The 56,480-nt window shown below is 45.1% G+C and carries 51 protein-coding genes and 1 pseudogene (1 of these 52 only partly in view); 21 read left to right on the forward strand and 31 right to left on the reverse strand.

What is annotated here, in order from left to right; translation table 11 throughout:
- Window positions 1-230: the 5' portion of a YdcH family protein gene (locus tag L5M18_RS04870; RefSeq protein ID WP_105251903.1), read on the reverse strand. It extends 16 nt beyond the left edge of the window; 230 of the gene's 246 nt are visible here — the first part of the coding sequence; its start codon is at window positions 228-230; the stop codon falls past the left edge of the window.
- Between the two features lie 260 nt (window positions 231-490).
- On the opposite strand from L5M18_RS04870, the gene L5M18_RS04875 reads away from it, so the two are divergent.
- Window positions 491-2,494: a methyl-accepting chemotaxis protein gene (locus L5M18_RS04875; protein WP_263148980.1), complete on the forward strand. Its 2,004-nt coding sequence runs from the start codon at window positions 491-493 to the stop codon at window positions 2,492-2,494.
- A gap of 389 nt (window positions 2,495-2,883) precedes the next feature.
- Here L5M18_RS04875 and cydX read toward each other — a convergent pair whose 3' ends face one another.
- The 4 genes from cydX to purL all read right to left on the reverse strand — a co-directional run bounded on the left by cydX (window position 2,884) and on the right by purL (window position 10,882).
- Window positions 2,884-3,000 carry a cytochrome bd-I oxidase subunit CydX gene (cydX, locus tag L5M18_RS04880; RefSeq protein ID WP_011788717.1) on the reverse strand — a complete coding sequence of 39 codons (117 nt, stop codon included), beginning with the start codon at window positions 2,998-3,000 and terminating at the stop codon, window positions 2,884-2,886.
- 19 nt (window positions 3,001-3,019) lie between these two features.
- Window positions 3,020-4,159 (reverse strand): cytochrome d ubiquinol oxidase subunit II, encoded by a 1,140-nt coding sequence (gene cydB, locus L5M18_RS04885; protein ID WP_263196094.1) that lies wholly within the window; start codon window positions 4,157-4,159, stop codon window positions 3,020-3,022.
- A gap of 15 nt (window positions 4,160-4,174) precedes the next feature.
- Window positions 4,175-5,731, reverse strand: a complete 1,557-nt coding sequence (locus L5M18_RS04890) for a cytochrome ubiquinol oxidase subunit I (protein ID WP_028761244.1) — start codon at window positions 5,729-5,731, stop codon at window positions 4,175-4,177.
- A gap of 1,269 nt (window positions 5,732-7,000) precedes the next feature.
- The gene (gene purL, locus L5M18_RS04895; protein ID WP_263196122.1) at window positions 7,001-10,882 is read right to left on the reverse strand and encodes a phosphoribosylformylglycinamidine synthase; all 3,882 of its coding nucleotides are present in this window, start codon (window positions 10,880-10,882) and stop codon (window positions 7,001-7,003) included.
- A 279-nt stretch (window positions 10,883-11,161) separates the two neighbouring features.
- On the opposite strand from purL, the gene mltF reads away from it, so the two are divergent.
- Window positions 11,162-12,592, forward strand: a complete 1,431-nt coding sequence (gene mltF / locus L5M18_RS04900; RefSeq protein ID WP_168824519.1) for a membrane-bound lytic murein transglycosylase MltF — start codon at window positions 11,162-11,164, stop codon at window positions 12,590-12,592.
- Between the two features lie 465 nt (window positions 12,593-13,057).
- Here the strand turns inward: mltF and tadA are convergent, their stop codons facing one another.
- From tadA to guaB, 3 genes are all read right to left on the reverse strand, one after another.
- Window positions 13,058-13,585 (reverse strand): tRNA adenosine(34) deaminase TadA, encoded by a 528-nt coding sequence (tadA, locus tag L5M18_RS04905; protein ID WP_411569265.1) that lies wholly within the window; start codon window positions 13,583-13,585, stop codon window positions 13,058-13,060.
- A gap of 154 nt (window positions 13,586-13,739) precedes the next feature.
- Window positions 13,740-15,317: a glutamine-hydrolyzing GMP synthase gene (gene guaA / locus L5M18_RS04910; protein ID WP_263196096.1), complete on the reverse strand. Its 1,578-nt coding sequence runs from the start codon at window positions 15,315-15,317 to the stop codon at window positions 13,740-13,742.
- Between the two features lie 118 nt (window positions 15,318-15,435).
- Entirely contained in the window at window positions 15,436-16,902 is a 1,467-nt protein-coding gene (gene guaB / locus L5M18_RS04915; protein WP_006085677.1) for an IMP dehydrogenase, read from the reverse strand.
- Between the two features lie 120 nt (window positions 16,903-17,022).
- Between guaB and xseA the strand changes: the two genes are divergently transcribed.
- On the forward strand, window positions 17,023-18,369 hold the full coding sequence (xseA, locus tag L5M18_RS04920; protein ID WP_263196097.1) for an exodeoxyribonuclease VII large subunit: 1,347 nt from the start codon (window positions 17,023-17,025) through the stop codon (window positions 18,367-18,369).
- 82 nt (window positions 18,370-18,451) lie between these two features.
- On the opposite strand, the gene der is transcribed toward xseA, so the two are convergent.
- From der to L5M18_RS04960, 8 genes are all read right to left on the reverse strand, one after another.
- Complete coding sequence (der, locus tag L5M18_RS04925) at window positions 18,452-19,918, reverse strand: ribosome biogenesis GTPase Der (protein WP_006082478.1); 1,467 nt, start codon at window positions 19,916-19,918, stop codon at window positions 18,452-18,454.
- Window positions 19,919-19,997: 79 nt separating this feature from the next.
- Window positions 19,998-21,185, reverse strand: a complete 1,188-nt coding sequence (gene bamB / locus L5M18_RS04930; RefSeq protein ID WP_028761250.1) for an outer membrane protein assembly factor BamB — start codon at window positions 21,183-21,185, stop codon at window positions 19,998-20,000.
- 11 nt (window positions 21,186-21,196) lie between these two features.
- Window positions 21,197-21,817, reverse strand: a complete 621-nt coding sequence (locus L5M18_RS04935; RefSeq protein ID WP_263196098.1) for a tetratricopeptide repeat protein — start codon at window positions 21,815-21,817, stop codon at window positions 21,197-21,199.
- A 24-nt stretch (window positions 21,818-21,841) separates the two neighbouring features.
- Window positions 21,842-23,122 (reverse strand): histidine--tRNA ligase, encoded by a 1,281-nt coding sequence (gene hisS / locus L5M18_RS04940; RefSeq protein ID WP_263196100.1) that lies wholly within the window; start codon window positions 23,120-23,122, stop codon window positions 21,842-21,844.
- A gap of 144 nt (window positions 23,123-23,266) precedes the next feature.
- Window positions 23,267-24,382 (reverse strand): flavodoxin-dependent (E)-4-hydroxy-3-methylbut-2-enyl-diphosphate synthase, encoded by a 1,116-nt coding sequence (ispG, locus tag L5M18_RS04945; protein WP_263196101.1) that lies wholly within the window; start codon window positions 24,380-24,382, stop codon window positions 23,267-23,269.
- A gap of 48 nt (window positions 24,383-24,430) precedes the next feature.
- Window positions 24,431-25,501 (reverse strand): RodZ domain-containing protein, encoded by a 1,071-nt coding sequence (locus L5M18_RS04950; RefSeq protein WP_263196103.1) that lies wholly within the window; start codon window positions 25,499-25,501, stop codon window positions 24,431-24,433.
- The gene (gene pilW / locus L5M18_RS04955; RefSeq protein WP_131523673.1) at window positions 25,498-26,286 is read right to left on the reverse strand and encodes a type IV pilus biogenesis/stability protein PilW; all 789 of its coding nucleotides are present in this window, start codon (window positions 26,284-26,286) and stop codon (window positions 25,498-25,500) included. Before pilW ends, L5M18_RS04950 begins: the two co-directional genes overlap by 4 nt.
- 32 nt (window positions 26,287-26,318) lie before the next feature.
- Window positions 26,319-27,440: a bifunctional tRNA (adenosine(37)-C2)-methyltransferase TrmG/ribosomal RNA large subunit methyltransferase RlmN gene (locus L5M18_RS04960; protein WP_028761256.1), complete on the reverse strand. Its 1,122-nt coding sequence runs from the start codon at window positions 27,438-27,440 to the stop codon at window positions 26,319-26,321.
- A gap of 151 nt (window positions 27,441-27,591) precedes the next feature.
- On the opposite strand from L5M18_RS04960, the gene L5M18_RS04965 reads away from it, so the two are divergent.
- Window positions 27,592-28,683 (forward strand): CNNM domain-containing protein, encoded by a 1,092-nt coding sequence (locus L5M18_RS04965; RefSeq protein WP_173243691.1) that lies wholly within the window; start codon window positions 27,592-27,594, stop codon window positions 28,681-28,683.
- A gap of 144 nt (window positions 28,684-28,827) precedes the next feature.
- Window positions 28,828-30,573 carry a bifunctional metallophosphatase/5'-nucleotidase gene (locus L5M18_RS04970; RefSeq protein WP_219250961.1) on the forward strand — a complete coding sequence of 582 codons (1,746 nt, stop codon included), beginning with the start codon at window positions 28,828-28,830 and terminating at the stop codon, window positions 30,571-30,573.
- A gap of 84 nt (window positions 30,574-30,657) precedes the next feature.
- Here L5M18_RS04970 and L5M18_RS04975 read toward each other — a convergent pair whose 3' ends face one another.
- Window positions 30,658-31,551, reverse strand: coding sequence for a LysR substrate-binding domain-containing protein (locus L5M18_RS04975; RefSeq protein ID WP_168824535.1), 894 nt, complete (start codon window positions 31,549-31,551; stop codon window positions 30,658-30,660).
- A gap of 183 nt (window positions 31,552-31,734) precedes the next feature.
- Here L5M18_RS04975 and L5M18_RS04980 point away from each other — a divergent pair, with 183 nt between their 5' ends.
- A complete protein-coding gene (locus L5M18_RS04980) occupies window positions 31,735-32,178 on the forward strand; it encodes a DoxX family protein (RefSeq protein WP_028761260.1) in 444 nt (147 codons plus the stop codon).
- A 13-nt stretch (window positions 32,179-32,191) separates the two neighbouring features.
- Window positions 32,192-32,902 carry a pirin family protein gene (locus L5M18_RS04985; RefSeq protein ID WP_263196104.1) on the forward strand — a complete coding sequence of 237 codons (711 nt, stop codon included), beginning with the start codon at window positions 32,192-32,194 and terminating at the stop codon, window positions 32,900-32,902.
- Between the two features lie 234 nt (window positions 32,903-33,136).
- Here L5M18_RS04985 and L5M18_RS04990 read toward each other — a convergent pair whose 3' ends face one another.
- The 5 genes from L5M18_RS04990 to L5M18_RS05010 all read right to left on the reverse strand — a co-directional run bounded on the left by L5M18_RS04990 (window position 33,137) and on the right by L5M18_RS05010 (window position 35,795).
- Complete coding sequence (locus L5M18_RS04990; RefSeq protein WP_263196105.1) at window positions 33,137-33,661, reverse strand: GNAT family N-acetyltransferase; 525 nt, start codon at window positions 33,659-33,661, stop codon at window positions 33,137-33,139.
- Between the two features lie 166 nt (window positions 33,662-33,827).
- Window positions 33,828-34,349 carry a GNAT family N-acetyltransferase gene (locus tag L5M18_RS04995; protein ID WP_219250966.1) on the reverse strand — a complete coding sequence of 174 codons (522 nt, stop codon included), beginning with the start codon at window positions 34,347-34,349 and terminating at the stop codon, window positions 33,828-33,830.
- A 186-nt stretch (window positions 34,350-34,535) separates the two neighbouring features.
- A complete protein-coding gene (locus L5M18_RS05000; RefSeq protein WP_263177099.1) occupies window positions 34,536-34,838 on the reverse strand; it encodes an NrfJ in 303 nt (100 codons plus the stop codon).
- A gap of 125 nt (window positions 34,839-34,963) precedes the next feature.
- Window positions 34,964-35,173, reverse strand: a complete 210-nt coding sequence (locus tag L5M18_RS05005; protein WP_263177100.1) for a DUF3820 family protein — start codon at window positions 35,171-35,173, stop codon at window positions 34,964-34,966.
- A 151-nt stretch (window positions 35,174-35,324) separates the two neighbouring features.
- Complete coding sequence (locus L5M18_RS05010; protein WP_263196106.1) at window positions 35,325-35,795, reverse strand: GNAT family N-acetyltransferase; 471 nt, start codon at window positions 35,793-35,795, stop codon at window positions 35,325-35,327.
- Window positions 35,796-36,321: 526 nt separating this feature from the next.
- Here L5M18_RS05010 and L5M18_RS05015 point away from each other — a divergent pair.
- The 6 genes from L5M18_RS05015 (at window position 36,322) to L5M18_RS05040 (ending at window position 42,439) form a co-directional block, all read left to right on the forward strand.
- Window positions 36,322-37,128, forward strand: a complete 807-nt coding sequence (locus L5M18_RS05015; protein WP_263196107.1) for a division plane positioning ATPase MipZ — start codon at window positions 36,322-36,324, stop codon at window positions 37,126-37,128.
- Window positions 37,088-37,552: a CopG family transcriptional regulator gene (locus L5M18_RS05020; protein ID WP_263196109.1), complete on the forward strand. Its 465-nt coding sequence runs from the start codon at window positions 37,088-37,090 to the stop codon at window positions 37,550-37,552. Before L5M18_RS05015 ends, L5M18_RS05020 begins: the two co-directional genes overlap by 41 nt.
- Window positions 37,553-37,802: 250 nt before the next feature.
- Window positions 37,803-39,206, forward strand: coding sequence for an ABC transporter substrate-binding protein (locus L5M18_RS05025; protein ID WP_263196123.1), 1,404 nt, complete (start codon window positions 37,803-37,805; stop codon window positions 39,204-39,206).
- Complete coding sequence (locus L5M18_RS05030; RefSeq protein ID WP_263196124.1) at window positions 39,193-40,932, forward strand: GGDEF domain-containing protein; 1,740 nt, start codon at window positions 39,193-39,195, stop codon at window positions 40,930-40,932. The genes L5M18_RS05025 and L5M18_RS05030 overlap by 14 nt, the downstream gene beginning before the upstream one ends.
- A gap of 109 nt (window positions 40,933-41,041) precedes the next feature.
- The gene (locus tag L5M18_RS05035; protein WP_263177622.1) at window positions 41,042-41,866 is read left to right on the forward strand and encodes a zinc-dependent peptidase; all 825 of its coding nucleotides are present in this window, start codon (window positions 41,042-41,044) and stop codon (window positions 41,864-41,866) included.
- 24 nt (window positions 41,867-41,890) lie between these two features.
- On the forward strand, window positions 41,891-42,439 hold the full coding sequence (locus tag L5M18_RS05040) for a nuclear transport factor 2 family protein (protein ID WP_263191128.1): 549 nt from the start codon (window positions 41,891-41,893) through the stop codon (window positions 42,437-42,439).
- A 97-nt stretch (window positions 42,440-42,536) separates the two neighbouring features.
- Here the strand turns inward: L5M18_RS05040 and L5M18_RS05045 are convergent, their stop codons facing one another.
- Both L5M18_RS05045 and ltaE read right to left on the reverse strand, forming a co-directional pair.
- The gene (locus tag L5M18_RS05045; protein WP_263196110.1) at window positions 42,537-44,012 is read right to left on the reverse strand and encodes an HDOD domain-containing protein; all 1,476 of its coding nucleotides are present in this window, start codon (window positions 44,010-44,012) and stop codon (window positions 42,537-42,539) included.
- Between the two features lie 194 nt (window positions 44,013-44,206).
- Window positions 44,207-45,220, reverse strand: coding sequence for a low-specificity L-threonine aldolase (ltaE, locus tag L5M18_RS05050; RefSeq protein ID WP_263196111.1), 1,014 nt, complete (start codon window positions 45,218-45,220; stop codon window positions 44,207-44,209).
- Window positions 45,221-45,563: 343 nt separating this feature from the next.
- On the opposite strand from ltaE, the gene L5M18_RS05055 reads away from it, so the two are divergent.
- From L5M18_RS05055 to tpx, 3 genes are all read left to right on the forward strand, one after another.
- Window positions 45,564-46,154, forward strand: coding sequence for an OmpA family protein (locus L5M18_RS05055; protein WP_263196113.1), 591 nt, complete (start codon window positions 45,564-45,566; stop codon window positions 46,152-46,154).
- Window positions 46,155-46,186: 32 nt separating this feature from the next.
- A complete protein-coding gene (locus L5M18_RS05060) occupies window positions 46,187-47,014 on the forward strand; it encodes a mechanosensitive ion channel family protein (protein ID WP_028761273.1) in 828 nt (275 codons plus the stop codon).
- Window positions 47,015-47,137: 123 nt separating this feature from the next.
- Window positions 47,138-47,731, forward strand: coding sequence for a thiol peroxidase (tpx, locus tag L5M18_RS05065; RefSeq protein WP_105251878.1), 594 nt, complete (start codon window positions 47,138-47,140; stop codon window positions 47,729-47,731).
- A gap of 75 nt (window positions 47,732-47,806) precedes the next feature.
- On the opposite strand, the gene L5M18_RS05070 is transcribed toward tpx, so the two are convergent.
- Together L5M18_RS05070 and L5M18_RS05075 are read right to left on the reverse strand one after the other, a co-directional pair.
- Window positions 47,807-48,448: a trimeric intracellular cation channel family protein gene (locus L5M18_RS05070; protein ID WP_028761275.1), complete on the reverse strand. Its 642-nt coding sequence runs from the start codon at window positions 48,446-48,448 to the stop codon at window positions 47,807-47,809.
- Window positions 48,449-48,809: 361 nt separating this feature from the next.
- Window positions 48,810-49,370, reverse strand: a complete 561-nt coding sequence (locus L5M18_RS05075; protein ID WP_028761276.1) for a DUF4136 domain-containing protein — start codon at window positions 49,368-49,370, stop codon at window positions 48,810-48,812.
- A gap of 180 nt (window positions 49,371-49,550) precedes the next feature.
- Between L5M18_RS05075 and L5M18_RS05080 the strand changes: the two genes are divergently transcribed.
- The 4 genes from L5M18_RS05080 to ruvX all read left to right on the forward strand — a co-directional run bounded on the left by L5M18_RS05080 (window position 49,551) and on the right by ruvX (window position 51,461).
- Window positions 49,551-49,868, forward strand: coding sequence for a hypothetical protein (locus L5M18_RS05080; protein ID WP_263162154.1), 318 nt, complete (start codon window positions 49,551-49,553; stop codon window positions 49,866-49,868).
- 178 nt (window positions 49,869-50,046) lie between these two features.
- Window positions 50,047-50,376 (forward strand): stress response translation initiation inhibitor YciH, encoded by a 330-nt coding sequence (gene yciH / locus L5M18_RS05085; protein ID WP_028761277.1) that lies wholly within the window; start codon window positions 50,047-50,049, stop codon window positions 50,374-50,376.
- Window positions 50,377-50,442: 66 nt separating this feature from the next.
- Window positions 50,443-51,006 carry a YqgE/AlgH family protein gene (locus L5M18_RS05090; protein WP_263162149.1) on the forward strand — a complete coding sequence of 188 codons (564 nt, stop codon included), beginning with the start codon at window positions 50,443-50,445 and terminating at the stop codon, window positions 51,004-51,006.
- 29 nt (window positions 51,007-51,035) lie between these two features.
- On the forward strand, window positions 51,036-51,461 hold the full coding sequence (ruvX, locus tag L5M18_RS05095; RefSeq protein ID WP_028761279.1) for a Holliday junction resolvase RuvX: 426 nt from the start codon (window positions 51,036-51,038) through the stop codon (window positions 51,459-51,461).
- Between the two features lie 85 nt (window positions 51,462-51,546).
- Here the strand turns inward: ruvX and hemH are convergent, their stop codons facing one another.
- The 4 genes from hemH to L5M18_RS05115 form a co-directional block, all read right to left on the reverse strand.
- Complete coding sequence (gene hemH, locus L5M18_RS05100) at window positions 51,547-52,560, reverse strand: ferrochelatase (protein ID WP_263196114.1); 1,014 nt, start codon at window positions 52,558-52,560, stop codon at window positions 51,547-51,549.
- A gap of 32 nt (window positions 52,561-52,592) precedes the next feature.
- Complete coding sequence (locus L5M18_RS05105; RefSeq protein ID WP_263196116.1) at window positions 52,593-53,132, reverse strand: glutathione peroxidase; 540 nt, start codon at window positions 53,130-53,132, stop codon at window positions 52,593-52,595.
- Window positions 53,133-53,319: 187 nt separating this feature from the next.
- Window positions 53,320-54,432: a PilT/PilU family type 4a pilus ATPase gene (locus tag L5M18_RS05110; protein WP_028761282.1), complete on the reverse strand. Its 1,113-nt coding sequence runs from the start codon at window positions 54,430-54,432 to the stop codon at window positions 53,320-53,322.
- 9 nt (window positions 54,433-54,441) lie between these two features.
- Window positions 54,442-55,479, reverse strand: coding sequence for a type IV pilus twitching motility protein PilT (locus tag L5M18_RS05115; protein WP_006082517.1), 1,038 nt, complete (start codon window positions 55,477-55,479; stop codon window positions 54,442-54,444).
- 35 nt (window positions 55,480-55,514) lie between these two features.
- Between L5M18_RS05115 and L5M18_RS05120 the strand changes: the two genes are divergently transcribed.
- Window positions 55,515-56,213, forward strand: a complete 699-nt coding sequence (locus L5M18_RS05120; protein ID WP_263196118.1) for a YggS family pyridoxal phosphate-dependent enzyme — start codon at window positions 55,515-55,517, stop codon at window positions 56,211-56,213.
- Window positions 56,214-56,254: 41 nt separating this feature from the next.
- Here L5M18_RS05120 and L5M18_RS05125 read toward each other — a convergent pair.
- A pseudogene (locus L5M18_RS05125) lies at window positions 56,255-56,480 on the reverse strand (ISAs1 family transposase); the annotation flags it as partial.

Here is a 56,480-nt window from a genome sequence, read left to right on the forward strand (position 1 = left end):
ACTAGATATTGGTACAGTTTATCTTTAAGGTTTAATCGCTCTAATTTTAACGCTAAAAAGTGCTCATCGGCGGTGGGCACTTTTGTTAACTCCAGCGCCCTAATTTTATTATCGAGCTCATGGTAACGACTAGCCATGGTCGCGAAGGCAGTATTATTGACTTTTAAATGCTTAATTTGATCGACAAAATCAGGAAACTCATAAACCAACGCATGATTCTCACCTAGCATATACACTTCTCCTATAATGTGGTTCTAACACTATGAACTCCATTCACCTTAAGCAGCTTAGTCTATACCTTCAGAATACAGCCAGTACTTGGGCATGTTATCTGCTAACATTTCTGCAAAATAAGCTGATGAGTCCAAGTCTAAAACTGCAAAAATATCAACGAAATGAGTTTAAAATTGCAGAAGTTTTAGACCCACATCAAGACTACAGAGTAAAACTTAGGCTACATTGATGTAACCGTTACCTATAGGATCTTACGATGAATTATAAAAATTGGCCTATTGCAAAACAAATTGGCGCCCTCGCGTTTATTCTTACTCTTCTCATCTTTGGCGTATTGAGTACCGTCTCCTATAAAGCCGCTTCAAATGTATTAGAAGATAAAGGTATCAGTGCCATGAAATCTGAAATGCGTGCAGTTTCAGACATGTTAGAGCTGCAGTACGATAGTCTTCTGCAACTTGCGAGACGCAACGCCGATGTTTTTAAGGAAATGTATCCTGGACAATTTAGTCTGCAAAATAAAACTGTCAATGTGATGGGAGTTGGCTCTCCAGCCCTAATGCATGAACAAGAACAAGTGAACTCATCAAAAAGTAAAGTCGATCGTTTTGCTAATCTAACTGGCGGTACCGCTACGGTATTCGTGCGTGATGGCGATGACTTTATGCGAGTTTCGACTTCGCTCAAAAAAGCCGATGGCAGCCGTGCACTAGGTACTTCCCTTGGCAAAACACATCCAGGCTATCAAGTGCTGATCAGCGGTAATGAATACGAAGGTTATGCCAAACTTTTCGGCAAAGACTACATGACAGTCTATCGTCCAGTGAAAGACACACAGGGCAAAGTTATTGGTATCTTATATATTGGCTTCGACATCACCAGTTCCTTAAAACAATTACAAGAAGCAGTTAACAGAATCACCTTAGAAGAAAGTGGCCATTTTCTATTAGTACGCAAAGCAGACAATGTGTTAGTCGCCCATCCTAAGTTCAACGCAGGTGACATCATCACCGAAAGTATGCTTGATGGCTTAAGTGTTGCGTATGCCACCCAAAATGATGCGGAATCCCATTACAACAATAGTAAAAATGAGCCTATGTTTGCCTATAGCCAAACCGTGACGGGCTGGAATTGGGTGCTAGTGGGTCAAGTCAAGGCAAGTGAGCTTAATGAAGAAAGTATGCAATTGCTCACCATCAACGCCATCGTTGCTATCACAGGGATCGCGCTGATCACAGCGCTATTATCAGTTGTCTTAATTCGCGCACTTAAACCTTTGCATGCCCTCCAAGTGCATATGGAAAATTTAGGCAGTGGCGATTTTAGCCATCACTTAACGCCATCAGAACCACAGAGTCAAAACGAAGTGGATCGAATCACGACCAGCGTATCAACTATGTCCTCAGAGCTCAGGCAATTGATTATTGCATTGCAGGATTCAGTCATGAGTCTAGAGCAACAAGCCTCCAAGGCACAGAGCATCGCGAAGCAAAATGGTGAAGAAGCTCAAGCCCTAATGCTACAAACGGATCAAATCGCAACTGCCATCGAAGAAATGTCGACCTCGATCCGTGATGTGGCTAATCATGCCCAAGATGGCGCAGTTCAAAGCCAGCAAGTGGATGCCGCAGCCAAAGAAGGTCAAAACCAACAGACGAAAGTGGTGCAGGATTTACTCAAACTCAGTCAGCAACTCAGTAACAGTCATCAATCGGTTGAAAAAGTCAGCCATGAAAGTGAAGCGATCAGCAAAGTGACCGAAGTCATTAACAGCATTGCCGAGCAAACTAATTTACTCGCATTAAATGCAGCGATTGAAGCGGCGCGCGCAGGCGATCAAGGTCGAGGCTTTGCTGTCGTTGCCGATGAGGTGAGGACTCTCGCCCAGCGGACACAGTCATCCATTGTAGAAATTGGCCAAACAATTGAAAAGCTGCAAACTCAAGTGAAAAGCACCACAGAACAAATGAGCCAAAGTCATCAATTAGGAATGGAATCTGCAGCACAGGGTGAAGCAACGGGTGAACAACTGAAGGAAATCACCCGTAGGATTGGCGAACTCGCGATTAGCTCACGCAATATAGCCTCGGCTACTGAGCAGCAAAGCAGTGTTGCACAAGAGATAACCCACAATTTACATCAGATCAGCGAACTCGCTAACGAAGGCGAGCACCGTGCCACTGAAACAGTGCATTCTGCCAATGAACTGTCTTCCTTAGCCGCCGCCTTAAAACGCCAAATAAGTCAGTTTAAGGCCTAACTCAAATGCGGACTTAGATACAGAGTTAGTGCTTTATCAAACGTTAAATGCCGCCCTAACTGGGCGGCATTTTTTATAACAGCAGTACATCAAAACGATAGGAGCCACATTTAAGAAATGGATTTGGGACTTTGATTTAGGATACTGACGTAAAGGAGTAATGGAGAAAATATCTTAAACCATGCAGAGCAAGCATCTGCAGAGAGCACAATCAAAAAGCGATGATATCAGGCCTATTCGCTGCAGTTACATCACCACTCTGCAGCGAAGTTAACTGCTTGGCCTAATACGATAGCCTAGCTCTGCCTCAAACTAAAATAACCTCAGCCCATCAAAAAATCCCAATAAAAAACCCCGCTAATGCGAGGTTTTTAAATCGAGTTTAGACGTTACTCGGCATCTTCTGCCGATCTGTCCATGTTCTCTGTATTCTCAAGCCACAGGGCATTGATAATCCCGAAAGAACAGGCCAACAAAACCCCTAATATCCACGTAAAATACCACATAGCAGATGCTCCTTAATGCCTAATAGAGTGAGGCTTTGTTATCTTCAATATGCTTACGGCCGATACGACCAAACATCTTGTAGTAAGTCCAGACAGTGTAGCTCAACACTATAGGTACGAAAATCGCTGCAGCAGCAGTCATAACACCTAAGGTCATTTTACTGGCTGTTGCATCCCACATAGTCAAACTGACGTTAGGGTTAAGTGATGATGGCATGACGAATGGGAACATTGCTGCACCGCAAGTCAAAATCACCATAGCCACAGTGAGTGAGCTGAATAGGAACGCAAAACCTGAACGGTTAAAGCGGCTAACCAAAATCACTAGTAGAGGCAATGCCACACCTAAGATAGGGAACAGCATAGTGATGGGGTATTTGTCATAGTTGGCAAGCCAAGCACCCGCTTCAATTGCGACGGTTTTCATGGCTGGGTTAGAAACCGCATTATGGTCCAGTACTGAAGTCAATACATAACCATCAATACCATTGGCTAACCACACACCCGCAGCAGCAAACAACACAGCCACTAACAGTGCGAAGAATTGCGTGGCTTTCGCAGCACGAACACGCAGCTCACTGTCAGTCTTCATTTGTAACCAAGAAGCGCCTTGCATCATAAACATGCTCACGCTCACAAGACCTGCCAGCAAACCGAAAGGATTCAACAGGCCGAACAGACCACCGTGATAAGTCGCACGTAGGAACTCGTCGAATTCAAAAGGTACACCTTGTAACAAGTTACCAAAGGCCACGCCTATGATCAGCGGAGGTACAAAACCACCGGCAAACAAAGCCCAATCCCATGACTTACGCCACTTTGGATTTTCGATTTTAGAACGATAATCGAATCCGACTGGACGCATGTAGAGGGCAAACAGCACTAACATCATGGCGACATAGAAGCCAGAGAAAGACACTGCATACACCATAGGCCAAGCGGCAAATAACGCACCGCCTGCTGTGATTAACCACACTTGGTTGCCGTCCCAATGGGGAGCAATAGTGTTAACCATGATACGGCGCTCAGTATCGTCTTTGCCTATAATTGGCAGTAACGCACCGACACCCATGTCAAAACCATCAGTAACCGCAAATCCGATGAACAGTACGCCGATCAGAGCCCACCAGATAACTCTTAATATTTCATAATCAAACATAATGAAATCCTCTGCTTAGGCTTCTAGGTTCTCGAAATGATAACGACCAGTTTTCAAACTGCTCGGACCAATGCGGGCAAACTTAAACATCAAGAACATCTCAATCACCAGCAGTACAGTGTAGAACAAGGTGATAGAAAGGATACTGAACCATAAGTCGCCAGTCGTTAAGCTTGACGCAGACATAAAGGTCGGTAGTACCTCAGAAATCGTCCAAGGTTGACGACCATACTCAGCCACAAACCAACCACACTCAATCGCGATCCAAGGCAATGGCAAGCTATAAAGTGCAGCTTTAAGTACCCATTTTTTCTCGGCGATTTGATGACGTGTGCTTTGCCAGAATGCCGCAGCAAATACGAACAACATGATAAAGCCTAGACCTACCATCACACGGAAGCTCCAGAAAATCGGTGCTACGTTCGGGATAGAATCTTTAGCTGCTGCTTTAATTTGCTCTTCAGTCGCATCAACCACTTTGTCTGTGTAGCGTTTCAGTAAGAAACCGTAGCCTAAGTCGACTTTCGCTTCTTCAAAAGCAGCACGTAGTTCAGGCGTTTCTTCACCCGCACGCAGTTTCACTAGCATGGCATAGGCTTTCATACCGTTACGGATACGCACTTCATGCTCAGCAATCAAGTCATGAATACCAGTCACTTCTTCATCTAACGAGCGTGTTGCCACTATACCCATCGCATAAGGAATTTTGACTGCAAAATCTGTTTTCATGGTTTCTTGATTCGGAAAACCGACAGCAGTAAAGGCCGCTGGAGCAGGCTCTGTATGCCACTCAGCTTCAATCGCTGCTAACTTAACGCGCTGTGCTTCACCCACTTTATAGCCAGATTCGTCACCTAACACGATAACCGACAGAATCGCCGCCATACCAAAGCTAGCTGCAATCGCGAATGAGCGACGGGCAAAAGGTAAGTCACGTTTCTTGAGGATGTAATAAGCACTGATCGCCAGTACAAACATGGCACCCGCCACATAACCCGAAGCGACGGTGTGAACAAACTTCACCTGCGCGACAGGGTTAAACACAACCTCAGCGAAGCTGGTCATTTCCATGCGCATGGTTTCGTAGTTGAACACTGAACCCACAGGGTTTTGCATCCAACCGTTTGCCACTAGGATCCACAATGCCGACATGTTAGAACCAAAGGCCACTAACCAAGTCACGACTAAATGCTGACGCTTAGTGAAACGATCCCAACCGAAGAAGAACATACCCACGAAGGTAGATTCAAGGAAGAAGGCCATTAAACCTTCAATAGCCAGAGGCGCACCAAAGATGTCCCCTACGTAATGCGAATAGTAAGACCAGTTAGTACCAAACTGGAATTCCATTGCCAAACCTGTGGTAACCCCCAAGGCAAAGTTAATACCAAATAACTTACCCCAGAACTTAGTCATATCTTTATAAATTTGTTTATCTGTCATCACATACAGTGATTCCATGATAGCCAGCAAAAATGCCAACCCCAAAGTCAAGGGAACAAATAGGAAGTGATACATGGCTGTCAGCGCAAACTGCAACCGCGATAGCTCAACAACCTCTTCAACAATCATCGGTGACTCCTTACTTGGTGCGTCCAATTGCTATGACAAAAACCCGCGTCAATCACAGCAAGTGCCTTTGTAGGATAGTGAGTTTTCATTTTATGTTTATATCTGCGACAACAGTATAAACCGTTAAATTTAATCTTTTGCATTAGTTCGAAGCAGCAAGGGCTAAAAAGTACCAATATCCGTTGCATATTGAGACGCGAGTCACACTATCGCAAGTAACTGAGACCGACACCCTACCACTCACTCAATCAAATGATTTCATCGATATAAATATCAGATAGTTAAGATATTTATTCATTTTCATTTGTGGCTATTTTATACCACCTCGCTTTGATGCAAATCAATCAAACTCAGGGGTTTAGGTGGGTTTTGCGGTGAGGCACACACTTCCCCACCAGAGAGGATTGACAATCGATAAAAACAAGAGTAGTGAGCAACCATTAATTGATATAAAGTCATACTTTCACTAACTAGGCAGCAAAAATAAGCTCTAATCATCAAAAACCAACAAATAAATAATGTTGCAACAAATTAACTAAAAAATATTGTCACAAATTTAAGTATTCCATAATTTAAAACCTTTAAAATCAAATATAAATACATATAAATATAAAAAACCACAATAACACACTCTAAAATGCATTAGTTTTAATAATGAATATTTGTATTTTTTCTCGTTTGAGAAGCTAACCTAAGTTGTTTAATATATGTCCTGTGTTAAGGAGACAATTTGGTAGAACTGGTGTCGTAGCCCAGCCAAGACCAACTTCGCGCACATAGGTACTAACTTTTGGTGTGGAGATATCGATATGACTAAATTATTTGAACGTCTGGTTAACAGCTACAAGCGTGTTTTTGTTGAACTTTATACAGCTAATGAGCTGAAATAATCCCCAGAATTACTCGTGAAATTAATTGCATTTATGTGAAGTTTTGTTAGCGCAAAACGGGCCCCATCTCCCTGAGATTGGGGGCTTTTTCTATATTAAGACCCTAGCATCCCCCAACAACTCCAGAACCCCATAAAACACCACGCCCCGTATCAAATGCGCAACATACCTATTAATAGGTATTTACCGATTAAAGTGGCTATTTTGCCACTTTAGTCCATTAGATTATTTGCAATAAGCGTTAATAATTTAAAATACAATCACTTCCATAAAATGCATTTTATATATAAAAAAGGAGCGAAATTATCGCTCCTTTTTTACGCTTTCATTAACCTGCTTTTGCCCCTCAACAAAGGCAAAAGCCGTTGACTTTAAACGCTTAACCTAAGGTCACTCGCGCATTACGGAACATACGCATCCAAGGGCTATCTTCACCCCAAGCATCTGGATGCCAAGAGTTCGCCACTGTTCTGAACACACGTTCGGGGTGCGGCATCATCAAGGTTACGCGGCCATCGGTGGTACAAATCCCAGTCAAGCCATTTGGCGAGCCGTTCGGGTTTTGTGGATACTGAGTCGCGATATCCCCCTTACCATTGACAAAACGCAGCGCAATCGTGCCTGACGCTTCGGCAATCGCCAGCGCTTCAGGGCTAGCAAACTCAGCCAAACCTTCACCGTGGGATACAGCAATGGGCATACGTGAACCGGCCATACCTTGGAAAAATAACGACGGGCTCTGTTGCACTTCAACTAAGCTGAAACGCGCTTCGAAACGCTCTGAGCGGTTACGCACAAAACGTGGCCAGTGCTCGCTGCCTGGGATAATTTCCTTCAGGTTCGACAGCATTTGACAACCATTACACACGCCAAGGGCGAAACTTGAGTCACGTTCAAAGAAACGAGAAAACTCATCGCGAGCACGCTCATTAAACAAAATCGACTTAGCCCAACCCTCACCTGCACCTAATACGTCACCGTAGGAGAAGCCACCACAGGCCACTAGGCCTTGGAACTCATCTAGGCTGATACGGCCAGATAAAATGTCAGACATGTGCACGTCGCGGCTTTCAAATCCGGCGCGGTCAAAGGCAGCAGCCATTTCCACGTGGGAGTTCACGCCCTGCTCACGCAAAATCGCCATCTTAGGCGCAGCGCCCTTAAGGATATAAGGTGCGGCAACATCAGTGCTTGGATCAAAACTTAAGTTAACAGTTAAGCCTAAATCGGTTTCGTCTTGCTTAAGTTTGAACTCTTCAAGCGCACAGGCTGGGTTATCACGTAGAGCTTGCATACGATACGTGGTTTCTGACCACAGAGTACGCAGCGCCACACGGGTATCACTGAAGATTTCACGCGCGCCATCTTTAATAGTGATGCGTTGATCGTCGGCTAGAGTTCCGATCACATGGCAAGGCACACCAGCGATAGCGAACTGAGCGGCAATTTTCGCAGCATTGTCACGGCTCACTTGCAGCACAGCGCCGAGTTCTTCATTAAAGAGTCGCTCTAAATCCGTGCCCTGCAAGTCTTCTACATCTATGTCTAAACCTGTATTACCGGCAAAAGCCATTTCCACTAAGGTAGTGAATAAACCACCGTCGCTACGGTCGTGGTAAGCGATAACCGACTTCTTAGCCACCAGATTTTGCATGGTTTCGAAGAAACCACGCAGCAGTGCAGCATCGTCAAGATCCGGCGCAATATCACCTAACTCACCAAACACTTGAGCTAAACAAGAACCGCCTAAACGATTTTTACCCGCACCTAAATCCACTAACAGTAAAGACGTTTCGCCTTTATCGGTGCGTAGCTCTGGCGTCACTGTGTTGCGAATATCTTGCACCACACCAAAGGCGGTGATGACTAATGACATAGGCGACGTCACGGTTTTATCCGCGCCATCTTGTTGCCATGCGGTCTTCATCGACATAGAGTCTTTACCGACCGGAATGGTCAGGCTCAGCTCTGGACACAGTTCTTCACCTACGGCTTTCACCGCTTCATAAAGACCCGCATCTTCACCAGGGTGACCCGAGGCAGACATCCAGTTGGCAGAAAGCTTGACACGCTTAAATGAACCGATATCGGCACCGGCGATATTCATGATTGACTCAGCCACAGCCATACGGGCAGAAGCGCCAAAATCAAGCAGTGCTAGCGGTGTACGTTCACCCAGTGACATAGCTTCACCGGCGTAGGTATCAAAGCTTGCCGCAGTCACCGCGCAATCGGCCACAGGCACTTGCCATGGACCCACCATTTGGTCACGGTTCACTAAACCCGTGACGGTGCGATCGCCAATAGTGATAAGGAAGGTTTTATCCGCAACTGTAGGCAAGCTCAGTACGCGTTTAACCGCTTCTTTAACATCAATCTTGTTTTGTTCGAGCGCTGGCGATACGGCTTTGGCCGATGCCACATCGCGGCTCATCTTAGGCGCTTTGCCTAATAAGACTTCGAGCGGTAAATCGATAGGATTATTGTCGAAATGGCTGTCGCTAAGCGTTAAATGTTTTTCCGCCGTCGCTTCACCCACCACCGCAAACGGTGCGCGCTCACGCTCACAGATGGCAGTAAATAGTGCGAGGTTTTCAGGAGCAACTGACATCACATAACGTTCTTGTGATTCGTTACACCAGATTTCCAGCGGGCTCATGCCTGGCTCATCCGAAGGCACATTACGCAGATTAAATAAACCGCCGCGCTCGCCGTCATTCACGAGTTCTGGGAAAGCGTTCGACAAACCGCCCGCACCCACATCGTGGATAAATTGGATAGGGTTTTTATCGCCAAGCTGCCAACAGCGGTCAATCACTTCCTGACAACGACGTTCCATTTCTGGGTTTTCACGTTGCACAGAAGCAAAATCTAAGTCTTCACTCGATTGACCCGATGCCATAGATGAAGCAGCGCCGCCACCCAGACCTATGTTCATCGCAGGGCCCCCCAGCACAATCAGCTTAGCGCCAACGGTGATTTCGCCCTTTTGTACGTGTTCTTCACGAATGTTACCTAAACCACCGGCTAGCATAATTGGCTTGTGGTAACCACGGACTTCAACACCGTTGTGGCTGCTGACTTCCTGCTCATAGGTACGGAAATAACCGACCAGTGCCGGACGACCAAACTCGTTGTTAAATGCCGCGCCGCCGAGTGGTCCTTCGGTCATGATGTCCAGCGCGCTCACGATACGTTCTGGCTTGCCATAGTTACCTTCCCATGGTTGAACAAAACCTGGGATTTTTAAATTGGATACGCTAAAGCCTGTTAAACCCGCTTTAGGTTTAGAACCACGACCCGTCGCGCCCTCATCACGAATTTCACCACCCGAACCAGTTGCAGCGCCAGGATAGGGGCTGATGGCGGTTGGATGGTTGTGGGTTTCCACTTTCATCAGGATGTGCATTGGTTCAGTGTGGTAGTTGTATACCCCATCAGGATCGGGGAAGAAACGACCCGCAACCGAACCTTCCATCACAGCAGCGTTATCTTTGTAGGCAGATAACACGTGATCAGGCGTGGTTTCAAAGGTGTTCTTGATCATCTTGAACAGTGACTTAGGCTGAACTTCACCGTCAATGGTCCAATCTGCGTTAAAAATCTTATGACGACAATGCTCAGAGTTCGCCTGAGCAAACATCATCAATTCGATGTCATGGGGATTACGGCCTAAACGGACGAAGTTCTCGACTAAATAGTCGATTTCATCTTCGGCTAAGGCAAGGCCCAATGTAGTGTTAGCCACTTCAAGTGCGCGGCGACCTTCGGCAAGAATATTGACGCTCTTAAACGGCGCAGGCTCAGTGCGTTTGAACAGCACATCGGCTTTGGTAAAATCATCGAGGATAATTTCAACCATGCGATCGTGCAGCAACGCATTTAAAGCTTGTTGCTGAGGCGCTGTCAGTGCATCTGACTCGACATAATACGCAACGCCTCGCTCCAAACGCTTCACTTTACCAAGGCCACAATTGTGCGCGATGTCAGTGGCTTTTGAAGACCAAGGAGAAATAGTACCGGGGCGAGGAGTGACAAACAGGAGTGAACCTTGGGGGATATGAGCTTCTATCGCAGGTCCATAGGTGAGAATTTTTTCAAGTTGCTGGCGTTCATTTGTGTCGAGCAACTCACTCAAATCCGCTAAATGGACATACTCAGCATAGATTTGGCGTACCGGAAGCGCCGCGTTTTCGCAGGCCTCCATCAGCTTTTGCACCCTAAACGTCGAGAGTGCAGGGGCTCCGCGGATGATCTCCATCACGTCTATTCACCTTATTATTTATTATTGCAGGGGTCAGAGGTGGCGCTATTATAAGGAAATGTCTGTCACAAATCACCTGCGACCTTACGCAAAACAGTGTTTCCTGTGATATAAAAAGCCCAGTATTGTGTCGGCTGTACTTTCCCCCAGAATGATTTTTTTTCGAAATCGCAGACAAACGGATATAATCCCACCAATGTCAGCCAGTTCACCACTAATGCCCCACTGTTAACTCGCTATCTATAATATTGATTTTATTTACTATAAGTACATTTAATGACTCGATTTCTGTTCGCTCTTATCTTAGGTTTCCTACTGACTGCCTGTCAGCAGGTGACCGTGGACGAAACAGAATTCGTGCCAAAAAAATTAACTGAGCTAAGAGTCGGTACACTTTACGGCCCACAGATTTATATGACCTCGGGCCAAGGTGATAGCGGTTTCGATTACGATATGGCGGTATTGTTTGCCGAATACTTAAATGTGCCCTTAAAAATGGTGCCCTACACAAACCGTATCGAGTTGTACGAAGCCCTCAAAAAGAATGAAATCGATATTATTGCTGCAGGCATGACAGAAACGCCCACAAGGCGAGAACAGTTCCGCTTAGGTCCACCGCTATACCGGGTGAATCAAGTGTTGGTGTATCGCGAAGGCATGCCAACCCCAAAAGACATCAGCGACTTAAAAGGCAAGATCACCGTTATCGCCGACTCTTCCTTCGTCGAGACCTTGACCCAGTTGCAAAAGCATTATCCAACGCTGGTGTGGGATCAAATTACCGACAAAGACAGTGAAGAGTTGTTGGCTATGATTGCCAACAAAGAAATTGACTACACTATCGCCGACTCTAGTAGCGTACAGATCAACCGTCGCTACCTGCCCGACTTACGCTCAGGTCCTGTGCTAGAAGAAAAACTCGATGTGATCTGGCTATTACCTCCCACTCACAGTGATGAACTTATGAGTAAATTGCTGGCCTTTTGGCACCAAGAGAAGCTTGCCGGCACGCTGGATCACCTCAACGAGAAATACTTTGGTCATGTAAAACGCTTCGATTATATCGATACTCGCGCATTTATCCGTGCCATTGAGACAGTATTGCCGCGTTATCGACAATTATTTGAAACCCATGCAGGCAATTTAGATTGGCGTAAACTGGCAGCAACCAGCTATCAAGAATCACATTGGAATCCTAATGCCCGCTCGGCCACAGGAGTGCGTGGCATGATGATGTTGACTCAGCCAACCGCCAAAGAGATTGGGATCACCAACCGACTCGATGCCGAAGAAAGTATTCGCGGCGGCGCGGCGTATTTGAACGATATGATCAATCGCCTGCCAGAATCGATCCCCGAGAGTCAACGCATGTGGTTTGCGCTGGCCTCTTACAACATAGGATATGCCCATATTGAAGATGCACGTAAGCTTGCGGAATCGATGGAGTTAAATCCCAATGCTTGGCGAGATTTAAAAAAGGTACTACCGCTACTGCAAAAGCGTAAATATTATCAAAAAACACGTTATGGTTACGCCCGAGGCAGTGAAGCCGTTCATTACGTCGACAGCATCCGTCGCTACTATGACACGCTAGTCTGGGTGGATAATCAGTCGAAACAACCCGACCCCGATGATGACTCGAGCGACCTTACTGCGGAAGAACCCGTACTTCCTGCGGGAACGTTAAGCCCTGATCAACCTAAATAGCTTAACTCGTTAGCGCTCAGGTGCATGGGCCAAACGACAATCCAACAACTCACTTCTTATATATCAAGTACAGAGTTTTACGTAACAAGAACATCAACATAAAAACTCAAGATGTACATAGATGTCTTCAACAAGGTGCGATATCAAACAACAGGAGAACCGAATTAAGGTTTGCCAACCTAACTCAAATTTGCGATGAAAAACATCGCTTAGTTCAGCTTATCTGACCAGTGCTATTGCTGCACTCCTGTGCAACTGCTACTGTCTTGGGGTATGACCTAAGATAAATCTCTGTAGGGCATCGATAATAACAATTAATGGGGTCAATATGAGAAGAAAAACCATCAACAATACCGTTGCGCGTCGTCGTACTTTGCTAAAAATTCGTCATCGCCGTATTTTAAATCGTCAAAAACTCTTCTTTACTTTTATTCAGTCTCAGGATTAATTCTGTCACGTTAATCGTCACTTACCAATAGCTTGCTGCGCCTTTTGAGCCTGTTTCAGGGCTTTTTTCTCTTCCCTGCGACGTTTAAAAAAACGACTCAATTGCGCGCTACAAGCATCGGCCAGCACACCCGATGTCACTTCAACTTGGTGATTAAACGCCGGATGTTGCAGCAAATTCAGCACAGTACCCGCTGCACCCGTTTTCTCATCCCGAGCACCAAATACCACACGAGCAATTCTGCTATGCACCATAGCGCCCGCACACATAGCGCAAGGCTCGAGGGTGACATATAAAGTCGCATCTAAAAGACGATAGTTTTCGACCAAACGCCCCGCTTCCCGCAAACATAAAATTTCCGCATGGGCGCTAGGATCGTTCTGGCTAATGGATAAATTGTAACCCATCGCAATCTGCTGACCGTCTTTGACCAATACCGCACCCACAGGCACTTCGCCCTCGGCCTCGGCTTTTTCTGCCATCAGCATCGCGACTTGCATCCAATATTCATCTTGCTGAGATTGTTCGTCTTGTTGCGTTTGCACCACTTACACCTTATCTCTTTTAGCAAAAAATAAAGCCGGATTATATCAGTCAAGCACAGATATTTCACGGCTGAGTCATTCATCCCAAGTTAATCCATCAAACAATAAAAAAGGCGCACTCGGCGCCTTTTAATCGTTAATTCAAATAATTAACTTATTCCCATTCGATAGTCGCTGGCGGCTTGCCAGAGATATCGTAAACCACACGGGAAATGCCATCGACTTCGTTAATGATGCGGTTTGATACGCGACCTAAGAAATCATAGGGCAGATGTGCCCAATGGGCTGTCATAAAATCGATTGTTTCAACTGCGCGCAGTGACACAACCCAGTCATATTTTCGGCCATCGCCCATCACGCCAACAGAGCGTACAGGTAAGAACACGGTAAAGGCTTGACTGACTTTATTGTATAAGTCGGCTTTATGCAGTTCTTCAATGAAGATAGCATCGGCGCGGCGCAGCAAGTCACAGTATTCTTTTTTCACTTCACCTAATACGCGTACACCAAGACCGGGGCCTGGGAACGGGTGACGATAAAGCATGTTGTATGGCAGGCCTAACTCAAGACCAATTTTACGCACTTCGTCTTTGAACAGTTCGCGCAGTGGCTCGACTAAACCCAGTTCCATATCGTCAGGCAAACCGCCAACGTTATGGTGAGATTTAATCACATGTGCTTTGCCTGTGGCACTGCCGGCAGATTCAATCACGTCTGGATAAATCGTGCCTTGCGCTAACCATTTGGCATTGGCGCATTTTTTCGATTCTTCATCGAAAATTTCCACGAATACGCGGCCGATGATCTTACGCTTAGCTTCTGGATCGGCTTCGCCTTTCATCGCATCGAGGAAACGGTTTTCCGCATCAACGTGGATGATATTCAGGCCGAAATGATCGCCAAACATTTCCATCACTTGCTCGGCTTCATTCAAACGTAATAAACCGTTATCAACGAATACGCAGGTCAGTTTTTTGCCGATAGCGCGGTGTAGCAGCATAGCCACAACCGAAGAATCAACACCGCCCGATAATCCTAAAATCACTTCATCATCACCGATTTGCTTCTTCAAGCGCTCAATCGCATCTTCGATGATAGAGGAGGGTTTCCAGTTGGCTGCACAGCCACAAATGTCTAAGGCAAAGTGCGATAACATGCGCATACCTTGGCGAGTGTGGGTCACTTCTGGGTGGAACTGTACGCCGAAGAATTGCTTTTCTTCGTTTGCCATAGCGGCAAATGGGCAAGTGTCCGTTTTAGCGACCGCCACAAACCCTTCAGGAATAGCCGACACTTTATCGCCGTGGCTCATCCATACGTCGAGTAAGGGTTTGCCGTCACTGCTAACCGCATCTTCAATGCCTTTGAATAGCAATGAATCTGTCAGCATTTCAATTTGAGCGTAGCCGAATTCACCTTCGCCCACACCTTGGATCACTTTACCGCCCAACTGCTCAGACATAGTCTGCATGCCGTAACAAATGCCCAGTACCGGCACACCTGCGGTAAAGACGTATTCAGGCGCACGCGGCGAGTTTTCAGCCGTGACACTTTCTGGTCCGCCCGCAAGAATAATGCCGTTCGGGGCAAATTCGCGGATTTGGGCTTCTGTTACGTCCCAAGCCCATAATTCACAGTAAACGCCGATTTCACGGATACGACGGGCAATCAGTTGAGTGTACTGGGATCCAAAATCGAGGATCAGTATCTTGTGCTCATGAATATCGCTCATGGGTAACCTTTATCTCATCTATTGTTTTAACATTGCTCAAAGCAGCGACTGCCAGCTTTAAGTATTGGATCATACGTTTTACAAAGAGGCGGCTTACGCCGCCCCTCTTATCAAACGATTAAGAACCTGAACGGTAGTTCGGCGCTTCTTTAGTGATAGTCACATCGTGTACGTGGGACTCGCCCATGCCCGCTGAAGTCACTTTCACAAATTGGGCTTTTTCATTCAGCTCTAGAATGGTGGCGCAACCTGTTAATCCCATACAAGAACGTAGGCCGCCCATATGTTGATGGATGATTTCCTTCAACTTACCTTTATAAGGCACACGCGCTTCTACACCTTCGGGGACTAACTTATCGGCAGCATTATCGGATTGGAAATAACGGTCAGATGAGCCTTGAGACATAGCGCCTAAAGAACCCATACCACGGTAGGATTTATACGCACGACCTTGATATAACTCAGTTTCACCCGGTGCTTCCTCAGTTCCCGCAAACATTGAGCCCGCCATGATGCAAGATGCACCCGCAGCTAATGCTTTGGCTAAATCGCCAGAGAAACGAATGCCGCCGTCGGCAATCACAGGAATACCTAGGCTCTTCATGGCTGCGGCAGCATCGGATACTGCGGTAATTTGTGGTACGCCCACGCCTGTCACGATACGAGTTGTACAGATAGAACCTGGGCCAATACCCACTTTAACTGCGTTAACACCCGCTTCGACTAAGGCTAATGCACCTTCAGCCGTGGCAACGTTACCACCGATAATTTGCAAATCAGGATGTTTAGCGCGAGTTTCACGAATGCGTTGTAAAACGCCTTCGGAATGACCGTGGGAAGAATCGATAAGTAAAACGTCAACACCGGCTTTAACCAGAGCGTCAACACGCTCTTCATTACCAGCGCCCGCACCTACGGCGGCACCAACACGTAAACGGCCTAACTCATCTTTACAGGCATTCGGTTTACGTTCGGCTTTTTCGAAGTCTTTAACTGTGATGAGGCCTTTCAATTTATAGTTATCATCAACCACAAGAACTTTTTCGATACGGTGTGAGTGCATCAATTTTTGCACTTCATCTAATTTAGTGCCTTCGGCAACAGTGACTAAACGCGCTTTAGGCGTCATCACTTCTTCTACCGTTTTGCTCCAATCTGTCACGAAACGTACGTCACGGCCAGTGATAATACCGACCAGCTCGTTGGCTTCGTTGACCACGGGATAACCGGCAAAACCATTCTTCAGTGTTAACACTTTCAGATCGGCTAAGGTCGTTGATGGCGTTACAGTCACTGGTTGCTGAACCACGCCCGCTTCGTAAATTTTTACTTTACGAACTTCTTCGGCTTGTTTTTCAATACTCATGTTTTTATGAATAAAGCCTAAACCTCCTTCCTGCGCCATCGCGATCGCAAGACGAGCTTCGGTAACTGTGTCCATAGCGGCAGACACTAGTGGGATATTCAATTCAATGGTATTGGTCAGGCGAGTTTTTAGAATGGCGGTATTTGGGAGTACAGTCGAATGCGCAGGAACAAGCAACACATCGTCAAAAGTAAGCGCTTCTTTAATTAAACGTAGCATATGCAACATCTCCCCAGTTGAGTAGGATTTAGAGGTGAAATATTGCGGCGGGATTATACCTTGCATATCGCCACTGGTAAATGGAAAATAGTAAATATCCCCATTTTATTGAGTTATTCGATGCAAGGCACCAAAAACAACATTTATACTGTCTCGCGGCTCAATGGTGAAGTCAGACAAATTCTCGAGGGGCAACTGGGTAAAATTTGGCTCAATGGCGAAATATCCAACTTTTCCTCCCCCAGCTCAGGGCATTGGTATCTCACCTTAAAAGACCACTCTTCGCAGATCCGTTGCGCCATGTTTAAGGGCCGTAACCAGACGGTCAGCTTTAAGCCCATCAATGGTCAGCAAGTGCTGGTCAAAGGCGCGATCAGCGTGTATGAACCCAGAGGCGACTATCAATTATTAATTGAGTCCATGTTACCCGCAGGAGATGGATTACTCGCCCAGCAGTTCGATGCACTCAAGATGAAGCTCGCCGCCGAAGGTTTATTCGCCGCCGACACCAAAAGATTGCTACCCAAAAATATTCAACGGATTGGCGTTATTACGTCACCTACGGGTGCGGCGATCCGTGATGTGTTACATGTATTGGCAAGGCGCGATCCTTCGATTGAAGTCATTATCTATCCGACTCAAGTTCAGGGCGAAACCGCGGCGCAGAGTATTTGTCAGGCAATCAATATCGCCAACCAACGTTTAGAAGTCGATGTATTACTGCTCACCCGCGGCGGCGGTTCGCTTGAGGATTTGTGGTGTTTTAACAGCGAAGCCCTCGCCCACACGATTTATAACAGCGCCCTACCCATTGTCAGCGCCGTCGGCCACGAAGTTGATACGACTATCAGTGATTATGTTGCTGATATCCGCGCCCCAACACCGTCTGCAGGCGCGGAGCTATTATCACAAGACAGTGATAATAAGGCGCAAAAACTCGCCACAGCCTTATCGCGACTGCAACAAAGCGCGAAACATTATCAGCTTAAACAAGAAAGACGACTTAGTTTGCTAGAGCACAGACTGCAACGCCAAGACCCTAAACGGACTTTGCAGCAGTTCGAACAAAGATTCGATGAGATGCAATTACGACTAGAGTCCGCGCTGTCGAATCGCTTGCATCTGCTCAGCCGCCGTCAGCAGTTGCTCGCAAGCCGCCTTGAACAGCAATCTCCCAAGCATAAACTCGCCATTGAGGGTAACCGCTTAAGTTATCTTGCGAGCCGCTTACAGGATGCATTGCAGGACAAACTCAGCCAAAGTGAACAGCGGATAAAATACGCGGCCCATCAGCTTGAAACCGTCAGCCCGCTTGCCACGTTAAGCCGTGGTTACAGCATTACCACTGACATCCACCATCAAGTGGTCGACTCTGCCGATAAACTGGCCATCGGTGATAGTTTGCAGACCCGCTTGCGCCATGGACAAGTGATCTCAACCGTCACTCAGATAAAGCCGCTCAAATAAATCTACATGACGCTGAAATCGTCTTAAAACACAAAAGGAACCCTAAGGTTCCTTTTGTTTCAAATGTGTCAGGTAAAAAACACTATTTGGTTTTTCTGTCTTTGATATGGCTTTGTGCGCGCTTGCGGCGGCGCTCTTGGCTCATAGTCAACTTTTCAGTCTTGTTTTCAAATGGGTTATCACCCTCTTGGAAACGCAGCTGGATTGGCGTACCTACGACTTTCAATGAACGACGGAAGTAGTTCATCATGTAGCGTTTGTACGAGTCAGGCAGTCTACTCACTTGGTTACCGTGAATGACCACGATTGGCGGATTGTAACCACCGGCGTGAGCGTATTTAAGCTTCACACGGCGACCATTCACTAATGGCGGCTGGTGATCGTCCTGCGACATTTGCATGATACGGGTCAGCATAGAAGTGCTGACGCGGCGTGTGGCACTGTCGTAAGCTTCTTCAATCGATTCAAATAAATGGCCAACACCTGTACCGTGCAGCGCCGAAATAAAGTGAATACGGGCAAAGTCGATAAAGCCAAGACGACGGTCAAGCTCGCTCTTCACACGATCTTTAATACCTTGGTCGATACCATCCCACTTGTTGACGGCAATAACCAAAGCGCGACCCGCATTGAGCGCGAAACCTAACAGACCCAAATCTTGCTCGGCGATACCTTCACGGGCATCGATGATAAGTAACACCACGTTAGCATCTTCAACCGCTTTCAAGGTTTTGATCACTGAGAATTTCTCAATGACTTGGTGTACTTTACTGCGACGACGAACACCCGCGGTATCAATAATCACGTACTCGCGACCTTCACGTTCCATTGGAATGTAAATACTGTCACGGGTCGTGCCGGGTTCATCAAATACCACAACGCGCTCTTCACCTAGAATACGGTTAGTCAGGGTTGACTTACCGACGTTAGGTTTACCTATGATCGCCAGCTTGATAGGCAAATCTTGCAGACGCTTTTGCTCAGCTTCCGCTTCTTCTTCGGTATATTCACGCTCTTCAGTAACTTCGTCTTCGCCTTGACGCACAATGCCCATCGCTTCGGCATAAGGAGTCAGCGCGTATTCAATCATGTTGGTCACGCCGCGTCCTTGAGACGCCGCCATTTGGTAAACTTCACCTAGACCTAAAGACCAAAACTCAGCACAGGCCGAATCGGCATCGATACCGTCAACTTTGTTCGCAACCACGAAAGTGGTTTTTTCACGGCTACGTAAGTGCTGTGCAATCGACAGATCCGCAGCGGTTAAACCCGCGCGCGCATCGGTCATAAATAGAACAACATCGGCTTCTTCAATGGCGGCAAGGGATTGCTCAGCCATTTTCGTCTCGATCCCTTCTTCAGTGCCATCGATACCGCCGGTATCGACCACAATGAACTCATAGCCGGATAAGAATGCTCGACCATATTTACGGTCACGTGTTAGGCCAGGAAAGTCAGCAACCAGCGCATCACGCGTGCGCGTAAGGCGATTAAATAGGGTGGATTTACCGACGTTCGGCCGACCAACAAGGGCCACTACAGGGATCATGATTTTGCCTCTAAAAAACTTTTCAATAAAAAGCCCCCGGAACACACTTCCAGGGGCTCAGCAAGGATAACACTTTTAACTATGGAAGTGTTACAACAGCCAACTTTCCGCTGCGACCTTGAACATAGATTTTATCATCCACCACTAACGGCTGGCTGTATAATCCTGAGCTGTCCACTTGGACACGACCGACAATCGTCCCTGTACTGCGATCGATGAAGTGTAAATAACCTTCGAAATCACCCACAACTAAATAGTCTTTATACACAGCAGGAGATGTCAGAGTGCGGTTAGCTAACTCAGAATTACTCCACAGTTCCAAACCGTTACGTTTATCAACTGAGTAGATACGGCTGTGATCGTCAACTAAGTACAAGCTTAGGCCCGCTGATGCTAACTCGTTAAAGCTAGAATACTTACGTGTCCACACAACTCGACCCGTGCGCAGTTCCATCGACACTAAGTTACCGTTGTAGCTCACCGCATATAAGTTGTCGCCAAGGATCAAGGGCGTCATATCCACGTCGGCCATACGCGTAAACTCGTTACCGCCCGTTGGATTGTAAATAGCCTGTTCCCACGCAGCTTGACCATTGTTTTTAATCACAACAGCCACTTTGCCATCGGCGGTACCTATGAAGAAACCACCCGCTTCGTAAGCTGCAGAACCTGTACCGCGCAGGGTCAGATTCGGCAATTGCATTTCATACACCCACAGCTTGGCGCCAGTATCAACGTTAAATGCTTCGAGTGAACCAGAGCTGGTACTGACCACCACGACGTCATCGGCCACAGTGGGAGCAGACAGTAATTCACCGCCCGCAACGACATGCCATAACACTTGACCATCTTCAGCGTTCAATGCAGCAAGCAGCCCACTTTCACCACCTAAAAAGACTTTATTACGCGCAGCAGTCACACCAGCAGCAATACGCGCACCTTTATTTTTAGCTAAAGCGTTATCACGAAACTCTTCGCTGAAATCTTTAGTCCAAACGCGCTCGCCAGTGGCCTCATCGAAGGCAACCACTTCACCATAACGGTCGGCGGCAAAAATTTTTCCATAACTAACGGCGGGGGCGAGGCGAGAATAATAATCTCCAACACCATTGCCGACAGAGGTGCTCCAACTCACTTCAGGAAACACTGTCGCCTGAATGGCAGTTAACTCACTTACCGGTTCTTCTTCGACATCGCTCGACGAACAGGCGGATAACATGGCCAGACTTAATCCAGCGGCTAGCAGGTTTTTGCACCAAGACTTCATCAAGGGATCCCTTATGCCTGATTTAGGCTATCAAGTTTGATTTTAAGCGCAGGGCTTGTCACCACACCACCATTGTCCATGGCAGCTTGATAAGCTGTTTTTGCCTTCTCAACTTCACCTTGACGTACTAAGAAATCACCTTTCAACTCATCGCGCTGAGCAAAGAAAGCTTTATCTGTTACTTGATCTAAGGTCGCTAGAGCTGCATCAATTTGACCTTGCTCTGCTTGTACTCGTGCTAAACGCAAAGTCGCAATCACATCTAAACCAGCACCAGGTTTAGCCGCAATCACCTTGTTCAAAGCATCAATCGCTTTTGGATAATCCTTCGCTTCTACCGCAGTTTTGGCCACGATCAATTCTAACAAGGCTTGATAGCCCTTTTGATCGTGATTTTTAGAAAACTCAGCCACACCCGCCAGCATAGCGGCTTCGTCGCTTGATTTAGTGGTCAACTCGTGGAAGGCTTTTGAGGCTTCTTCCGCTTGGGCCACTTTAACGTCAGAATAATAATTCCACGCATACAGGCCGCCTAAACCTACGACGGCACCGATTAAAATTGAATTTCCGTAATCTTTCCAGAACTGCTTGATAGCATCAACTTGTTGTTCTTCTGTGCTATAAATTTCCACGCGCACGTCCCCTTATATGATCTATTACTTAATGGCCAGTTCAGCTAAAAATGCGCCTAAGGCACTTCGAGCTACCCGTTGTTGTTCGATGTCATTGCGTAAATGTTTAACCGTAACCATACCTTCGGCAAGTTCATCTTCACCTATCAGTAGTGCCACACTCGCACCGCTTTTGTCGGCACGCTTCATTTGTTTCTTCACGTTACCGCCGCCACAGTGACTCATCACTTTAAGGTTTGGCAGTGCGTTACGTAATTCCTGCGCGACCTTGATGGCTTCAACCAGACAGCTATCACCCATGGCCGTGACATACACATCCACTTCTGGCGGAATATCTTTGGTCAGCTCTAAGGTTTCAAGCAGCAAGACAATGCGCTCTAAGCCCATAGCAAAACCGACCGCTGGAGTATCTTTACCACCTAACTGGGCGACTAAACCATCGTAGCGACCACCCGCAAGTACAGTACCTTGTGAGCCTAAACTAGATGTAACCCATTCAAATACAGTACGATTATAGTAATCTAAACCACGTACTAGACGCGGATTAATGGTGTATTTGATACCCACAGCATCAAGTAGTTCACGCAATTGTGAAAAATGTGTCTTCGATTCTTCACCGAGAAAATCCATTAACTCTGGTGCATCAACCAATATGGCTTGGACATTTTGATCTTTTGAATCCAATACTCGCAGCGGATTGCTGTACATGCGACGCTTACTGTCTTCATCGAGCGCATCTTTATGCAGCTCTAAAAACGCTATTAAGGCATCACGATAAACAGCGCGCTCAGCAGGATCACCTAAGGTATTTAGCTCTAACGAGACGTGCTCGCTAATACCGAGTTTTTCCCACAGACGTGCCGATAGCATTAGGACTTCAGCATCAATATCAGCCGAGCCAATGCCATACACTTCAACGCCAAATTGGTTAAACTGACGATAACGGCCTTTTTGTGGGCGTTCGTGGCGGAACATAGGACCCATATACCAAAGACGTTGCTCTTGGTTATATAGCAGACCGTTTTCGTTACCTGCACGCACTGTCGACGCGGTACCTTCTGGGCGCAGCGTTAAGCTATCACCGTTATTATCTGCGAAGGTATACATTTCTTTTTCAACAATATCAGTTACTTCACCGATAGAGCGTTTAAAAAGATCGGTATTTTCCACTATTGGAGTGCGGATTTCGCTGTAACCGTAAGCACTGACGCTCGAACGTAGTACCGCTTCCACTTTTTGCCATAGAGGACTTTGAGTTGGCAGAATGTCATTCATTCCGCGAATCGCTTGGATCTGTTTTGCCACTGTATCGACTCGTCCGATTTCGCTAAATTAATAAAAATGTCACGCATTATAGGCTTTTGAGCGTAAAACGTAAAACGACCCCGTCGGTTTCGGGGCCTAGCTCAACATCATTAGGCGTAATCTATGCCCAAATGCGGGTACATATTACTCAGTTGTATCTTTGATTTGAATACGATTCGCCATTTGACTGGCTTTTGCGCGAATTTTCGCTTCGAGGGAATCGACAATGTTTTCGTTGTCAAAACGTTCTTTTTGACGTTCACCTTCGTCGTAATATCCGCTCTTATTGTGTCCACCGGTTAAGCCTATGTGCGACACTAAGGCTTCACCTGGGCCGTTAACTACACAGCCGATAATAGACACATCCATGGCGGTAGTCACGTCTTCGAGGCGACGCTCTAACTCATTGACTGTACTGATCACATCGAACTCTTGACGAGAACAAGATGGACAGGCAATGAAGTTGATGCCACGGCTACGAATACGCAGCGACTTTAAAATGTCAAAACCGACTTTGATTTCTTCGACCGGATCAGCGGCCAAGGAAATACGTAGGGTATCACCTATGCCTTCGGCCAATAACATGCCTAAGCCTACGGCCGATTTCACTGAACCCGCGCGCGCGCCACCTGCTTCGGTAATGCCTAAATGCAAGGGTTGACGAATTTGTTTCGCTAATAAACGGTAGGATTCGACCGCTAAAAATACATCGGAGGCTTTAACGCTGACCTTAAACTGGTCAAAGTTCAATCTGTCCAGAATATCCACATGGCGCATAGCTGATTCGAGTAAGGCTTCAGGAGTAGGTTCTTTATACTTGTCCATTAGATCTTTTTCTAATGACCCACCATTCACACCAATACGGATGGGAATATTATGGTCACGGGCACATTCCACCACGCTACGAATACGCTCTTCATTGCCTATATTGCCCGGATTGATTCGAAGGCAATCGACACCGTACTCGGCAACTTTTAAAGCAATGCGATAATCAAAATGAATGTCGGCCACTAAAGGAACATTGACCGCTTGCTTAATGAGTTTAAAGGCTTCAGCCGCATCCATAGTGGGTACAGAGATACGCACTATATCGGCACCGACTTTCTCTAAGGCACGAATTTGAGCAATTGTCGCTTCAACATCTGTGGTCTTAGTATTGGTCATTGACTGAACAGCAATCGGCGCCCCATCACCAATCGGTACATTACCCACATAAATGCGGGTGGAAGGACGTCTTTTTATGGGAGTTTCATTATACATGCTTAATACGCTCTATTTCGGTACGTGCTGCAGATCATTACGCGGTCGTTAGGCTTTAGGCAAGGTTAAACGCGCGACTCGTCCCTTGGGGAAATCCGCTAGGCTAACAATTTGACCATCTAAGCTTAAGGTCGCTACATGAGGTGCACCTAAAATGACTTTAAACGGTGGCACACCGCTCACTTGCACTGTTGCGCCAGCACCTTTAACACCATCGACTAACGCTTTACCTTTAGCATCAACAATGTTTATCCAGCAATCACCCGTCAACTGGACATCTATAATCGATTGTCCTGCAACAGCAACCAAAGTACTTGCTGCAGTGGCAGTGGTCGTTGATGTTGTGGTCGGTAAAGGCGTTGAACTAACAGGCTGTTGGACTACAGGAGCTGTCGTTTGCGGAACTGATGGCGTTGTCGTAGTGGCTGCGATTGCTGAACCGCCATCTTCATTACTCGTATCAACGGTCTGAGGATAATTATTGTCCGTTGGTCCTGTGCTGACATCAATAGTGCTTGCATCAGTATCTTTAATTGGACCATCGATAGACATTGAGCCGTTTGCGGCAATCTCAGTCAAACGAGGACTGGCATCCGTCTCGGTCAATAACACATCACCTGGCAGCGTCTGATTAGCTGCTGCGACCTCTTCAGCCGTGGGTTGCGACACATCAATAGTGCTTAGCAAGGTGGTTTTTTGCATCCACCAGACGACTAACGAACCGAGTAACACTATGACGATAAAAATACTCAGCCAAGTTAAACGTGTATCGCGAGCTTGATATGTGGTTTTGCGTGAAAAACTTTGCATTGCAGGCTCAATCACAACTGGCACTTGCTGCACAAGACAAGCTTCAATCAAAGCCGCATCGGCACTGACCATACGCGCGTAGTTTTTCACATAGCCACGTACATAAGTCGATGAGGCAATATTGGTAAAATTGTCAGCTTCAATATCTTCAATAATACGAGGACGTAGATGCAGCTTTACAGCGGCATCTTGAATACTAAGGCCCATTTTTTCGCGGGCGGCTTTTAATAAAGTACCAAGCGTGACATCTAGCGCGACTGATTGCGGTGCTACCGACTCAACTGGCGCATTGGTTTCATGATCTTTCATTGATGCAAATTAACTCTGTATTGCTTGGCCTGAGGTGATGCTGGGAATTTGGCAAGCAATAAAATACCAAATCTCTTCACAGCGGCATCATCATTCACTGCCTGCTCTATTTTGATCCCGAGCGCTAAACTTTCTGGAGTTTGCTCAGCCACTTGGTGATAGCGCGCTAATTGGTTTCGCGCCTGAATAAAATCACCTTGATCGACTTCTAACTCTGCCAACTCCAGTAATGACACCGAGCGTCTCGGGTCATACTTTAACGCCATCTGAAAATACTGTCGTGCCTTTTCTGCTTGTCCTGCTTCGCGACTACAAAGACCTAAGTTCTCATAGCTTGAGGCAGTGCGCGTATATTTGGGCATTTCAATTGCGGCCAAAAACATTTTTTCAGCTTTGTTGTATTGCTTTTGTTGGCACAAAAACACCCCGAAATTATTCATGGAATCGCCAGAGGCGTCCTTAGTACTAATGGCATTCATGTACGACTCTTCGGTACGCACTAAATCGCCCACGGTTTGATAGTAATAAGCCAGAGCGGTATGCACATCTTCGAGCTCTGGAGCATATTCTAATGCTTTATCAAGATTGTATTTGGCTTGTTCCGTGCTACCTCGATTTAAATAGGTTAAACCGAGCTGCATCCGCTCTCTTGCGGCGGCGACTTTGTCTAACTTTCGTTCCGAAACAGGAATATCTGTCCCAGTATAAGTACGCTCAGTGACGCATCCTGCCATCAATAACGACAGGCTTAAAATCAACGAAAACCTTGGCAATCCATGCTTCATGGGCAAGCCTATAAATCTGTGCAAACAAAGAGTTAATTCATTGTGACTGAAATCTGGTTTTCTTGCATGCGTTTTTTCGCTAAACGTTTCGTTCTGTCGCGAATATCACCTGCTAACTGACCGCAAGCGGCATCGATGTCATCTCCACGGGTTTTACGTACGATGACAGTAAAACCGTATTCCATAAGAACCTTAGAAAAACGGTCGATACGTGAATTAGATGAGCGGCCATAAGGCGAGCCAGGATACGGATTAAATGGGATCAGATTTACCTTACAAGGTGTATCTTTCATTAACTTAGCTAACTCATGGGCTTGGTCTGTGCTGTCGTTGATATGATCTAGCATCACATATTCAACCGTCACGCGGCCGCGGTTAGCATTTGATTTAGCAATATAGCGACGAATACCCGCTAAAAACTCATCCAGCGGATACTTTTTATTGATCGGGACCAGAATGTCACGCAACTCATCATTGGGAGCATGAATACTGACAGCAAGTGCCACATCGATGGCATCGCCCAGTTTATCTAACGCTGGCACTACGCCTGAGGTTGATAAAGTCACGCGGCGCTTTGATAAACTAAAACCAAAATCATCGAGCATGATGTCCATCGCAGGGATCACATTGGCTAAATTGAGTAATGGCTCACCCATGCCCATCATCACGACGTTAGTGATCGGACGCTCGCCCGTGTCTTTTGCAAATCCTAAAAAGTGCGACACGCGCCAGATTTGGCCGACGATTTCAGAAACCGTTAAGTTACGGTTAAAACCTTGCTGACCCGTCGAACAGAAAGTACATTCCAGCGCACAGCCAACCTGTGAAGATACACACAAGGTCGCACGATCATCCTCAGGAATATAAACCGTTTCCACTTCTTGGCCTTGGCCAACATTGATTGCAAATTTTATCGTACCATCGGTCGATTTTTGGAAACTCGAAATTTCTGGTGCAACGATCTCGCAGCGGGCCGCCAACTTTTGACGTAACACTTTGTTGATGTTGGTCATCTCTTCGAAGTCACTGACACCGAAATGATATAGCCATTTCATGAGCTGATCGGCACGAAAGGGTTTTTCACCCATTTCCGCAAATAATGCGCGCATCGCCTTACGATCAAGGTCTAATAAATTGATCTTCTTTTCACTCATATAGCTAACCTCAACACCAAAAACCGGATCCTGCAACAGGGCGGCGAATTATACAGACGCAAATAAATTTTAGCCAGTAACTCAATTCACCTATGATAGAATCTCCAAGGGCTAATATTGGCCTAAAATACGGAGTTGTAATTCCACCTATATGTTAACCCTCATCATTATAGTGCTTGTCGCTGTTGCTGTTTCTTTTCTGTGCAGTGTGTTCGAAGCTGTTCTGTTATCGGTTACCCCAAGTTATATCGCATCACTCGAACAAACTGACAGTGCCGCAGCCGCGCGCTTGCGTAGATTGAAAGAGAATGTCGAAGCCCCTTTGGTGTCAATCCTTACCCTAAATACTATCGCTCATACCGTCGGTGCCGCCGTTGCAGGTGCGCAAGCGGCTAAAGTATTTGGTGACGATATGTTAGGTGTTTTCTCGGGCGTATTAACCTTTATTATCCTGTTTTTCTCAGAAATCATTCCTAAATCATTGGGTGCAAACCATTGGCGTCGCCTCGCACCAAGTGTTTCTGTTGCCGTGCTGTGGATGAAGCGTACCACTAAACCGCTGATCTGGATGTCACAGCAAGTCACTCGCCTAATGGGCAAAGGTGATGAAGGCCACTACATACGCCAAGAGATGAGTGCTATGGCCAAAATTGGCCATGAATCCGGTGAGCTTGATGAGCAAGAGTCAAAAATTTTGACGCAAATGCTGAAGGTGCGAGATATGCCCGTTACGGCAATCATGACGCCGCGCACTGTGATGTTCTCGCTGCCAGTGGATCTGACTCAAAATGAGTTTGTGCGCCAATATCGCGACAAACCTTTTACCCGTATTCCTGTGTACGACCAAGATCATGATGATGTGATTGGTTACATTACCCGCACCGATGTTTTGCTGGCTGAGCGTTACACGCCAGAAGCGCCGATTGGTGAGCTTAAACGGAGTTTATTTGTGGTGCCTGAAACCGCAAAAATTCTGCCACTTTTTGAGCGTATGATTAAGCGTAACACCCAAATTGCGATGGTGGTCGACGAGTACGGCAGTAGCCAAGGTATCGTAACTCAAGAAGATATCATCGAATCTATGTTAGGATTAGAGATTGTCGATCTAAACGACCCCGCGACCGATATGCAGCAATTGGCACGTAAACTTTGGACTAAGCGCATGAAGCAAAAAGGCATTCGCCTATCCGATGACGGTGATTTTGAAGCCGCATCCGATGATGACGAAGCCAAATCCGGCTGAAGGCTAACCAAGTTTAGTGCTTGTTAATGTAAAGGGAGCCTAGCTCCCTTTATTCTTTTAGAATGCGGATGACTCAGAACCCTCTGAAACTCGCATTTTCAGGTTGCTTGGGTATATACTCACCCGCCGTAATAGAGGTAAGTTATGACACAGAGCTACACACTCTCACTCGCGCACATTAATGACACCCATTCGAATTTTGAACCCTGCCGCGTCCAATTTAGCCTTAACATAGGCCAACATAAGCTAGATGTGACCAGCCATAGCGGTGGTTATGCCCGCATCGGCCATCACATCACAAAAGCGCGTCACACCGCTGCACAAACTAATACGCCTTTTATTTTCCTGCATGGTGGTGACAGCTTCCAGGGCACGCTGTATTTCAGCCATTTTAAAGGTAAGGCCAACGCCCACTTACTCAATCTGTTGGCACCTGATGCTATGGTCATTGGCAACCACGATATCGATGAAGGTAACGCCAGACTTGCCGAGTTTGCCAAGCAAATTGATTTCCCATTGCTTGCGGGCAATATGGATTTAAGCCAAGAAGATCTCAACAAACCCGGTTGTCTGCGGGGTTTGCCTAATATCTTGGATTATGATCATGAGCAAAAACGCGCGAAATACCTGCTTAAGCCCTTCCACGATAAGACATTAGCCATTGTCGGTATTACCTTAGATCAGATGAAAGAGATCGCTCGTCCCGATCCCGACACCCATTTTGTCGATGCTATCGCCACTACCGCGCGCACGGTTGAGCACCTTAAAAATCAAGGTATTAAGCATATTATCGTGCTCAGTCACTTAGGCTTAGATCAGGATAAACGCCTCGCGGCCGAAGTCGATGGTATTAGCCTTATCGTCGGCGGTCACACGCATACGCTACAGGGGGATTTTCGCGCCTTAGGTTTGAGCAACCTGCCCTACGGTGAAGTCATCAATAACACGCCCATAGTGCATGCGGGTAAGTATGCCGAAGTCGTCGGCTTGGCCGAGGTAGTATTTGACGCTGAAGGTAAAATGCTGAGCTTAACAGGCGGCAACTACTTCATGCTAGATCAACACTTTATCTTAAGTGCTAACACGGCAGTCGATAACCAAGATTACCAAGCTGTGCGCCAGCAGCTTAATCAGCATCCGAATATCTTTTGGGATGATGCCGATGCCGATATCGATGGCGTGATCCGAGATATCTACAAACCCGCTATCGCAGAGATGGAAAACAAAGTGTTAGCACTGGTGCCGAAGAACTTAGTCCATACCCGCTTACCCTCTAAAGCCCTGCCCCACGGCAGTGAAATAGCACCTTGGGTGAGTCGCAGCATGTTCCAAGAAGCCAAACTGGTCGACCCAAGAGTGAACTTTGCTCTGCATAATGCCGGCGGTGTACGCCAGTCAGTGGCCCAAGGTCAGTTGACGCTAGCGGATGTGATGGGGCAGTTGCTGCCCTTCGAATTGCCATTAGTTAAATATGAAATTCAAGGCCAGTTCCTCTATCAAGCGCTCGAATCGGCGATTAACGCGGCAACCAACAACAGCGTCCGTGGCACAGGCGCGGGCAGCTTCCCTTACACCTACGGCCTACGGTATTACTACGATGGGCGACGCCCACTGGGTGAGCGTTTATTCAGACTAGAGATGATGCAGCAAGACAGCCAATCACTATGGTATCCCGTTGAACCTGAGTCACTTTACGTAGGAGTTTCAACATCTTACACCGCTGCAGGTAAAGAAGGTTATTCTCCATTGCTGCAAGCCCGCTGGCAGGAGTCGATGGAGTCACTGACTTTGCCACAGGCCTTTATTCGATTCTTGAATCGCTCACCGAATCTGTCTGATTTATTGTCACAGCATGTGCATTACACCAGCCACAGCCAACGTATAGGTTAGGCGCTATGCTCCTCATGGCGTAAGCATTAATACTGTGAGGAGCAAAGTAAGCGGCTACTTACAAAGCGCTAAACAAACCTGAGCTTAAAATTGCCAATCACATTGCGGTAAACGCGCAGTAAACCAATCCTGCGCCTTGCCTTCAGCATATTTACGCCATGCCATAAACACAGCTTGCGTTGGGCGCGGCATTTCCACATGACAAGCCACTAGGCTTCCCGCCGCCAACGCATCTAAGATCAAGTGCTTTGGAATGTAACCCACACCTAATCCCAATTGCTGTGCTTTAATTTTGGTCTGCATATTCGGCACTCGGATCACTTGGCGACTATCAAATAAACCACTTGATCGCTGTGCTAGGGCAGTCGAACTGTCTGCTACCACAATAGAAGGAAATTGCAGCAATGCCTCGGTCGGAATTGGGCCAGCATGTTGCGCCAATGGGTGCGCGGGATTTAAAGCAAATACAAACTCCAACTCCCCAATTTCCACCACGTGATATTGGCCTTTGGGCAACTCCCCTGTTACGCCGATGGCGATATCGGCACGGCCAGAATAGAGCGCATCCCAGCCGCCACCTAAGGACTCTTCGCTGATATTCACAGTCACTTGCTTACCCAGCTCAGTAAACTCACCAATCAACTGCAGCAGAGGTAAATCCGGCACCACTGTATCTATGGCTAAGGTCAATGAAGACTCCCAGCCTGTCTCGAGTTGACGCACCGCCTCTTCGAGCCTTGATGTTGCCGCAAGGATTTCTCTGCCTTGGCGCAGCACAAGTTGACCGACTAAGGTCAGCTCGGCGCGCTGGCCCTTACGTTCAAATAATTTTGTGCCTAAATCGCTTTCCAGTTTCTGCACTGTGTAGGTCAGTGCCGATGGCACCCGAAACAAGGACTCGGCAGCAGCGGAAAAACTGCCTTTTTTATCAATGGCATCGAGTACGATTAATCCATCAAGACTAATAGATGGCAACATATAAACCTCATATTCAAATTATTTGAAATGGACATTGAAAATGTTCCGATTTTCTTTGCCAAAGGTCAAGTCTACACTGCTTAGCAATGGAGAAGTTCTTCGGAACTGTAGCCAAACTGACTTAAGACTGAGTGAACAATACCCTTAACTATTCGTTAAATAATTTGAAATGAGGAATATCCCATGAAAGCACTGATCACAAAAACACTGAAATCAGCCCCGAGTTTTGCCCCACTGGCACTGCGCATTCCTATCGGGATCATCTTAATCGCCCATGGTTCACAAAAACTGTTTGGCTGGTTTGGTGGTTACGGCTTAGAAGGCACTGGACAATGGATGGCATCCATTGGTTTGACGCCAGGTTACTTAATGGCATTGATGGCAGGTTCAAGTGAATTCTTCGGCGGCCTGTTCCTGTTGCTCGGTCTGCTGACTCGCCCAACGGCCCTCGTCTTGTCATTCACTATGGTTGTGGCGATTTTCTCGGTACATATAGGCAACGGTCTGTTCCTTGCCAATAACGGTTACGAATTTGGTCTCGCCCTATTAGCAGCCACAGTCTCATTGACGGTATCAGGTGCTGGCAAATTCGCTGTAGATAACCTATTCGCTAACCGCATCAAATAAAGGGGGTAGCAAGATGATCACATTAAGAAAAGCACAGGATCGCGGTCAAGCTGACTTAGGCTGGCTAAAGAGTCAACATACCTTCTCTTTCTCTAGCTACTATGACCCAGAGCACATGGGGATATCATCCCTAAGAGTCATCAACGATGACAGAGTGGCACCCGGCGCAGGTTTTGATACCCATGGTCATAAAGACATGGAGATCATCAGTTACGTGATATCCGGCACTATCGCTCACAAGGATAGCTTCGGCAATATCAAAACCTTACCCGCAGGAGAGTTTCAATTGATGTCCGCAGGTAAAGGCATTTACCACAGCGAGTTTAATGCCTCTAAAACTGAGCCGCTGCACTTTTTACAGATTTGGATCCGCCCAGATACTTTAGGCATAGATGCGGGTTATCAGCAAAAGGCATTCGAGCAAAGCTCACCACTGACAGCCGTGGTGACGCCAAACGGTGAAAATGGCACGCTCAAAGTGCAACAAGATGCAACCCTATATCGTTTAATGTTGAGTGAAGGTGAAAAAGTAACGATGAGTAGAAACGCCGCTCAAGCAAATCGTCATCTGTATGTTCAATTGATTGAAGGTACGTTGGATATCAATGGCACAACACTCACGGCTGGGGACGGCGCACATCTGACACAACTCGCGAGTGTCGACTTTACTGCAACAAGCGGCCCAGTTACCGCATTAGTGTTCGATTTATCGCCTAATGCGTAATACAAGTGATTTAACAAAGCGATTCAGTAATTCAGCTTCACTATTTATTAGTTATTGGTTATTAGCAAGCAAACGATTGAGTAAGTGATTACATGCCAGCTTAATAAGCACTCACCGAGAAGCACTGCCACAAGTCATCTTTGGCAGTGTTTTTTATTGGCGCTTCTATGGCGATGTTATAAAGCCGTGCTAACGGCTTCGTTTAGCTACCAGAACAGCCCTTGATAAGCTGAGTTAGAGGGTGAGCGTCATGCTGAAGTTAACCAACACTTGAGCTTGACCCTGTGCTTTATCCGCCGCATTCAAAAAACGCTTATGTTCATTACGACGAATACTGCGAAATCCCTGTTTCTCAAAAAAAGGACGCGCGAGATAGGACGCTTCAACCGTTAATCGTTTCAGCGCTAAGATTTTAACTTCCTCAAACAACGCAAAATACAAAGAGGTAGCCACCCCAGAACGGGCATATTCTGGATGAACAAACAAACATTCCACTTCAGCAGCGGCTTCAACATCGCTGTCGGCGCCTATCTTAAGATTGATAAAACCCACCAGCATATTATCGGTTTCGGCAACCCAAATAGTGGTTCCCTGTAAGCGTTCAAGCCAATAACTCTCGCTGCGGGTCTCACCTTCAATATAAGCCCATGCAGAGCGCTCGGCGAAGGAGTAAAACTCACTAGAGCCTTGCATTACACTCGCCTCAAAGATTGCCGCCAACTGCGAGACATCCGATGGCGTAAATAGTCGAATCTTCATTCTCTGCCCTCCATCTTGAATCATTAATTGACTTAGATTAACCGAATTCTAATTTAAGCTAAACAGTGCTTATTTAGTTAAATAGTGTCACTAAACGGCGTTAAGCTAATGTTTTACTGTGGAATACCTTACATCACTTTCTAGCTGAAACCATAGTAAACGCGCGTTAAATATTCTTTCCTATATTCTTTTCCATGTAGAAACCGGGGATCACTTGCCCAAGTTTTTGCTGATAACTGCGCTGTATTTGAATAAATCCCATCCGAGTAAACAACCCTTTAGAGAGATAAGATGCGTCCAAGCTCAAGCGCACATAGCCTTGTGCCTTAGCCCAAGCTTCTAAAACAAGATAAGCGCGCTCACCTAATCCCTGCCCTTGATAATCTGGATGTATATATAAGCTATCTAAGTAACCTTGACGGGGGAAATGGGTTTCGACATTGATAAAACCGCAACAAACTGAAGAAGCAGTCGCTTCATCTATGGCTAAAACCACCCACGCCTTCGAGCGACGTAACCGTAAATCCCAATGTTTAGCCGATCTTGGCGCCGCAGACCAAGCCATAAGCTGCGCCTGCGCATAACGAACATGGGTAATGCTGTGCACGCAAAGGTGAAATAACTCACTCACTTCCCGTGCATAACATGATTGATAAGGCTGGATCTCGAACTGTTCAAACGCCATCACTTGAGTGATCCCCTGCTGAGTAATAACGGCTAGAAAAATAGCCGCTATTTTGCCGCCTTTGTCCCCATCGAGATAGTCACAAACTCAGATTTAGCGGCATTGAACGCTAAAAACAAAAACGGCCTCGAAAGTATCGAAGCCGTTGAATTAAAGAGGCGCACAGGTTAGCGCACTCGATACTGCTGACTATTTCTTATCGATTTGGCCAACAAATAACAGTTTATCAAAAGTGCGGTTCAAGGTTTTGCTGGTGAATTCGTTCATCCACATTTGCTCAACCACAGTCACTTTATCGCCTTTGCTCACTTCAGTTTGAGGACCCGCGGCCCAAAAAGTGGTATCAGCTTCTTTAATCTGTACGTAGGTGTAACCACCACCGTTCATCGTATCAACAACAGTACCTTCGTGGGTGACACCCTGAGCCCAAGCACTTGACATGCCTAACGCTAAAGTCGCTACTGCCGCTAATTTTACCCATTTTGCCATCATGCCTGCGTTCCTTTTGTTTTGCTAATATGCTGCATTAAAGCACGCTAAAAACAATAAATCGCTAATCTCTATCACGAAATACAACACTTATCGCAAAAGCAGTATTTTTCTTAAAAAAAGGGAACTCATTTCAACAGCGGTTTTAGCATGCCTTCTAAGCCATTAAGTTTGATTTCGTAAATTAGCGCTAATTGCTCACCAAGTTTCCCTTGAGGAAAACCTTGCTTATGGAACCACACCAGATAAGGTTCGGGTAATTCGAGCAACTTACGTCCAGCGTACTTACCAAAGGGCATTTTTTGATTAACAGCATCAATAAGGAGTTGCTGATCCATAGGTTGTTATCTCATACAGAACGTCACGATAATCCTACGGATGCTACAACATAAGCGAACGAATGTCGCCGTTAACTACGCAAAAGTAACTATATACCCAAGGGCAAAAATACGCGCTAGCTAACACCTAAAAGGCATTCTCACACGAATATTAAGCGATAATTTTTAACAGATTAGGCCCTAAGTTAGCGCAGGGAGCATACTGAAAACCATATTCACTACATAAGCGCTCATGCTCACCATGGGCGGTCATACTGACACAAGTTCCCGCACTCGCATGGTCATCAACAAAGGTCATCACCCGCTCAAGTATTATCTTTGCTAGCCCGTAGGATTGGTATTCGGGTAAGACAATAAAATCTTCAATCATCAAATGCCCGGGCTTGTTGCCATAAACACACGCCGTTGCCAATAGATTAGACTTAGCGGCCCCAGCGCCTGCATGTTCCAATTCAGTCTTGTCACTTAATCGAATAGAGACCCAGAACAATGCCTGTACATCCGCAAGTTCAACGCCAATAGAAGGGAGGCCAACTGTGGCCCGCAGATTAAGTAGTTCATGAAATAACGGTGCAGTTTCAACGAGTTCAAACTTAATAGGCATAATAGTTTTGATATCCATTTGGCATCCCTTCTCCATGGTTGAAATTTCAAGCGATTTAGACGTCAGTCTATAGAGATGATAAAGCCAGCATTTGGCAGTTTGATGACAAGTGCCTCACCAAACAAGACCACTTTCGACTGAGAAGCTGATAATTTACTCAGATCAGTTAATAACATTTAGAAATATAAAATTAACACTTGTACCAAGGAAGAAATAAAAAACTACACCCTAAGTCCTATGCACAGTTACCGATCACCACAAACAACCCTTTTAGCTGACGGATAACAGATAAAACAATTTAAAACCAATAAGATAAAAAAACATTTTTATAAATCCCTCGTCTCATCTTTTTTGTCAAATTAACGACATATGACCAGATACTGACAGAAAAACGCCTACGACAATTTAATTAAAAAACGTCAAAAATCAGCCAATTGACCGAGATTAACATTAGGTTTACATTCGATTTCGGACATCAATGCGGATAGCTCCAAACACATCAACTCGCTGCACAAGGGTCATCAAAAGAATTAAGGAATACGTCATGATAGTCTTAATCGGTGGAGAAAAAGGCGGCAGCGGTAAAAGTTGCTTGGCCCAAAATATAGCTGTATTTCTAACCACAGAATGTAGCGCCTCGGTCATTATGGTGGACTGCGATCCCCAGCGCACCACCTCTGATTGGATCCATGCAAGAAACAACAATCCGCAACTTGCCAGCATCAATTGCGTGCAGCTTTACGGTAAGATCCGTAATGACTTACTCAGTCTTGAGCAACACTATGATGTAGTCATAGTCGACTGCGGTGGGCAAGATAACCTAGCACTACGAGCAACCATGTCAGTCGCCTCTTACATTTTAATGCCCTTAAGACCTAAGCGCCGCGATTTAAAAACCGTATGTCACATGGACGATATCGTCGCGACGTGTAAGATGATTAATCCCAAGTTACAGGCTTCTTTTGTGATCACCCAATGTCCAAGTCTCCCCAATCAAGCTAACCGAATTTTAAAGGCCAAAGAAGTCTGTAAAACCTATGATATCCATGTCCTTGACGCGATAACATATTGCCGCAATGTTTATGATGACAGTGAAGAATCAGGATTATCGGTAATTGAAATCGAGTCCGCAGGAAAAGCAGCCGAAGAAATTCGCACTATCGCCTGCGAACTATTCCAAGTCGATTGTGCTGCCAGCTTAGCCAATCTCCTACATCCCGCGATACACGCTCAGGGAGTGAGTCAAATGCATCATCATTTGACCCATCAAACTCAATCCACTCACACGACTACTCAACGAAGGGGGCAAAATGGGACTCAGCGATCTCAAGAAAAACGCTATGTCATCTAGCAGCTTACAGCACTCGCTTTCGTTAGATGAGTTTATTGAGGCGGCAAACTTGTACGCAATGGGACAAAGTCTGAATAAGATAAAAAGCAATCTAGATCATAAAGCAGATGCAATTGTCACAAAAAACACAGGCTCACAGGCAAATCACATCACAACTGACATGGCCCAGAGCCATTCCAATGTGTTGAGCTTGCACAAACAAAGCCTAGAAACAAACGTATTATTCCCGGCAAAAGTAGAAACTAAAACACACTATCGCAAAGCAACATTTTCCCTCAGTGAAGCGGCTATAACCCATCTTGCTACACTGGCAGAAGAAAGCAGTATATCCAAATCAAAGCTGCTCCGACTCTTGATTGAACAACACTTCGACCTACCTATTACCTTGAGGCAATTACGAGAACAACAACGCCAAAACCGTTAACGATTCGCACTACTCCCACCCTTTTCCGGTAACTTAGCTAAGATCGAGTTACCGGCTTTTTGCTCAAAAAGTAAAAAAACACAATAAAAACCATCATAAAATCGCGGCATAAGTTCTGATCCCACCTATCCTTAAATATACATAATGCTGAATTAATGATATTAACTCAGAGTCAACACGTAACATTAAGGTGTTATTTTTGTTAAACCAGATCAGATTTATTTTTCTTTGTTTAACCGCAGCGATAATGATGCCCTGTTACGCAGAATTTTCATTGGCACAAATCCCGCCGCTAACAAACAAAACCCCCATTACTTTGGTCGCTGAAAAAGGATTTTGGACCGACTATTTAACCCAAGAAATGTTGCCTAAATTCACCGCTAAAACCGGCGTAAAAGTGCAGGTGGTCAGTACTGAATTAGAGGATATGTTTAACTTACAGACCCAGAATTTACTTCAAGGTTCAGGCAAATACGATTTACTCACAATGGAAGCGGGCTGGGCTAAAGAATGGGCTGCCAATGGTTATACAGTGCCCTTAATTGAACTCGCTAAACTGTACGATCCCGATGGCGAAAAGGCCATGGAGAAATACCTAGAACCCTATTACCCATCGCTACTTAACATCTTGTCCTATCAAGGTGAAATCCATGCTATTCCCTATAACAATTATGTTATGGGAAATCACTATCGAGCAGATCTCTTTGATAATAAAACTGAAAAAGCTCAGTTTCTGCGTCAGTTTGGCTATCCACTCGCACCAGCAAAAACCTTAACAGAGTTACGAGATCAAGCTCAGTTCTTCACTCGTAAAGCAGGCACTTTATTGGCGGATAAAATACTGACTCATGACTTTTACGGTCTAGCGCTAATGTCGGGTGATAAGCCCCATATTAACGATGAATTCTCTAGCATGATTTGGAGCTTAGGTGGCACTTGGATGCAGCCAGTCTATAACAGCCAGAAACAGATCTCCCATTTTGAAGTGCCTACCATCAACCATGAAGCCATTGAAGCGGCCAAGCAATATCGCGAATTAATGCCCTATGCCGTTCCCGCTAACGAGCAGTTTGCTTTCAATGAAGCAGCTAATGCTATTGCAACAGGTCAAGCGGCAATGTGGCCTTTTGCCTACAATAATCTGTGGTATAAATCCTTTAAAGTTGAACAGAACATTCTCGGCGCGCGTCTAGCCGTAAGCCAAGTGCCTGGCGGTTATCCCTACAATGGCGCTTATGCCTTTGCCGTTAGCTACGACAGCAAAAAACCTCAAGCTGCCTATTGGCTGCTCAAATATATGGGCACCTATGAGGCACAACATGCCTATGCTATGGGGGGGGGTAATCCCTGTCGTATGGATGTAGTAACAGCCCCAGAATTTAAAGATGAATCTTTAAGAGGTATAGCAGGCGCATTTGAGGCAAGCCACATAGCCAATATGTTTTGGTCTACTAAGGTCTTATCCTTTGGGCATTTCACCAGTACTGCCATGGGACAAATTTACCCTGAACTCAGCCACGCCTGTTTTAGCGCAAGCCGCAGACCCGCTAACAGTGAAGATATTTTCATTAAATTAAGTGCAGAGATAAAACACCTCCAAAATACCTATGGAGAGGTACCTGCTATTGACAAAGAAAATAATGCCAAGCACTAAACCACTGAAAAGTTTGAAACAAAAAATAACCTCAGCCTTCTATATCATAGTGGGCATGGCGCTATTAAATGGTGTTGTCGCCATACTACTGTCACAGCAACTCAAATCAGAAATTGAACACTTAGTCGGGGTAGATGTGGTAAAAGTCACCACTGCGCTGCAACTGGCAAAAAACAGTGAAAAACTACAAATCATTACTGCACGCTTGAATAATTATTATGATGAAAAACAAAGAACTAGCCTGTTAGGTGAACTTTCTACACAATGGGAATTACTCATCAATGACTCACGACTACTGGCCTCAATAGAAACTTCTACTGTCAATAAGCAAGAATTAAATCACGCCTTAGATACTCAACTGTATTACTTACAACAACTGCCATTGCTCAACACGTTAACCGATACTGCCTTACAAGCCAATTCACAGGCAGCCAATATTCAAGCCAACTTAACGTCAATGGCGTCGGGATTTAGCGATGAAATGCAAACCCAATTTCAGCGTATTAATACGGACTCTGAACGCCAGCTTAAGCTGAAAAACGTTGACCAGATTGCTTTAAATATCCATACCAACTATCAGCTATCTTTATTTAGTCATCTAGGAGAACACTTATTTACCCAGTTAACTCAAGTGAATATCATCGACAATCTGGTTGAACTAAACCAAACCCAAAGAGATGCTATGCGGCTGCTGTTAAGCATGGAGGCTATGCTTGATAGTATCGGTGGCGATAAAAACTTATATTTTAATTTGTTATCACAAATAAAACAGACCATGGTCGGTGAAGACAACCTCTTTGAACTTTCTCGCAAAGCGATTAGAAGCACTCATATCGCCAATGCACATTTAGAATACCAAGCAGATGCCGCACAAATCGTTGCGACCTATACGCAGGATCTCGTTAACCAAGTTGAAAATGAAATTCAGCAAACAGGCCGCGAACTTAAAAACGATAGCACCGCATTTATCGTATTGATTTTCTGCAGTGGCATCTTATATTGCTTCTTCATCTGGCTCACCAGTTGGCACTTTATCACTAAGGGAATCATCAAGCCTGTCATGGCGACTCGAGATGCAATGAATGCCATTGCCAATGAAAAACTCGACGCCAGAATGCCTGTCACTGATAACCTAGAGCTCCAGCAAATGGTGAGCTCCTTAGAGACATTAAAAAGCTATGCAGCTCAGGTTAAAGGCATGGCCGAAACCGACGGATTAACTGGCTGCTATAATCGCCGCTATTTAGATTTACAACTCCAAAAAGAATTAGAGTATGCAAGGGACCACAACATGCCCCTAGGTATAATTCTGTTTGATATTGATAATTTTAAACAATTTAACGACAGGTATGGTCATGTCGCAGGCGATCAATGTCTTAAGAAAATCGTTAATGCCACCAAATCGATCTTGAAACAACCCACTTACATGCTTGCCCGCTATGGCGGAGAGGAGTTCATGATAGTACTACCATCGAGCAATCTCGAGGAGGCATATCATTTTGCTGAAGTATTACGCAATAAAATCATCAGTTTAACAATACCACATGAAGACTCCCCCCATGACGGCATACTGACCATCAGCGCTGGTATTACTTGCTGGGAGCGATCACAACCTATGGATACGAATAGCTTAATTAATCAAGCTGATGAGGCTCTCTATCACGCCAAACTAACAGGTCGTAATCGTACAGAGACACGACTAAACCAACCAGTTCGCTATTCCTAACCATAAAATGCGGCGACTGTTCAGTTTCTTTTTTCAGCAGAGGATTGAGTTAAGCTAACTTCACCCCCATTAGCTAATACTAAGTTAATCAGGATTAAGTCAGGGAAGTATGCTCGCTATTGTTATCACGCTTATCCTAGGAATTGGCGCAATTACCTGGCTACTGTCGAGTCGTTGGCGCAGGACCTTACATCGTCGACGAGTCACGATGAAACCTTTTCCAAAAGAATGGCGCAGCATTCTCAAAAAAAGACTGCCTTACTTCCATGCTCTACCCGCAGATCTACAACTGCAACTCAAACGGCATATCCAAATTTTCATCGATGAAAAAGTCTTTATCGGCTGCGATAATTTTGAGATCACGGATGAAGTAAGAGTCACTATCGCGGCCCAAGCCTGTCTACTGCTACTCAATCGTAAAACCGACTTTTACCCCAAACTGAAACAGATTTTGGTCTATCCCGATGCCTTTATCGTCAATAATCAACATAAAGACACTAGCGGTATCGTGTGGGAACAACGCAATGTGCTGGCAGGGGAATCATGGGAATACGGTAAAGTTGTGCTCTCATGGAGAAATACTTTAGACGGCGCCGCCGATCCCCATGATGGTAATAATGTCGTAATCCATGAGTTTGCCCATCAGCTCGATCAAGAAGATGGCCAAGCCAATGGCGCACCCATTCTGCAACATTTTGCCGACTACAGCACTTGGTCTGAAGTGCTAAGTAGGGAATTTACCCAATTACAACACAGTGCAAATTTTGGCACCCCCTCATTATTTAATTATTATGGAGCGACTAATCCCGCTGAGTTTTTTGCCGTCATCACCGAAGTCTTTTTTGAGAAACCAGAGGATTTTTACCAACAACACCCAGACTTGTATAGAGAACTGAGCCGCTTTTATCAACTCGATCCGATAAACTGGCATTAACCCATAAAAGTAGAGGCACGTAAAATGCTCAAAGACACTCATGCATTCTCAGCTAAAGGTTCCAATATTAATCGCGCTACCTCGGGGTTACTGCTCAGTGCGTTAATGCTTGGCGGCCTTAATGTAAGCGTACAGGCGCAGGACTCGCCAACACAAAGCGCTCAAACGACTTCGAATCCTGATCAACAAGCGGCGGGTCACGTATTAGATTTACTCAACCAATATTCAAGCGATGCCAATTGGGATAAATACTTTGCCCTGTACCGAAAAGACGGCATTTTTATTGGCACGGATGCGAGTGAGCGTTGGGGAATGGCGGAATTTGAACGTTACTCGCGCCCCACAAAAGGTTGGCGCTATGATTTAACTGAGCGTCATTTAATCCAACACGGCAATGTCATATTGTTTGACGAGTTATTAAATAGTCCAGCCTATGGCGTCAGTCGAGGAACTGGCACTTTAATCAAAACCAATGGCAACTGGGAAATAGCGCAATACCATTTAAGCTTCCCCATTCCTAATGAGGTAGCTAAGCAAATAACTGCCGAGATTAAAGCCGCAAACAAACAATAGCGCAGCACTCCCAAAAATACGGTTTGAAAGAGTGCAATTTCGAAAGAATACAGCTTGAAATAAAATCACTTAAAAAGCAATCACTTAAGTTATGCCACTATCTCAAAGACACAGTAAAACACACATTCGCCAATTGGGAGAAGTGGATGAAACTTTGAAAATCCACGTCTTCAAATGCCCTTTCCGAAGGGCCCCTATCCGCGTAATAAAACCCGATCACTTTACTATCGACTAATAATGGCGCCAATAAAAAGCCTTGACGTGACACATGTCGCGCTTGTAATTCTTTACACTGCTCTTGCCATTTCTTAGAGCTAGGATCATCTACCCAAAGCGGTAACTTATGCTCCATCGCTTGGTAAAATAATCCCCGCCTATCGCTCAAATCGATAATAAACTCTTGCTTAATAGCATCTGCATCACGACCTAATATCACTCTAGGTTGAAGTTGTTTACGGCTTGGCGACAATAACAGCACGCCGCACCGGTCAACACCAACGCCCTCAAGTATACCTTCGAGAACCGTTTGCATGATTTGGTTAAAATCGGCTTTATTAATGGCGAAGCCTGTAAGTTCTCGTAGCTTAGCTAACTGAATATTCAAGTTAACTTGATAGACAGGCATATCTAACGGAATGGGAAGTGGAACAGGTTTAGCTGTGACCATACGCTTGGGATCAGGTAGATAGTCTAGCAACACCTTAGCACCATATACTTCAGCTAACTTATGGGTCGCATTCGCGCAGCGTTGCATCCGCACCATAAACTCATTTTCTTCTAGTCCAGTAAAACTCGCCGCTTGCGTGATACGTTTCCCTAATTCCTGCTTATCAAGATTAGGCTGAGATAAAATATCGCAGAGCTTATCCGCAATAAAAATAGACCGAATTTCAGGTCTTTGGTCTTCAGGATTATTAACTGCATGGACCAACAGTTCTCCCAATCCCCAATTGCGGGCAATACTTTGAGTTAATAGTGAAAAAGAAGTGCCGAGGGCTTCGCGGGTTATACTTCGTTCCTCTGCTGGCGTTGCACATTCACGCAGTTTTAGATCTAACTCTTCGGTGAATTCACCACCAATACTCCAAAAAGCACTCTCACCTATGTGATACAGTAAAGAGGCTATAAAAGCTTCCTCCTGCATTTCTTCGTCATAATGGCTCAACATCATCCGTGCAATCATGGCGGCTTGAAATGCTTTAGCCATCAACTTTATTAATCTTTGATATACGTTAGGTGCCAAATTTTTACTCTCTAACAAGCTTGAGAGTAACTTGGCTGTGATACAGATATTTCGCACCGCATCGAAACCAAGCACTATAGCCGCTCGGCTGACAGTAGAGATTTGGCTACTACCTTTATGGTAAATAGCGCTATTAGCAACTCGAAGAATACGAGAGGTTAAGGCGTTATCGTGCATCACGCTACGCCCGAGTAATGCGAGAGAGGAAACGTCATCCTTGGCGAGCTTTTCTAGCGATTTAACAGTCGAACACAGTGCTGGCATTTCCAATTCACTGATCCGATTTGTCCAATAATCGACCCCTTTATTAGTATTGTTATTAGGCTTCAACCTAAAGTTACCTTAGCGATATAATCTTGTTGTTTTTAGTATAGATAAACGCAAACATTTCGCCTGTTGTCTAAAGCTTGTTTTAGCAAATCATTCATTAATTGCTTAATAATTCAACATTAAGCAATACCTGCCTATAAAAATGCCCAAGACAAAGCTCGGGCATTTCAGTAAAACTGAAAATCAATCCACACTTAGGCTTTGAGGTACTGCTTAACAATACGCAACACTTTATCTATGTCCTGACGGCTGACATCTTTATGAGTCACAAGCCGAAGCGTACGCCCTGGGCTTATCAGGATGCCTTCCGCTCGACAGTGTTTAGCCAATAAGTTCGCATCAATATGGGATGCTAATGTAACAAATAGCATATTAGTTTGTACTGCGGCTAAATTGACCTCGAACTCACTGAATTCTGCCAACTGCCGAGCTAAGTACGCCGCATTGTCATGATCTTCACTAAGCCGTTGTACTTGCTCAGTTAAAGCAAGCTTACCCGCAGCGGCAAGTATCCCAGCTTGACGCATACCACCACCAAGCATTTTACGCCAACGAATGGCTTTCTTAATCAAGCGTTCATCACCTAAGAGTAATGAGCCGACTGGCGCACATAATCCTTTGGATAAACAAATCGACACTGAATCAAAGTGCGCCGTGATATCACTTATCGCGATATTCTGCGCCACCGCAGCATTGGCAACTCGCGCACCGTCTAAATGAATTTTTAATCCGCGATTAAAGGCTAATGCCTGCGCATCCGCCAAATAGCTTTGCGGGAGAACCTTACCGCCAATCGTATTCTCTAAACTAAGCAAACGAGTACGAGCAAAATGGATATCATCAGGCTTAATTGCGGCTTCAATGTCAGCTAATGCAATAGTACCATCTAATTGATTCATTAAAGGTTGAGGTTGAATGCTGCCTAGGACAGCAGCGCCGCCGCCCTCGAACTTATAATTGTGAGCCTGCTGACCGCACAGGTACTCATCACCACGATCACAATGGGCCATCAAAGCCAATAAATTTGCTTGAGTACCCGAACAGGTAAATAATGCACTTTCAAAGCCAAACATCTCCGCAGCCATATCCTGCAAACTATTTACCGTAGGGTCATCACCGTAAACATCATCACCCACTTCGGCTCTGGACATGGCTAACCGCATGGCTGCTGTTGGCTGGGTAACAGTATCACTGCGTAAATCTATCATCTTGTCCTCAACTTAAAGTTTGGTTGGCGCATAATGGGCTCAAGACTCTAGCGCTAAAGGCTTATTTTGTATAGTTTATCGTCATACTTGTCGACAAATTTACCGATGTAGAACCTCGCATATGCTTCAAGCAAGTATCGACATACTGACATCTACTAATAAAAACATAAATATACTCAAGATCTTGCCGATATCTATCTGTCGATGTATGGACGCTTGTACGCGTTTAGCTTGGCGAAAAGAGTCTTACTCGTTAGAATGCCACACTAAGATGGTCATGCTACAACAATGCGATCGCTTTAGTAATTTTGACTAATACTTATCGTTCAATAGGTGATTTATAGTGAAAAACTCCCAATCTCGATGGATTCAGCTAGCGCTTTTGCTATTAAGTTTAAGCCTAACATCACAGGTATTTGCTTGGTCTGACACTGACCGAGATGGCGTGCCAGATATCAAAGATGCCTGTCCTAACACAGAGCCAAATACATCTGTTATGGCTAATGGTTGTGTGGAAGAAGTCTCTGTGGAAATGACTGCATCACCAGTTTGCGATATGAGTCATTCAAATGCTGAGTTAAACACAGATTGTCATAATATTTCTGCAGCTATGGTGTATTTTGAATTTGCCATTGCTGAGGTTGACTTTTCTCAATGGAAAACTTTAGCCTTAGTAAAAGCATTCTTAGAAAAAAATGATGTTGAATTAACCTTAGTAGGTCACACAGATATCGTTGGTACACCAGAGTTTAATTATCAACTATCACTTCAACGGGCTCAAAATGTAAAACGTATTTTGGTTGAAGACTATGGCTTTAATCCAAATCGCTTTACCGTAATAGGTAAAGGTATATCTGAACCTGTAGCGGACAACCGTTCTAGCGAAGGGCGCAGTTTAAATCGACGAGTAGAATTTATCGTCAATAATAAATAGTTTTTGTTAGCGTATATTTAGGGAGTTATTCAATGGAAAACCTCGAAGGTTTATTAAAACAAGCACCAGATCTGATTGTGACTTATGGCTTAAAAACATTATTCGCCATTATCATCTTCTTTGTTGGTAAATACTTTGCGGGCGTAGCACAGAAGCTTGTTCGTAAATTACTTAACAGCCGTAAAGTTGATCCGACAGTCGTTTCATTTGTCGCAAACCTCGCTTGGGCAGTGGTATTTGTTTTCGCGGTTATTGCTACGTTAGGCCAAATTGGCGTACAAACCGCATCACTGGTAGCCGTTATCGGTGCTGCAGGTTTAGCAATAGGCTTAGCGCTACAAGGGTCTCTGTCTAATTTTGCATCGGGTGTGTTAATGGTGTTATTCCGCCCTTGCCGCGTAGGTGACTATATTGAAGCTGCAGGTATCGCCGGCACTGTTGATGAAATAACCATATTCTCAACCAAGCTTCGTACTCCTGATAATAAAGTTATCGTAGCGCCAAACTCATCTATCATGAATGGCACTATCACTAACTACTCAGCGATGGATAGTCGTCGTATCGATTTAGTGATTGGCGTATCTTATTCCGCCGATATCGCACTCACTAAAAAAGTATTGACCGATATTTTAGATAACAACCAGTATGTGTTAAAAGATCCAGCATATACAGTTGGACTTTCTGAATTGGCTAGCTCTTCAATCAATTTCGTGGTTCGTCCTTGGGTAAAAACATCTGATTATTGGACTGCACGTTTCCAACTGCTTGAGCAAATAAAAAATGCATTAGACGCTGCAGATATAGGTATTCCATTCCCACAAATGGATATCCATGTCAAAGAATTACCACTAAGCAAATAACAATTAGTGGATAAAAAAGGTCGGTAATTACCGACCTTTTTTTATGGTTCTACGCATCATTTTAGCGTACCTTAATGGACAGATATTAGCGAAGGCACAGATATTCATGTGTGAGGAAATCCAATGCAAAAATATGTTTCATTTTTAGCCGCAAGCTGTATTTATAGCCTAGTTCTGATGAGTCCCAATACACTCGCCAGTGAGAAAACACAGGTTTTAATGGGTGAAAAAACAGTCACCTTAGAAGGGAAAAGACCAAAATTGTCGCAAATGGCGCCAGGGTTTAAAGTCGTTGATGAGCATTTCACGCCAGTGATGCTAAGTGATTTTAAGGGTAAAACTGTACTGATAAGTGCCGTGCCAAGCCTAGATACAGGTGTTTGCGCACTGCAGACGAAGCGCTTCAACAGCGAAGTTGGCCATTTTTCCGATGACGTCATCATGCTAACGATCAGTACCGATTTACCCTTCGCACAGAAGCGTTTCTGTAAAGTGGAAAACGTAGATAAAATCAAAGTGCTATCAGATAGCGTGTGGCGTGATTTTGGTGAAAAGTATGGTTTGTTAATTCAAGATTACGGCTTGCTGGCTAGAGCCATTTTCATCATAGATGCAGAAGGTAAGCTCCAATACCAAGAGTTAGTACCAAACATCACAGAGCATCCTAACTATGATGCAGCGCTTGAAGCCTTGAAAACCCTTCAAGCCCAGCAGTAATTCACAGCTAAAAACAGGGCAGCCTTAGCTGCCCTTTTGTTTAACGGTTCTATTTCTACGATTTGGTTTTACGATTTAATGTGTATGCTGATCGCCACTGGATTGGTAGTCAAAGGTTGGCATAGACCAATGATATCGCAGCGCCAACATCCGTAAGCTAAAACCAACGCTTAAACAAATAACCAGATTAATCCATTCCGTTAACTGATAGGCTTTTAAGACGATATACAAGCCTGCCGTCAGTAGTGAAATCACCGCATAGAGTTCTTTCTTAAAAATCAAAGGCACTTGGTTACACAGAATATCGCGGATAACGCCACCAAAGACACCTGTGACCAATCCCATGACTACGGCAATTGTTGGGCTAAATCCCAGCATTAACGTCTTTTGTGCGCCCACGATGGAGAATACCGCTAAGCCTAAGGCATCAATAGCCAAAAATAACTTAGACAGATAACGCATCACAGGGGCGATAGCGACAGTGAGCAAAGAAGCGAATGCAATCGCAATAAGGTAATGCACATGCTCAACCCAAATTAAGGGGTAATTTCCGAGCATCATATCCCTTAGTGTACCGCCACCAATTGCCGTTGCGCAGCCAATGATCACCACACCAAACAAATCCATCTGCTTGCGGCCAGCCGCCAGAGCGCCCGTCATCGCCTCGGCAATAATCCCAATCAGCCAAAGTAATCCAATAATCTGCGTCTCATGCATCTTTGCTACTACCAACAACTCAAAGAATTGATTCTGCCTGATAACCTCTCAGTTCTATAATGATTTTATTTTGAATTCATCATTAGAAAAATTAATTCATCATCTTATTAATAATCTGATGCAGACTCCTATTACATTATTAATGTTATAGGATAAATATTATACAAAATAGTCAGTTATAAAAATGTTACCTTCACATTGTCATCTATGAAAATAGAATTTTTAATAAGTATTAATAACGTAAATCCAATCAGATGATAAATAACTGCAGATCATCTAATCGAATGGGCAAAACGCATAAAAATCAGCCACAAAAAAGCGGCCCTCAGGCCGCTTAATGTTCATTCAAACTGAATCAGAACTACTTAGTGTCAGGCTTAGGTGGATAATTTGCCATTACACTGCCCACTGCTTGATTGATGATCTGTACTCTTTCTTCTGGGGTATTTTTGTCGCGAATGGTATCGGCAACAGAACCACGCCAGATCAGTTTAGTGGTTTTATTATCAACCAAATCAATAATCAGGGTACCGACTTCATATTCTCTTACTGTGGTTTGGGTCTGCATATTGCCGCCCCAACCCCATCCTGGACCATAGTATGGGTTGTAGCCAAAATTACTATTGAAGGTATCAACATTAATCTTCTTATCAACTTTGGTCAGATAATTAACAAGTACATCAGCATCTTTTGCATCAACTAATGTCATCCCCTTACTCGCTAACTGGCTATTCACCGCTTCTCTGACCCGTTGGTCCATCAAGCCATCTAGATGATATCCAGCAGAATCCGTTTTCTGAGCAACCCAAGCATAGGTTTTATATTGGGTAAAATTGGCGCTAGGATCAAAATCCCAACCTGACTTCATCGAACTACAGGCACTGAGTGCCAACACAGCTAATGCTACAAAAATATTTTTCATCTTAATTTCCTCAGATGTTCGACCCGAACAAAGACAAGTATCAGAGATATGAATTTAGCTTACAGAGCAATAGCCTAATCTACAACTCAATTGATTAAAAAGCGGCATCTCATTCAGCTTGACTTCAGCAAAACCAAAGATGATAATGATTATCAATTAAGATTTAAAGGGGGTATTGAAATGTACTGGTTTATTAGCGCGTTTATGGTTGCATCTGCCATTTTTTTCCTTGCACCAGAAAAAATTTCTCTCGAAGCGAATAACGCCAAAATAAAACGTCACTTGCCTACCAGTTTACTGATATTACCCCTCCTAGTCCTTGGCTGGTTGGTTATTGATACCATTGCTAATGGCACTAACTATGCCACAGTCGCCGCATTTGGTTTTGTGACTACCGCCTGCTTAATTGCGTTACCTAAGCTGCATAAATTTATTATGCCCAGCGCCTTACTGACTGCAGTAGCGCTGATCGTCATGGTCTTTATGCGCATAAATTAAAACGGCTGATAACGCTCCCTTTTTCAAAAATATGCTTACTTCCCTGCAAAGAGTTAGCATTTTGTTCAGACCACTTAAGGATAATCCTCAAGTGGTCTTTTTTTACCTCCCAGAACCCCTGCAAATTTGATAAACTGAACGGGTATAAGTCATCTTTTAACACCAATGAATGAAATCTATGAAAGCAGATCCTAATGTATCCTTAGTGTACAGCACCGACAAAGGCCGTATAAATGCAGAGCCCGCCACTAAAGCGATTCCTGAATCCGATGGCATAGTCAGGATCCACAGAGACAGTAAAGGCCGCAAAGGTAAAGGCGTTTCGATTATCTCAGGGTTAGGTCTCGATGAAGCAGCGTTAAAAGCAATGGCACAAACCCTTAAGAAACAATGTGGTTGTGGTGGTACGGTTAAAGATTTCACTATTGAGGTCCAAACGGACAACCGCGAGCAATTAAAGCTATTACTTGAGAAACAAAACTACAAAGTTAAATTAGCTGGCGGTTAATCTCGCCCGACTTAGTAATATAGCAGCAAGCTAGATCAACTTAGCCACATCAAACGGAGTAGTTTAATGGAGAGTTTGCAGAACCATTTCTTAATTGCCATGCCCTCACTACACGGTACGTTTTTTGAACGCTCAGTCATTTATATCTGTGAACATGATGCCAAAGGCGCCATGGGGCTGGTGATCAATAAACCGCTCGGTATCGAAGTTAATTCGCTATTAGAACAAATGGATTTGCCAGCTGAGCAAGTCTCCACGGATTTAGTGCTAAATACCAATGTCATGATGGGCGGCCCCGTCTCCCAAGATCGCGGCTTTGTGCTGCATACCTCTCAGCCCTATTGGGCCAATAGCACAGATCTGGGTTGTGGTTTAATGCTAACCACTTCCCGTGATGTGTTAACCGCGATTGGAAGCAACAGATCGCCCGAGAAGTTTCTCGTCGCATTAGGTTATGCAGGGTGGAGTAAAGATCAGCTCGAACAAGAGCTTGCCGATAATTCTTGGCTCACAATTCCAGCAACGAATGCGCTCTTGTTTGACATTAAACACGAAGACCGTTGGCCACAGGCCAGTCGTGCTCTCGGATTTGATGCTTGGCAAGTTTCAGCTCAAGCGGGTCACGCTTAAGCCTATTTATTAATATAAGTCCGCATACTATGAATTCGAAAACCGTATTAGGCTTTGATTTTGGCACTAAGAGCATTGGTGTGGCTATAGGCCAAGAGATCACTGCCAGCGCCACACCATTATTATCACTCAAGGCCGTCGATGGTATCCCAAATTGGGATCAGATAGGCGACTTAATCAAAGAGTGGCAACCTGACTTAGTCGTCGTTGGTCTGCCTTTAAACATGGATGGCACAGAGCAAGATATGACCCACAGGGCGCGTAAATTTGCTAATCGCATCAATGCTAAGTTCAAAGTCAAAATAGCCACTCAAGATGAGCGATTAACTACCACTGATGCTAAGGCCAGATTATTCGAATTGGGCGGGTTTAAGGCACTGACCAAAGGTCAAGTCGATGCGGTGTCTGCCGTCCTTATCATCGAAAGTTACTTCGAAAATAACTTCAGCAAGTAATGCCACAATAAATAAAACTACAAAAAAGAAAAGGATAAGTTGCCTTATCCTTTTAGTTTGATGTTTAACCCGATAAATTAACGGATCAAAAATGTGGCTTCACTAAGTTGGCCATCATAGTAATGTGTGCATCATCATCGTTTAGTGCAGCGATGTAACGGAACTTCTCACCACCCGCCTCGGCAAAGAGATGACCATTCTCACCAACAATTTCTTCCAGCGTTTCTAAACAATCAGCGCTAAAAGCTGGGCAGACGATAGCAATATCACGCACGCCTTGTTGCGGCAACGCTTTCAAAGTCGCATCGGTATAAGGTTGTAGCCATTTGGCTTTACCGAAACGCGATTGGAAAGTCATGACAAACTCATCTTTACCTAACCCAAGCTTTTCGGTGACAAGTCGAGTCGTTTTCATACAAAAGCAGTAATAAGGATCGCCTAAATGCAAATTACGCTCAGGCATACCATGGTAAGACAACACCAATTTTTGCGGTTTACCATGGGCTTCAAAATCAGCCGTGATCGAATTAGCTAACGCGTTAATAAAGTCAGCATTGTCATGATAAGTATTAATAAAATGCAGTGCTGGAATATAGCGCCACTTGGACAACTCAGCCGCAATCGCATCAAATGCAGAACCTGTGGTTGGGGCCGCATATTGGGGATACAGAGGTAACACCACGATTTTATCTATGCCATTTTGATGCATAGTCTGCAAGGTGCTAGCAACCGACGGATTACCGTAACGCATTGCTAAATGCACAGAAACATCATGGTTATCAGCTTTAAGCTTATCCGCTAACTTTGCCGTTTGACGCAAACTAATGTCCATTAACGGTGAACCTGCCGCAGTCCATACCTTTTGGTATAATGCTGCCGATTTTGCTGGCCGTACCCGTAAAATAATCCCGTGTAAAATCAACATCCACACTAGCTTAGGGATCTCGACGACTCGGGGATCTGCTAAAAACTCTGCAAGATAACGTCTAACAGCAGATGCTGTGGGTTCATCTGGAGTACCTAAATTCAACAACAACACGCCTACTTTGCCGCGCTGCCCGTGTCCAACTTCTTTGGATAAGCCTGAAAATTTAGCCAAAACAGCCTCTTAATTAATAAATATTCGTAAGATTAAAGTACAGATTCTATCGCTTGCTTAAGCTCTTCACTATCTGGCTTTACTTTAGAATTGAACTGTTGCACAACCGCACCATCACCGCTGACGACATACTTATAAAAATTCCACTTAGGCGCACCGGTTTTTTCGGCTAAGTATTTGAAGACACTATTAACGTCACTACCACGTACTGGCGATGTCGACAGCATAGTAAAGGTGACACCGTAATTGATGTAACACACCTTAGCCGTATCTTTCTCATCATTTTCTTCTTGGAAAAAATCATCCGATGGGAAACCAATGACCACTAAGCCTTTATCTTTGTAGTTTTCATGCAATGTTTCGAGCGCTTTAAACTGCGGGGTGTAACCACAGTTACTGGCCGTGTTAACAATCAACACTGGTTTTCCCTGAGTCAATTCACACAGATTAACCGTCTCTTCAGAATGTAATTTTCGTACTTCAAGGTTCAGATACTCGGGACAAGTGGCCGCCATAGCGCCAACACTCATCAAGCTCGCTGTCATAGCGAATATCATGGGTAATTTTTTCATTGCTTTCTCCTTTACCGGTACATTACGTAAACATACTGGGTAAAGATCATATTGAATTAAAAAATAAAAGCTATGGTTAACGACTGCATAGCGATGAAGTAAAACCGATTGAGCTGAACGAAAATCTAACGACACCAACAAAAAGCAGCCCATAAAGAGCTGCCTAACCCAGAATCTAACTATCGAGTTAGTCCATGTCTAAGGTGACACCTTCCATAAAACCTGAGCCCGTGGATTCTTTATTCTGCAATTTAATCATCAAACGTAAATCGTTTGGTGAATCAGCATGGTGCAGCGCATCGGCGTAACTAATCTCGCCATCGACATAAAGTTTCAGCAAGGCCTGATCAAACGTCTGCATACCCTGCTCGTTGGATTTTGCCATGGTTTCTTTGAGTAAATGCAGCTCGTTCTTCGCAATTAAACTCGCCACCCTTGGGGTGTTAATCAATACTTCAATCGCGGCTCGACGCCCTGTGCCATCAACTTTAGGGATCAATTGTTGCGCCACAATACCGCGTAAATTCAATGATAAATCGAACAATAACTGTTGATGCTTACTCTCAGGCACGAGATGCATAATCCGGTCTAACGCTTGGTTGGCGTTGTTGGCATGCAAGGTTGCCATACAAAGGTGACCCGTCTCCGCAAATGACAGCGCAAACTCCATCGTCTCTTGGGTACGGATTTCACCAATCAAGATCACATCGGGAGCTTGGCGAAGGGAGCTTTTTAGCGCCGCATCGAAAGATTCAGTATCTATGCCCACTTCACGCTGGGTGATAATGCTTTTTCTGTGGTCATGAACGAATTCAACCGGATCTTCAATAGTCAAAATATGCCCACGAGCATGACCATTGCGATAACCCACCAAGGCCGCCAAGGACGTTGACTTACCCGTTCCCGTTCCGCCTACCATAATGATGAGGCCACGTTTACTCATCACCAGATCTTTTAGAATAGGCGGCAATTTTAAATCATCGACATCAGGGATTTTAGTCTCAATACGGCGCATCACGCAGCCAGGCGATTCACGCTGCCAAAAAGCGCTCACCCGAAAACGACCTAAATCCTTTGCCGCAAAAGCGAAGTTACACTCACGAGTGGAATGAAACTCTTGCTTCTGAGCCTCAGTCATTAACGACTCAACAAAATCCAGGGATTGTGCTGGTGTAAACGCACTTTCTGCCAAGGGACGCAATTCACCGTCAATCTTGGCACTCGGCGGAAAACCCGCTGTGATGAACAAGTCGGAGGCTTTGCGTTCCACTATCACTTTTAAAAACGGACGAACATCCATCATAAATCCTTAAAATGTCGCTTGTTTATTCGAACTTTTCGCCATTGCATCTTCACGAGTGATAAGACCGCGATTGACTAAGTTCTGTAAACATTGCTCTAAGGTCTGCATTCCATGGGCCATACCTGTTTGAATTGCCGAATACATCTGCGCCACTTTGTCTTCACGAATTAAGTTGCGGATAGCGGGCGTGCCCATCATGATTTCATGGGCGGCGACACGGCCTCCTCCCACCTTTTTAATCAGGGTTTGCGAAATAACCGCTTGCAGCGATTCAGACAACATAGTGCGCACCATGTCTTTTTCACCGGCGGGGAATACGTCGACCACACGGTCAATCGTTTTCGCGGCAGAAGTAGTATGCAAGGTACCAAACACTAAGTGGCCTGTTTCAGCGGCGGTCATAGCCAAACGGATGGTCTCAAGGTCACGCATCTCACCGACTAAAATCACGTCTGGGTCTTCACGCAGTGCACTTCTAAGCGCCGCATTAAAGCTGTGGGTATGGCGGTGAACTTCACGTTGGTTAATCAAACATTGCTTATTTTGGTGAACGAATTCGATAGGATCTTCAATGGTTAAGATATGATCATGTCGATTTTCATTCACGTAATCCACCATGGCGGCAAGTGTGGTACTCTTACCGGACCCCGTAGGTCCAGTCACTAGCACCAATCCGCGAGGGAAACTGGCAATTTTTTTAAAAATTTCCGGCGCACCTAATTGCTCAAGTGACAAAATGTCACTTGGTATGGTACGAAACACAGCCGCTGCACCACGGGATTGATTGAATGCGTTAACACGAAAGCGTGCAAGATTAGGGACTTCGAACGAGAAATCGATTTCTAAATGTTCTTCGTAGTCCTTGCGCTGCTTATCATTCATTATGTCGTACACTAAGCTGTGTACACCTTGATGATCGAGCGCGGGCAGGTTAATTTTTCTCACTTCACCGTCAACACGGATCATGGGAGATATCCCTGCAGAAAGGTGTAGATCCGAGGCTTTGTGTTTTACACTAAATGCCAATAACTCAGTGATTTCCATCGTTTGGGATATCCTTGCAACTAGATAATTACATCATGACAACAATAGCAGACAGACTCGCAATCGCCCAGCGCAGGATCACACAAGCAGCGCAAAAATGTGCCCGCCACCCCAGCAGTATTCGCTTACTTGCCGTCAGCAAGACTAAACCTATTGAAGACATTATAGCAGCCTACCAAGCGGGTCAGCGTTGCTTTGGCGAAAACTATGTCCAAGAAGGCGCTGAAAAAATTACTGCGCTCAAGGGGGATTTCCCGGACATAGAATGGCATTTTATCGGCCCACTCCAATCCAATAAAACCAGCATAGTCGCCCAGCATTTCGATTGGATGCATACCCTCTCACGCGACAAAATTGCCCTACGTCTCAATGAGCAACGTCCGGCCGAATTGGCGCCATTAAACGTCTGTATTCAAATTAATATCAGTGCTGAAGACACAAAATCTGGCATAGATGCGGCTCAAATGCTGCCACTGGCCGAACTGATAACTCAGCTACCTAACTTAGCACTGAGGGGCCTAATGGCAATTCCAACGGCTACCGCAGATATAGAGTTACAGCTTAAAGAGTTTTCCATGTTAAACAATCTATTTCAAGAACTTAAATCGTATTATCCCGCTGTAGATACGCTTTCAATGGGGATGAGCAATGACTTAGATACAGCGATTAGCTGTGGTTCAACTATGGTGCGTATTGGCAGTGCCATTTTTGGTGAGCGCAATTACGCTGTGTAAAATCACGTTAGGCATTTAGTTCAGGGTGAGATTACGAGTGGTCATTTAATAACCACACTCATGCCGGCTTCAAGCACCGCATCCAAATAAGCCTCATTCATCAATGCCTGACGCTGCTTTCTTCTGATACTCATTTTTCGCTTCTCAGCGCGTAACATATTCAAACCAAAGTGTCGCATCGTGGCAAGATTAGTCGCTGCATTACCACGGTATATCTGGCACGCATCCTCACCTAAACTCACATCCAGCACCCAGTGCAACTGGTTT

Source organism: Shewanella sp. SM20 (assembly GCF_025654545.1).
In the GTDB taxonomy this organism is placed as follows: domain Bacteria; phylum Pseudomonadota; class Gammaproteobacteria; order Enterobacterales; family Shewanellaceae; genus Shewanella; species Shewanella oncorhynchi.

Excerpts from the sequence above, each read along its gene's own strand:
- L5M18_RS04875 (WP_263148980.1), top strand. The coding sequence starts at position 491 with ATGAATTATAAAAATTGGCCTATTGCAAAACAAATTGGCGCCCTCGCG.
- cydX (WP_011788717.1), bottom strand. The coding sequence starts at position 3,000 with ATGTGGTATTTTACGTGGATATTAGGGGTTTTGTTGGCCTGTTCTTTC.
- cydB (WP_263196094.1), bottom strand. The coding sequence starts at position 4,159 with ATGTTTGATTATGAAATATTAAGAGTTATCTGGTGGGCTCTGATCGGC.
- L5M18_RS04890 (WP_028761244.1), bottom strand. The coding sequence starts at position 5,731 with ATGATTGTTGAAGAGGTTGTTGAGCTATCGCGGTTGCAGTTTGCGCTG.
- purL (WP_263196122.1), bottom strand. The coding sequence starts at position 10,882 with ATGGAGATCATCCGCGGAGCCCCTGCACTCTCGACGTTTAGGGTGCAA.
- mltF (WP_168824519.1), top strand. The coding sequence starts at position 11,162 with ATGACTCGATTTCTGTTCGCTCTTATCTTAGGTTTCCTACTGACTGCC.
- guaA (WP_263196096.1), bottom strand. The coding sequence starts at position 15,317 with ATGAGCGATATTCATGAGCACAAGATACTGATCCTCGATTTTGGATCC.
- guaB (WP_006085677.1), bottom strand. The coding sequence starts at position 16,902 with ATGCTACGTTTAATTAAAGAAGCGCTTACTTTTGACGATGTGTTGCTT.
- xseA (WP_263196097.1), top strand. The coding sequence starts at position 17,023 with ATGCAAGGCACCAAAAACAACATTTATACTGTCTCGCGGCTCAATGGT.
- der (WP_006082478.1), bottom strand. The coding sequence starts at position 19,918 with ATGATCCCTGTAGTGGCCCTTGTTGGTCGGCCGAACGTCGGTAAATCC.
- bamB (WP_028761250.1), bottom strand. The coding sequence starts at position 21,185 with ATGAAGTCTTGGTGCAAAAACCTGCTAGCCGCTGGATTAAGTCTGGCC.
- ispG (WP_263196101.1), bottom strand. The coding sequence starts at position 24,382 with ATGTATAATGAAACTCCCATAAAAAGACGTCCTTCCACCCGCATTTAT.
- L5M18_RS04950 (WP_263196103.1), bottom strand. The coding sequence starts at position 25,501 with ATGAAAGATCATGAAACCAATGCGCCAGTTGAGTCGGTAGCACCGCAA.
- pilW (WP_131523673.1), bottom strand. The coding sequence starts at position 26,286 with ATGAAGCATGGATTGCCAAGGTTTTCGTTGATTTTAAGCCTGTCGTTA.
- L5M18_RS04960 (WP_028761256.1), bottom strand. The coding sequence starts at position 27,440 with ATGAGTGAAAAGAAGATCAATTTATTAGACCTTGATCGTAAGGCGATG.
- L5M18_RS04965 (WP_173243691.1), top strand. The coding sequence starts at position 27,592 with ATGTTAACCCTCATCATTATAGTGCTTGTCGCTGTTGCTGTTTCTTTT.
- L5M18_RS04970 (WP_219250961.1), top strand. The coding sequence starts at position 28,828 with ATGACACAGAGCTACACACTCTCACTCGCGCACATTAATGACACCCAT.
- L5M18_RS04975 (WP_168824535.1), bottom strand. The coding sequence starts at position 31,551 with ATGTTGCCATCTATTAGTCTTGATGGATTAATCGTACTCGATGCCATT.
- L5M18_RS04980 (WP_028761260.1), top strand. The coding sequence starts at position 31,735 with ATGAAAGCACTGATCACAAAAACACTGAAATCAGCCCCGAGTTTTGCC.
- L5M18_RS04985 (WP_263196104.1), top strand. The coding sequence starts at position 32,192 with ATGATCACATTAAGAAAAGCACAGGATCGCGGTCAAGCTGACTTAGGC.
- L5M18_RS04990 (WP_263196105.1), bottom strand. The coding sequence starts at position 33,661 with ATGAAGATTCGACTATTTACGCCATCGGATGTCTCGCAGTTGGCGGCA.
- L5M18_RS05000 (WP_263177099.1), bottom strand. The coding sequence starts at position 34,838 with ATGATGGCAAAATGGGTAAAATTAGCGGCAGTAGCGACTTTAGCGTTA.
- L5M18_RS05005 (WP_263177100.1), bottom strand. The coding sequence starts at position 35,173 with ATGGATCAGCAACTCCTTATTGATGCTGTTAATCAAAAAATGCCCTTT.
- L5M18_RS05010 (WP_263196106.1), bottom strand. The coding sequence starts at position 35,795 with ATGGATATCAAAACTATTATGCCTATTAAGTTTGAACTCGTTGAAACT.
- L5M18_RS05015 (WP_263196107.1), top strand. The coding sequence starts at position 36,322 with ATGATAGTCTTAATCGGTGGAGAAAAAGGCGGCAGCGGTAAAAGTTGC.
- L5M18_RS05020 (WP_263196109.1), top strand. The coding sequence starts at position 37,088 with ATGGGACTCAGCGATCTCAAGAAAAACGCTATGTCATCTAGCAGCTTA.
- L5M18_RS05025 (WP_263196123.1), top strand. The coding sequence starts at position 37,803 with ATGCCCTGTTACGCAGAATTTTCATTGGCACAAATCCCGCCGCTAACA.
- L5M18_RS05030 (WP_263196124.1), top strand. The coding sequence starts at position 39,193 with ATGCCAAGCACTAAACCACTGAAAAGTTTGAAACAAAAAATAACCTCA.
- L5M18_RS05035 (WP_263177622.1), top strand. The coding sequence starts at position 41,042 with ATGCTCGCTATTGTTATCACGCTTATCCTAGGAATTGGCGCAATTACC.
- L5M18_RS05040 (WP_263191128.1), top strand. The coding sequence starts at position 41,891 with ATGCTCAAAGACACTCATGCATTCTCAGCTAAAGGTTCCAATATTAAT.
- ltaE (WP_263196111.1), bottom strand. The coding sequence starts at position 45,220 with ATGATAGATTTACGCAGTGATACTGTTACCCAGCCAACAGCAGCCATG.
- L5M18_RS05060 (WP_028761273.1), top strand. The coding sequence starts at position 46,187 with ATGGAAAACCTCGAAGGTTTATTAAAACAAGCACCAGATCTGATTGTG.
- tpx (WP_105251878.1), top strand. The coding sequence starts at position 47,138 with ATGCAAAAATATGTTTCATTTTTAGCCGCAAGCTGTATTTATAGCCTA.
- L5M18_RS05070 (WP_028761275.1), bottom strand. The coding sequence starts at position 48,448 with ATGCATGAGACGCAGATTATTGGATTACTTTGGCTGATTGGGATTATT.
- L5M18_RS05075 (WP_028761276.1), bottom strand. The coding sequence starts at position 49,370 with ATGAAAAATATTTTTGTAGCATTAGCTGTGTTGGCACTCAGTGCCTGT.
- L5M18_RS05080 (WP_263162154.1), top strand. The coding sequence starts at position 49,551 with ATGTACTGGTTTATTAGCGCGTTTATGGTTGCATCTGCCATTTTTTTC.
- yciH (WP_028761277.1), top strand. The coding sequence starts at position 50,047 with ATGAAAGCAGATCCTAATGTATCCTTAGTGTACAGCACCGACAAAGGC.
- L5M18_RS05090 (WP_263162149.1), top strand. The coding sequence starts at position 50,443 with ATGGAGAGTTTGCAGAACCATTTCTTAATTGCCATGCCCTCACTACAC.
- ruvX (WP_028761279.1), top strand. The coding sequence starts at position 51,036 with ATGAATTCGAAAACCGTATTAGGCTTTGATTTTGGCACTAAGAGCATT.
- L5M18_RS05105 (WP_263196116.1), bottom strand. The coding sequence starts at position 53,132 with ATGAAAAAATTACCCATGATATTCGCTATGACAGCGAGCTTGATGAGT.
- L5M18_RS05110 (WP_028761282.1), bottom strand. The coding sequence starts at position 54,432 with ATGGATGTTCGTCCGTTTTTAAAAGTGATAGTGGAACGCAAAGCCTCC.
- L5M18_RS05115 (WP_006082517.1), bottom strand. The coding sequence starts at position 55,479 with ATGGAAATCACTGAGTTATTGGCATTTAGTGTAAAACACAAAGCCTCG.
- L5M18_RS05120 (WP_263196118.1), top strand. The coding sequence starts at position 55,515 with ATGACAACAATAGCAGACAGACTCGCAATCGCCCAGCGCAGGATCACA.